The 56961-nt window shown below is 58.4% G+C and carries 54 protein-coding genes and 1 pseudogene (1 of these 55 only partly in view); 25 read left to right on the top strand and 30 right to left on the bottom strand.

The features are described 5' to 3' along the window. The 6 genes from RBB47_RS20395 to rbsD all read right to left on the bottom strand — a co-directional run. A protein-coding gene (locus RBB47_RS20395; protein ID WP_305987726.1) for a hypothetical protein crosses the window boundary here: on the bottom strand, positions 1-1093 show its 5' portion. Its footprint begins 197 nt before the window's first position; only the first 1093 of its 1290 coding nucleotides appear in the window; its start codon is at positions 1091-1093; its stop codon lies off the left edge, out of view. A gap of 39 nt (positions 1094-1132) precedes the next feature. Next, a complete protein-coding gene (locus RBB47_RS20390) occupies positions 1133-2365 on the bottom strand; it encodes a carbohydrate ABC transporter permease (protein ID WP_305987725.1) in 1233 nt (410 codons plus the stop codon). Beyond that, positions 2362-3666, bottom strand: coding sequence for a carbohydrate ABC transporter permease (locus RBB47_RS20385; RefSeq protein WP_305987724.1), 1305 nt, complete (start codon positions 3664-3666; stop codon positions 2362-2364). The genes RBB47_RS20390 and RBB47_RS20385 overlap by 4 nt, the downstream gene beginning before the upstream one ends. A 196-nt stretch (positions 3667-3862) precedes the next feature. Beyond that, the gene (locus RBB47_RS20380; RefSeq protein ID WP_305987723.1) at positions 3863-5212 is read right to left on the bottom strand and encodes an ABC transporter substrate-binding protein; all 1350 of its coding nucleotides are present in this window, start codon (positions 5210-5212) and stop codon (positions 3863-3865) included. A gap of 1 nt (position 5213) precedes the next feature. Beyond that, positions 5214-6320, bottom strand: a complete 1107-nt coding sequence (locus tag RBB47_RS20375; protein ID WP_305987722.1) for a LacI family DNA-binding transcriptional regulator — start codon at positions 6318-6320, stop codon at positions 5214-5216. Positions 6321-6879: 559 nt separating this feature from the next. Beyond that, complete coding sequence (rbsD, locus tag RBB47_RS20370; protein WP_305987721.1) at positions 6880-7290, bottom strand: D-ribose pyranase; 411 nt, start codon at positions 7288-7290, stop codon at positions 6880-6882. A gap of 306 nt (positions 7291-7596) precedes the next feature. Between rbsD and RBB47_RS20365 the strand changes: the two genes are divergently transcribed. Then, positions 7597-8235, top strand: a complete 639-nt coding sequence (locus RBB47_RS20365) for a hypothetical protein (protein ID WP_305987720.1) — start codon at positions 7597-7599, stop codon at positions 8233-8235. 114 nt (positions 8236-8349) lie between these two features. On the opposite strand, the gene RBB47_RS20360 is transcribed toward RBB47_RS20365, so the two are convergent. The 3 genes from RBB47_RS20360 to RBB47_RS20350 are packed head-to-tail and all read right to left on the bottom strand — an operon-like array spanning position 8350 to position 11238. Then, the gene (locus tag RBB47_RS20360) at positions 8350-8721 is read right to left on the bottom strand and encodes a VOC family protein (RefSeq protein ID WP_305987719.1); all 372 of its coding nucleotides are present in this window, start codon (positions 8719-8721) and stop codon (positions 8350-8352) included. A 22-nt stretch (positions 8722-8743) separates the two neighbouring features. Continuing rightward, positions 8744-9925, bottom strand: a complete 1182-nt coding sequence (locus RBB47_RS20355; protein WP_305987718.1) for a GAK system CofD-like protein — start codon at positions 9923-9925, stop codon at positions 8744-8746. Positions 9926-9981: 56 nt separating this feature from the next. Continuing rightward, positions 9982-11238, bottom strand: a complete 1257-nt coding sequence (locus RBB47_RS20350; RefSeq protein ID WP_305987717.1) for a glycerate kinase — start codon at positions 11236-11238, stop codon at positions 9982-9984. Between the two features lie 203 nt (positions 11239-11441). On the opposite strand from RBB47_RS20350, the gene RBB47_RS20345 reads away from it, so the two are divergent. Further along, on the top strand, positions 11442-11831 hold the full coding sequence (locus RBB47_RS20345) for a DUF427 domain-containing protein (RefSeq protein WP_305987716.1): 390 nt from the start codon (positions 11442-11444) through the stop codon (positions 11829-11831). Positions 11832-12128: 297 nt separating this feature from the next. Here the strand turns inward: RBB47_RS20345 and RBB47_RS20340 are convergent, their stop codons facing one another. The 7 genes from RBB47_RS20340 to RBB47_RS20310 all read right to left on the bottom strand — a co-directional run bounded on the left by RBB47_RS20340 (position 12129) and on the right by RBB47_RS20310 (position 16770). Then, positions 12129-12566 carry an SRPBCC domain-containing protein gene (locus tag RBB47_RS20340; RefSeq protein WP_305987715.1) on the bottom strand — a complete coding sequence of 146 codons (438 nt, stop codon included), beginning with the start codon at positions 12564-12566 and terminating at the stop codon, positions 12129-12131. Next, positions 12559-12906: a helix-turn-helix transcriptional regulator gene (locus RBB47_RS20335; RefSeq protein WP_305987714.1), complete on the bottom strand. Its 348-nt coding sequence runs from the start codon at positions 12904-12906 to the stop codon at positions 12559-12561. The genes RBB47_RS20340 and RBB47_RS20335 overlap by 8 nt, the downstream gene beginning before the upstream one ends. Before the next feature lie 83 nt (positions 12907-12989). Then, positions 12990-13361, bottom strand: coding sequence for a phosphate acetyltransferase (locus RBB47_RS20330; RefSeq protein WP_305987713.1), 372 nt, complete (start codon positions 13359-13361; stop codon positions 12990-12992). Next, on the bottom strand, positions 13358-13747 hold the full coding sequence (locus RBB47_RS20325) for a MaoC/PaaZ C-terminal domain-containing protein (protein ID WP_305987712.1): 390 nt from the start codon (positions 13745-13747) through the stop codon (positions 13358-13360). Before RBB47_RS20325 ends, RBB47_RS20330 begins: the two co-directional genes overlap by 4 nt. 3 nt (positions 13748-13750) lie before the next feature. Next, positions 13751-15292, bottom strand: a complete 1542-nt coding sequence (locus tag RBB47_RS20320) for a long-chain fatty acid--CoA ligase (RefSeq protein WP_305987711.1) — start codon at positions 15290-15292, stop codon at positions 13751-13753. A gap of 42 nt (positions 15293-15334) precedes the next feature. Then, on the bottom strand, positions 15335-16120 hold the full coding sequence (locus RBB47_RS20315) for an enoyl-CoA hydratase/isomerase family protein (RefSeq protein ID WP_305987710.1): 786 nt from the start codon (positions 16118-16120) through the stop codon (positions 15335-15337). Then, the gene (locus tag RBB47_RS20310; protein WP_305987709.1) at positions 16117-16770 is read right to left on the bottom strand and encodes a TetR/AcrR family transcriptional regulator; all 654 of its coding nucleotides are present in this window, start codon (positions 16768-16770) and stop codon (positions 16117-16119) included. The genes RBB47_RS20315 and RBB47_RS20310 overlap by 4 nt, the downstream gene beginning before the upstream one ends. A 333-nt stretch (positions 16771-17103) precedes the next feature. Between RBB47_RS20310 and hemA the strand changes: the two genes are divergently transcribed. The 10 genes from hemA (at position 17104) to RBB47_RS20260 (ending at position 26974) form a co-directional block, all read left to right on the top strand. Next, positions 17104-18321 (top strand): 5-aminolevulinate synthase, encoded by a 1218-nt coding sequence (hemA, locus tag RBB47_RS20305; protein ID WP_305987708.1) that lies wholly within the window; start codon positions 17104-17106, stop codon positions 18319-18321. Between the two features lie 120 nt (positions 18322-18441). After that, positions 18442-19197 carry a DUF1194 domain-containing protein gene (locus tag RBB47_RS20300; protein ID WP_305987707.1) on the top strand — a complete coding sequence of 252 codons (756 nt, stop codon included), beginning with the start codon at positions 18442-18444 and terminating at the stop codon, positions 19195-19197. A gap of 143 nt (positions 19198-19340) precedes the next feature. Beyond that, positions 19341-20594, top strand: coding sequence for a sodium:proton antiporter (locus RBB47_RS20295; protein WP_305987706.1), 1254 nt, complete (start codon positions 19341-19343; stop codon positions 20592-20594). 70 nt (positions 20595-20664) lie between these two features. Beyond that, positions 20665-22275, top strand: coding sequence for a glutamate synthase-related protein (locus RBB47_RS20290; RefSeq protein ID WP_305987705.1), 1611 nt, complete (start codon positions 20665-20667; stop codon positions 22273-22275). Between the two features lie 29 nt (positions 22276-22304). After that, positions 22305-24281: a thiamine pyrophosphate-binding protein gene (locus tag RBB47_RS20285; protein WP_305987704.1), complete on the top strand. Its 1977-nt coding sequence runs from the start codon at positions 22305-22307 to the stop codon at positions 24279-24281. Between the two features lie 213 nt (positions 24282-24494). Beyond that, on the top strand, positions 24495-24716 hold the full coding sequence (locus RBB47_RS20280) for a hypothetical protein (RefSeq protein ID WP_305987703.1): 222 nt from the start codon (positions 24495-24497) through the stop codon (positions 24714-24716). Next, on the top strand, positions 24713-24901 hold the full coding sequence (locus RBB47_RS20275; protein WP_305987702.1) for a hypothetical protein: 189 nt from the start codon (positions 24713-24715) through the stop codon (positions 24899-24901). The genes RBB47_RS20280 and RBB47_RS20275 overlap by 4 nt, the downstream gene beginning before the upstream one ends. Then, positions 24898-25965 (top strand): Rieske 2Fe-2S domain-containing protein, encoded by a 1068-nt coding sequence (locus RBB47_RS20270; RefSeq protein ID WP_305987701.1) that lies wholly within the window; start codon positions 24898-24900, stop codon positions 25963-25965. Before RBB47_RS20275 ends, RBB47_RS20270 begins: the two co-directional genes overlap by 4 nt. Then, positions 25962-26723: a hypothetical protein gene (locus RBB47_RS20265; protein WP_305987700.1), complete on the top strand. Its 762-nt coding sequence runs from the start codon at positions 25962-25964 to the stop codon at positions 26721-26723. Before RBB47_RS20270 ends, RBB47_RS20265 begins: the two co-directional genes overlap by 4 nt. Further along, positions 26720-26974, top strand: a complete 255-nt coding sequence (locus tag RBB47_RS20260; protein WP_305987699.1) for a hypothetical protein — start codon at positions 26720-26722, stop codon at positions 26972-26974. The genes RBB47_RS20265 and RBB47_RS20260 overlap by 4 nt, the downstream gene beginning before the upstream one ends. 56 nt (positions 26975-27030) lie before the next feature. Here the strand turns inward: RBB47_RS20260 and RBB47_RS20255 are convergent, their stop codons facing one another. The 6 genes from RBB47_RS20255 to RBB47_RS20230 all read right to left on the bottom strand — a co-directional run bounded on the left by RBB47_RS20255 (position 27031) and on the right by RBB47_RS20230 (position 32745). Continuing rightward, complete coding sequence (locus tag RBB47_RS20255) at positions 27031-27825, bottom strand: alpha/beta fold hydrolase (RefSeq protein WP_305987698.1); 795 nt, start codon at positions 27823-27825, stop codon at positions 27031-27033. Further along, on the bottom strand, positions 27822-28883 hold the full coding sequence (locus tag RBB47_RS20250; protein ID WP_305987697.1) for a branched-chain amino acid ABC transporter permease: 1062 nt from the start codon (positions 28881-28883) through the stop codon (positions 27822-27824). Before RBB47_RS20250 ends, RBB47_RS20255 begins: the two co-directional genes overlap by 4 nt. A 10-nt stretch (positions 28884-28893) precedes the next feature. Then, entirely contained in the window at positions 28894-29922 is a 1029-nt protein-coding gene (locus RBB47_RS20245) for a branched-chain amino acid ABC transporter permease (RefSeq protein WP_305987696.1), read from the bottom strand. Then, complete coding sequence (locus tag RBB47_RS20240) at positions 29919-30644, bottom strand: ABC transporter ATP-binding protein (RefSeq protein ID WP_305987695.1); 726 nt, start codon at positions 30642-30644, stop codon at positions 29919-29921. Before RBB47_RS20240 ends, RBB47_RS20245 begins: the two co-directional genes overlap by 4 nt. After that, positions 30644-31414, bottom strand: coding sequence for an ABC transporter ATP-binding protein (locus RBB47_RS20235; RefSeq protein ID WP_305987694.1), 771 nt, complete (start codon positions 31412-31414; stop codon positions 30644-30646). Before RBB47_RS20235 ends, RBB47_RS20240 begins: the two co-directional genes overlap by 1 nt. 131 nt (positions 31415-31545) lie before the next feature. Continuing rightward, complete coding sequence (locus tag RBB47_RS20230; protein WP_305987693.1) at positions 31546-32745, bottom strand: substrate-binding domain-containing protein; 1200 nt, start codon at positions 32743-32745, stop codon at positions 31546-31548. Positions 32746-33287: 542 nt separating this feature from the next. Here RBB47_RS20230 and RBB47_RS20225 point away from each other — a divergent pair. Beyond that, complete coding sequence (locus tag RBB47_RS20225; protein ID WP_305987692.1) at positions 33288-35633, top strand: bifunctional diguanylate cyclase/phosphodiesterase; 2346 nt, start codon at positions 33288-33290, stop codon at positions 35631-35633. 67 nt (positions 35634-35700) lie between these two features. Here RBB47_RS20225 and RBB47_RS20220 read toward each other — a convergent pair whose 3' ends face one another. Together RBB47_RS20220 and RBB47_RS20215 are read right to left on the bottom strand one after the other, a co-directional pair. Beyond that, positions 35701-36762 carry an ABC transporter ATP-binding protein gene (locus tag RBB47_RS20220; protein WP_305987691.1) on the bottom strand — a complete coding sequence of 354 codons (1062 nt, stop codon included), beginning with the start codon at positions 36760-36762 and terminating at the stop codon, positions 35701-35703. Between the two features lie 25 nt (positions 36763-36787). Continuing rightward, a complete protein-coding gene (locus RBB47_RS20215) occupies positions 36788-37576 on the bottom strand; it encodes an IclR family transcriptional regulator (protein ID WP_305987690.1) in 789 nt (262 codons plus the stop codon). 118 nt (positions 37577-37694) lie between these two features. On the opposite strand from RBB47_RS20215, the gene RBB47_RS20210 reads away from it, so the two are divergent. The 9 genes from RBB47_RS20210 to RBB47_RS20170 all read left to right on the top strand — a co-directional run bounded on the left by RBB47_RS20210 (position 37695) and on the right by RBB47_RS20170 (position 48225). Continuing rightward, the gene (locus RBB47_RS20210) at positions 37695-38954 is read left to right on the top strand and encodes an ABC transporter substrate-binding protein (RefSeq protein WP_305987689.1); all 1260 of its coding nucleotides are present in this window, start codon (positions 37695-37697) and stop codon (positions 38952-38954) included. Between the two features lie 85 nt (positions 38955-39039). After that, positions 39040-39957 carry a carbohydrate ABC transporter permease gene (locus tag RBB47_RS20205; RefSeq protein WP_305987688.1) on the top strand — a complete coding sequence of 306 codons (918 nt, stop codon included), beginning with the start codon at positions 39040-39042 and terminating at the stop codon, positions 39955-39957. Position 39958: 1 nt separating this feature from the next. Next, complete coding sequence (locus RBB47_RS20200) at positions 39959-40807, top strand: carbohydrate ABC transporter permease (RefSeq protein WP_305987687.1); 849 nt, start codon at positions 39959-39961, stop codon at positions 40805-40807. A gap of 53 nt (positions 40808-40860) precedes the next feature. Next, positions 40861-42939 carry an alpha-galactosidase gene (locus RBB47_RS20195; protein ID WP_305987686.1) on the top strand — a complete coding sequence of 693 codons (2079 nt, stop codon included), beginning with the start codon at positions 40861-40863 and terminating at the stop codon, positions 42937-42939. Between the two features lie 64 nt (positions 42940-43003). Next, entirely contained in the window at positions 43004-43768 is a 765-nt protein-coding gene (locus RBB47_RS20190) for an SDR family NAD(P)-dependent oxidoreductase (RefSeq protein WP_305987685.1), read from the top strand. After that, complete coding sequence (locus RBB47_RS20185) at positions 43765-44685, top strand: 2-dehydro-3-deoxygalactonokinase (RefSeq protein WP_305987684.1); 921 nt, start codon at positions 43765-43767, stop codon at positions 44683-44685. The genes RBB47_RS20190 and RBB47_RS20185 overlap by 4 nt, the downstream gene beginning before the upstream one ends. After that, positions 44682-45296, top strand: coding sequence for a 2-dehydro-3-deoxy-6-phosphogalactonate aldolase (locus RBB47_RS20180; RefSeq protein ID WP_305987683.1), 615 nt, complete (start codon positions 44682-44684; stop codon positions 45294-45296). Before RBB47_RS20185 ends, RBB47_RS20180 begins: the two co-directional genes overlap by 4 nt. Before the next feature lie 5 nt (positions 45297-45301). Further along, positions 45302-46141, top strand: a complete 840-nt coding sequence (locus RBB47_RS20175) for an SMP-30/gluconolactonase/LRE family protein (protein ID WP_305987682.1) — start codon at positions 45302-45304, stop codon at positions 46139-46141. 182 nt (positions 46142-46323) lie between these two features. Next, positions 46324-48225: a beta-galactosidase gene (locus RBB47_RS20170; RefSeq protein ID WP_305987681.1), complete on the top strand. Its 1902-nt coding sequence runs from the start codon at positions 46324-46326 to the stop codon at positions 48223-48225. 546 nt (positions 48226-48771) lie between these two features. On the opposite strand, the gene RBB47_RS20165 is transcribed toward RBB47_RS20170, so the two are convergent. From RBB47_RS20165 to RBB47_RS20150, 4 genes are all read right to left on the bottom strand, one after another. Further along, positions 48772-49443 carry a DsbA family oxidoreductase gene (locus RBB47_RS20165; RefSeq protein WP_305987680.1) on the bottom strand — a complete coding sequence of 224 codons (672 nt, stop codon included), beginning with the start codon at positions 49441-49443 and terminating at the stop codon, positions 48772-48774. Further along, on the bottom strand, positions 49436-51379 hold the full coding sequence (locus tag RBB47_RS20160; RefSeq protein WP_305987679.1) for a monovalent cation:proton antiporter-2 (CPA2) family protein: 1944 nt from the start codon (positions 51377-51379) through the stop codon (positions 49436-49438). The genes RBB47_RS20165 and RBB47_RS20160 overlap by 8 nt, the downstream gene beginning before the upstream one ends. Further along, on the bottom strand, positions 51379-51996 hold the full coding sequence (locus tag RBB47_RS20155) for an NAD(P)H-dependent oxidoreductase (protein ID WP_305987678.1): 618 nt from the start codon (positions 51994-51996) through the stop codon (positions 51379-51381). Before RBB47_RS20155 ends, RBB47_RS20160 begins: the two co-directional genes overlap by 1 nt. A 95-nt stretch (positions 51997-52091) precedes the next feature. Then, positions 52092-52811, bottom strand: a complete 720-nt coding sequence (locus tag RBB47_RS20150; protein ID WP_305987677.1) for a glutathione S-transferase family protein — start codon at positions 52809-52811, stop codon at positions 52092-52094. A gap of 202 nt (positions 52812-53013) precedes the next feature. On the opposite strand from RBB47_RS20150, the gene RBB47_RS20145 reads away from it, so the two are divergent. Beyond that, positions 53014-53385 (top strand): helix-turn-helix domain-containing protein, encoded by a 372-nt coding sequence (locus tag RBB47_RS20145; RefSeq protein ID WP_305987676.1) that lies wholly within the window; start codon positions 53014-53016, stop codon positions 53383-53385. Here RBB47_RS20145 and RBB47_RS20140 read toward each other — a convergent pair. Both RBB47_RS20140 and iolG read right to left on the bottom strand, forming a co-directional pair. Then, entirely contained in the window at positions 53367-54596 is a 1230-nt protein-coding gene (locus RBB47_RS20140; protein ID WP_305987675.1) for a Gfo/Idh/MocA family protein, read from the bottom strand. The two genes, RBB47_RS20145 and RBB47_RS20140, sit on opposite strands and share 19 nt — an antisense overlap. Before the next feature lie 63 nt (positions 54597-54659). Then, positions 54660-55658: an inositol 2-dehydrogenase gene (gene iolG, locus RBB47_RS20135; protein ID WP_305987674.1), complete on the bottom strand. Its 999-nt coding sequence runs from the start codon at positions 55656-55658 to the stop codon at positions 54660-54662. 116 nt (positions 55659-55774) lie between these two features. On the opposite strand from iolG, the gene RBB47_RS20130 reads away from it, so the two are divergent. Next, positions 55775-56629, top strand: coding sequence for a MurR/RpiR family transcriptional regulator (locus RBB47_RS20130; RefSeq protein ID WP_305987673.1), 855 nt, complete (start codon positions 55775-55777; stop codon positions 56627-56629). A gap of 141 nt (positions 56630-56770) precedes the next feature. After that, positions 56771-56961 (top strand): annotated as a pseudogene (locus tag RBB47_RS20125) (sugar ABC transporter substrate-binding protein); the annotation flags it as partial.

Raw genomic sequence — 56961 nt, 5'->3', positions numbered from 1 at the left:
GGGCGATCATGTAATTGACCATCGCCCAGACCGGCCCGCGCCAGTATCTGAGAGGCTCGTAGCTATGATGATCCGGATCGTAGGACGGCATCATGAAGCGGACCTTGCCGGCAATCCTGTCGAAGTGGCCTTGCAGTGCAGACAAGGTGGTTGCGTCTGCAAGACCTGCATAAGGCGCCAGGAAAGACGCGCTCGAAATCCCGTCTGTGTGTTTTCCAGTGCGTCTGTTGAACGCGACATGAGCCTTGAGATCGTCATGCCAGATCGATCTCGCACCGGTTTCCATCCGAGCGATCCAGCCGCGGATTTCCTCAGCTTCGCTTTCCTTGCCGAGGCGTTCGGCAAGCGCCAGAAGATCCCGGCACGCACGCAGAAAGATGAAGGTGATACCCGGATCGGTGACGAAGAACGGACAGGTTCTTGCCACGTCTGCCGGATCCCAACCGACGTTGCGGCAGGCTGCCATGATGCTGAGATACCGGTCGTAGTCTTCCTTGTGCGGGCGCATGGCCGGATCGACATGGGACGTATCCTTGCGCTCATAGGGCTGAATGTCCTTGACCTCGACAGCCCTTAGTGCGTCGTCCCAATCAGGCAGGTTGTCCCGTCCCGATTCCCAAGGGTGAATCACCGCCAGGACACCCTGTCCGTCCGGATCCCTGTAGGCCAGAAACCAGCGATGCCACGCCATGAGGTTCGGAAACAGGGCCGCAGCGCGGTCGATTGCCTTCCCACTGGTGTCTGCATCGACAAGATCCCTGATGACCGTTGCCGCAACGGGCGGTTGGGAATGGCCGGAACTTGGGATCGGTCCGCCATTGGTGCCCCAGACCGAAGGCCCGGGGAAATAGCTCGGATCGTCCTTGCGGAACAGGATATGCGGCACCATGCCGTCGCGCCATTGTCCCTCGAACAACATCTCGATTTCCCGCCAGGCGCGGTCCTGGTCGAAGGTGGCAAATCCGAGTGCGACAAACACCGAGTCCCAATTCCACTGGTAGGGATAAAGACCCTTTGTCGGTATCGTGTACCCGCCCTGATCGTTTTCGATCAGTATGGTTCGGGCTGTTTGATCTAACTCTGCGGCTGACACAGAAATCTCCTTGGCCATCGAGGCCGTTTCAAGTTTGCTCTATCCCTTCACACTGCCGGCCGTGAGGCCCTGGACAAGGAAGCGTTCGAACCAAAGGAAGATGGCGAGGACGGGCACGGTCGCGATAACCGCGCCCGCCATGAGGTGTTGACGAGGCACCTCGGAGGAATTCAGGGACACGACACCGCGCGAGAGCGTGAAGATGTCCGGATCGTCCAGGAACATGAAGGCGAACAGGAACTCGTTCCAGGCGATCATGAAGACGTAAAGTGACACGGAGGCGAGCGCCGGCAGTGACAACGGCAACGTGATTTTCAGGATCACGCCGATGCGCGACAACCCGTCCATCAGGCCCGCTTCTTCCAGTTCGGACGGCAGTCCGCGGAAATATCCCTGGAGCATGTAGAGAGCGACGGGAATGGTGGTCGCCGGATAGACGATCAGAAGACCCGTCAACGTGTTGCGCAAGCCGAGCTGCGAGAAGACCGCGTAAAGCGGGATCACCAGGACGATCGCCGGAACCATGTAGATCAGGAGCACCGACCGCGCCAGAAACGCCTGCCCCGGAAACCGCAACCGGGAAACCGCGTAGGCTCCGGGTACGGAAAAGAGCAGCGTCAAGACGACGGTGGCAACCGAGACGAAGGCCGACACCAGCAGATAGCGTCCGAAGTTGAACTGGGTGAACAGCTCAACATAAGACCGGAACAGACCGTCAAGCCCCTGGGAAAAGTCGATGGAAAGATCCAGCGGATTGGCGAGCAGCGTCTGCTGACTTTTCAGTGACGTCATCACCATGACGTAAAACGGCAACGCCACGATGATGAAGAAGATGACGAAACCGATCCCCTTTGCGATCCGGATATAGATCACTTCCCGTTCGTAGCGGCTCATGGCCCCAAGCCGTGCACCCGACAGGCAGACGCTGGTGGCCCAGGTCGCGCCGGACACGAAGAGGATCAGAGCGAGGCCCTGCCACACTGGCACGGTGCTCAGCGGCAGGCTGAAAGGTGACGCAAACGACCCGATCATGAGCACGAGAAACAACGCAATGGCCGCAAGCGCCCAGGCCGGAAAGCCTGCATTCGTTTCAGAAGACTGTCGCCAGACATAGATCAGCGCACTTATCAGACCCGCGATGCCGGCCACGGTTGCCTGCGGCAGGGCGACTTCGCCTGTGATCAGCGTCAGGGCCACCGCGACGACGACGATTGCGGTCACGCCCCAGATCAGGCCCGTGACGGCGGCAAGAAGGATGCTCCCCGGTTTCATAGTCCTTCCTCCTTCGGTGAGAAGCGGATGAACAGGGTCGCGAACGTGACCAGGACGACAAAGACGACGACGGCCACCGCGGCACCTGCGCCGAGATTGGAGAGCGCGAAGCCCTGTTCATAGACATCGACGGTCAGCGTCCGGGTACCGGCGTTACCGCCGGTCAGCAGGAAGATGTCGTCGAACTTGTTGAAGGTCCAAATGAACCTGAGCAGGAACAGCACGGACAGGATGCCCATGAGCTGCGGCAGGGACAGGTACCAGAACTGTTGCAGCGGTGTCGCACCATCCATTTCGGCAGCTTCATACATGTCCGTGTTGATCGACTGCATGCGGGCCAGAATGAACAGGAACGACAAGGGGAAATACCGCCAGGCCTCGAACGCAATCACGGTCGTCAGTGCCAGCGGAAACTCCATCGGAATGCCAAAGAGGGAATACTCGATGGACCGTTGCCCGAAGAAATTGATCGGATCGGCGACGACCCCCATCTTGGTCAAAAGCGCATTGACGGTTCCCGAAAACGGGTCGAACAGCACCACCCAGGTGAAGGCAACCGCAATCACCGGCGAGACATAGGGAAACAGGAACAGCCCGCGCACAATTCCCCTGCCGACGAAAGTCGTGTGCAGCAATTGCGCGGCGAAGAGACCGAGCACCAGCGCGCCGCCCGTTCCGAAAATCGTGTAGTAGAAGGTGACGCGCAGAACCGACCAGAATTCATCGGCGTTGAAGATCCTCTGGAAGTTCTCAAGCGTGAAGTTGAAATTGGTCAGGACGTTGTCTGCATCGCCGCTCGTGAGCGGCTCGCTTTGTCGCTCGGGTCTGTCGGCAGCCAGGAAGGCGTCGGTCACCGTGCCCTCCAGTCTCAGCCTGTCCCGCCAGCCCGGCTCAACGGTTCCGATCGTGCACGTCAGGTCTGTGCCACTGATCGCGCAGACGTCGGGCAACGCGGTGACGTCGAAACCATTCGGGATCTTGTCGGTCAGCACGACGTCGCGGATTTCCTCGTCCTGGGACGAGTTCCGCAGACGGTACTCGATTTGAGCGCTATCGCCCGCGGCTTCCGGCCGTCCGCGTACCCGCTCGTTGACGAGAACAGTCGGTGGTCGCAGGTCAGCGAGCTGCACAGGCTTCACACTGATCCAGAAATTGGCAAGCAGCGGACCGGCCACGATCATCAAGATGATCGCGAAGGTCGGCGCCAGCATCAGATAGGCAAGCCGCATTTCCCGCCGCTGCATCGGGCCAATGCCCTTCGGCGGTCCGAGAGACTCCGTCTGTTGGTTCTGTGCGCTCATGGTTCCAGCTCTGCGTTTCAGCCCGTTGGCCACTCAGGTTCGAGTTGGCGCGGGACAAACCGTCCCTGTCCTCCCGCATCGTGTGCGGGAAGGGTGTTCAGCGGGGCCGGACGCAGACCTGCGTCTCGTCCGGTCCTGATTGAGGAAATCGGGGGTGACCTGCCCTTTCAAGGGCAGGTCAATGGGTCAAGCCACGTTACTGGATCTTGGCCAGTTCTTCGTTGAGCTTAGCGACCGTTGCCGCGGCATCGCGCTCATCGTCGATGAACTCACGGACGTAGCGGTTGATCACCTGGCTGTTGATCATCTTGGACGCGAGTGCCAGCTGTCCTTCGGTGACACCCCAGCGGCTGGCAGTGTCGAGACCGGCGACGATCGTTTCGATGGTTGCCGGATCATAGAGCTCGGTCAGCGGTGCCTTGCGGTCGACACCGACCGGCAGTTTCGACCAGCCGTCGACGAATGCAGTGGCATTGTCGGCGTTACCGCGGCGGATCGGGAACTTGCCTTCAGGTGCGATCGACAAGGTCGACATATAGCCGTCATCGAGGGAGAACTCGACGAACTGCATTGCAGATTCCGTGTCGGCATCGTTGGTGATGCCGAAGTAGCGGACGTCACCCCAGGCGGCTCCATCCGGATTGGACGGCCCCTTCAGCGTGGTGACGATACCTGTCTTGGAAGCCAGTTCCTTCGAGGTCGGGTCGTCGGTGATGGTCGGCGGTGCGCTATCGCGCAGACCGGCAAGTTCGTCAAGAATGAACGGTGACCAGATGATCATCGCAGCTTTGCCGGCAAAATAAAGCTCACGCGACTGTTTCCAGAAAAGATCGCCGGGAGGTGAAGCCTTGGCAATTGCCTTGTAGAACTCCAATGCTTCGATGGTTTTCTTTTCGTCAAGAGCCTTGAAGCCGTTGCCGTCGACCGGTGTGACACCGTTGGCCAGCAGGACATGCTCAAGCACCTGGCTCATGAAGGCTTCGTCGATCTTGGTCGCAGCGACAAAGGCGAACATGTCTGGCGGATTGTGCAGCTTTTCAACGGCGGCCAGAATGTTCTCGTAGCTGTCCGGCGCAGCAAGGCCGTTTTCGTCGAAAAGGTCCTTGCGATAGACAACCATCTGGGTCCAGCCGTCGACCGGAACCGAGGCGATGCCATCTTCGACTGCTGCCATGGCGACAGCACCCGGCGCGAAGGTGCCGGTACCGAGGTTTTCGACAACTTCCGTTGCTGCTTCAGTGTCCAGAATGCCCGCTTCTGCCCAGGGCAGCGCATATTGAAGCGGATGATAGATGACGTCCGGCAGATCGCCGCCGGCAAAGGCGGCCGTCGTGCGTGTCCCAAGATCGGACTCGCTGACCGGAATGACTTCGACTTCAATGCCTGTCTTTTCCTTGAAGGCTGCCGCCATTTCTTCCTGCTTTGCCAGCCGATCGGGCTGCTCTTCGGTCGTCCAGAAGCGCAGCGTGTCGGCTTGAGCCGCCGTCAGACCAAGCGCGAGCACACCCGCGATTGTCGAGACAAGGAATTTACTCCTCCCAAACATTTCATTCTCCCTTACTGCCAGAAAGTGGCTGTTGGTTCAGCCGGTCACGGAGCGCATTTGCCAGCGCTGCCGATGTCATGGATGGCGCGCCGTCCGAGGCACGCCGGATTAGTTTCGCCTTCGCCAGTTCCTGCAGGCTTCTGGACGGCTTACCGTCGAGCACATCGATCAGCATGCGCGCCACACGGCCACCTGCTTCCTGCGCACTCTGCGAAAACGTCGTCAGCGGCGGATCGAGATATTCGCCGACCGGCAGGCCGTCATAGCCGATGACGGTCACGTCCGAGCCCGCCTTCAGACCAAGTTCGCGGCAGAACTGAACCGCACCGATGGCGAGCGCATCGGTTACGCACAAGAGCGCAGTTGGTGGTGCCTTGTGCGCCAGAAGTGTTTCAGCCCCGGCGAACCCGCCCTTCTCGTTGATTGCCTGAAGCGTCTCCAGCTCGGGATCGTGACGCACGCCAAGCGCTTCAAGCCCCTGCCTGTAGCCGTCCCGGCGCTGCCGGGCAAAATTCAGGTCCGGCGATCCCCCGATAAATCCGATCCGTTCATGGCCGAGGCTATAGAGATGGCGGACACCGTCCGCAAAGGCTGCCTCGTTGTCGATGTCGAACCAGGCATATCCCGTCGGATCACCCGTACGCCCGTGCGTGACAAAGGGGAAAGTCTGTTCAGTCAGGTAGGCGATGCGCGGATCGTCAACTTCTGTCCGTGTTACGATGAAGCCGTCCACCTTCCGGCGTGCAATCAGGCGCTTCATTGTTGCAATCACGTGTTCACGCGAATGGGCTGTCGTCACCAGTAGGTCGAGCCCGGACTCATCCAGGGCGCGCGCGATGCCGTCGATGAATTGGGCCAAAAACGGGTCTGCGCCGTTACCATGCCCGACCGGAATGACGATGCCGAGCGTATCCTGACGCCCCCGCTTCAGGTTCCGTGCTGTCGCCGAAGGCTGATAGCCGAGATCCTGTACGGCTTTGAGGATGCGCTTGCGGGTATCGTCGGAAATGTCGGTGTAGTTGTTGAGGACGCGCGAGACGGTTCCCTTGGCAACGCCGACATGGCGGGCCACGTCGTCGATGGTGACGGAACCACGAAGTCTCGACATGCGTCCTCCCGGGAGGCTCGGGGCCTCCTGTCCTCGACCGCTCCCAGATTTGCATCTGACGCGGCCTTTCTTGATCAAAAGTGTTACAAAACCGGTTTTGTAAGTCAACAAAATCGGTTTCGGTGATGCAAAAAGAATTTTTCGCAATGCGGGAAACTGCTGGTGTTAAAGCAAAACCTTACGACGGGAGGTTTCGGAACAAAGGTGCGGCCACATTGCCATCTTCAGTCGGAGAGGCGTCCGGTGACCTAAAGAGCGATGACTTCCTGAAATCCGCCGGGCCAAGCCATCGAGGTGTCGTCGACTGTCAGGTGCTTTTGTCTGCTCTTCGTTTGTCATCCCTGCGCAGGCGCGGATCCAGTATTCCGTTTGGCCGGTGGTTGAAGGAGACGGGCAGAAAAACGTTTACCGGAACTCGACCCTAAGCTTCACTTCGGCCGGAATGACACATCTAAGGGCTTGCAAATCGCGCCAGACATCCCGGACTCGGTTGCTCAAGCCCAGCAATCGCGGTCAGACTTCTGAACCTAGTCGATTATCCAGGACGAGCGTACCGCTCTCAAAAGGGTACCGAAGACACCAGGATGACATTGGCGTAAGGGGTCACTTCTCCGGTGCGTATAACAGCGCGCGCACGTTGGCAGCGGATCTTGAAATCCGAGTGCGGCACCCGGACCTGTTCGATCGGCTTGCCGGTTTCCGCTTCCCAATGCGCGAGTTTGACTTCGATCCGGGTTGACAGCTCGGGCGATGCCTCTTCCGCGAAAACTGCCTGCTCGACGATGAGTTCCCGCGACATTGCGTCAACGACGTCGAAAAAACCCGGAATGCCCGGTGAGACAGCGAGATCGATCACGTCGACATTCGACGGCACGGGCAGTCCCGCGTCAGCGATCACGATCTCATCCATGTGTCCGAGGGAAGCCACAAGCTTGCTGAGATGCCGATTGAGGAGAGGCGTACGTTTCATGATGACTGCTTCAAGCTTTATCTTCTGTAGGTTTTACCGATGGTCGGTTATCTGAGGGCCAGCTTAATCCGATCCACAACAAGCGCCAATAACTTCAGTGCCGTGGCAGTTCACGCATCCGTAAAGGCAAAGCCCCCCCCCAAAAAAAACACACTCGAGATTAGGATTGAAGCAACCTGTAATTCGATGGGCTTTAGTCTTTCAGGCACACGAGATAGTTTGCTTCCACCAGCAGGACAATCTAGGGTTTCAGCCCTGCTACATTCGCACAATTGCGAACTTAGATCTTTAGGCCTGGAGAAACTCTTGATCGCACGGATGTCGAAAAGTCTTCGGCGTTTGCTTGAACTCGCCGCAGAAAAAATCGGAGTTCGAACACGACGTTCTTTGACCCGGCAGCGCAATCAGTCCGATGCTGAGTGGGCCGCAGAGGTTCAGGCGTTTATGCAAGAGGTTGGTGAAGGCCCGGAAGCCAGTCTACCAGACCCCGGAAGGTCCTACCCCGCGACATCACAAAGTTGGAAAATCGAACCTTTCGGAAAAACAGCAAGCGTTCCGTATAAGGAGACATTCACATCCGAAGAGTTCGAAAAGCTGAAGCGCGGTCTGGTCCCCGAAGCAATGGAAGATAAGTGGTTCATCTATTTCGAAAACGCAGAACTGTTTCTCCACAGGAGTTGGACAGGAAAGGGTGTATTTCGAGCGCGCTTGAAGGAAGAAGCGAACGGTGGAGCAACTGTCATCGAGGCGGCTTGCGCCGGTCAAGATCCAGAATTGGATGAAGAATACAAGGCGGAATTACTGCACTTTTTGATCGGAAATCTTCTTCTCAATCGTCAGCTTCCGTATCCCAAGCATCTAGATGAGAAGGAGAGAGTTCCTGGCATGATCCAGCACGCGTTCAGCGGCAGCGGATACCCGGAAAAAACCTATCGCGACGAATGAGGCTCGCGACCTGCGCTCACAAATCGACGGCGTGTCTTTGCCAGCTCGGACGCAGGCAGCTGTCTGCGGTGCAAAAAACAGAGACCTTCAAAACCGCAAGGATACTGCAGAGCGTCACTCCTCCGGCAAGTCGCCATCGGGCGGCTGCCAGAGTTCGACAGCATTGCCCTCCGGATCGAGAAAACGGAAAAAGCGGCCGTATTCCTCGTCCTCGTAACCGAGTTCCGTCACACCATCTGCTTTCAGTCCCGCCATCAGAGCGTCAATATCGCTGACGCGGAAATTGATCATGAAGCGGTTTTCTTCCGGCCCGAAATAGGAGGTGTCCGACTTGAACGCGGCAACGACGGATGGGCCTGCATTTTGATGGAGCCATGTCCCGAGATTGATATCGAAATGCTTCTTGTAAAACGCGGCTTGGCGGTCGGGGTCTGCGCTTTTGAAGAAAACACCGCCAATACCGTCGACCTTGCTGAGATTTTCCATGCCTGCAAACCTCCCGGGGGCTTCACGCCAGTGACACCAGCGCCTCGCACAGCGACACCGGATCGTAGAACGGGGCAGATTGCTTGTTGACGAGATCCAGCTTCAAAACCGTGATCCCGCGCGAGCTAATCTCATTGGTCTCCTCGTCCGGCACGCTGCGGTCGACGATAACAAAATTAAGCAGCCTGTGCGTAGGGCAGTCGGCTCCCGCATCCCGGTGCAGGTAACTCAGCAAGGTGTGGACCTTGTCTGCAAGGTTGAGCGTTCCTGTTTCCGGATCGTCTCCTATGCTCGGCACGTAGACCTTTGGCACCGTTCTCGACGCGACCGCGGACCCCACGCCTTCCGGGAGCAGATTGGCAATCAGGCTGGTGTAAAAGCTCCCAGGCGCGTAGCAGATCAGGTCAGCGGAATGCATCAGCGTTCGGTTCCGGTCCGGAAAAACCGAATGCGCCGGATTTTTTCCCTTCAGGCTGTGGTTCAGGAAAAAGTCCTTTATCGGAGATGTCAGCGCAGGATGTTCCTTGCCGGTCAAGAGATGTTGACCGATGACGACCTCCCCGTTTGCCAGCTCCGCGCCGAGATGAAGATTGTCGTCTGTAACAGCGCGCACTGTTCCCTGAACACCAACAAGCTTGGACACCAGAAAGATGATCGGCTCGAGCTGCTGGTTCTGGCTAAGGTAGCCGCCGGCCAGAATGAGATTGCCGATGCTTGCTCCGCGCAGGTCGAACGTCTTCGGGCAAGCGGCACGAAACATGCCGAGCTGGTTCTGGATCAGTGTGCGCATCGGTTGCTCGATGGCATCGACCAGCGGATGTGTTCCGGCAATCATTTCATCCAGCTGTCCGTGCAGGTCGTCCTTCATGGCAGATTTGGCGAACCGGTGTGTGAACAGGCGGAACACTTCCGGATGACCAAGAACCGTTTCATCCGCGAGCGCCATCAGCCGGCTTCTGAGATCCCCGATCGCCGGCATATTGAAAGCAACGCGCAGTCCTTGCGAACTGCCGCCGGAATCGAACGGCGTCACAAGGTGCATGGAGTTGTGGGTGTAGCGCTTCAGGCATTGCGACACGCCGTTGAGCGCGGAGCCACCGCTGAAGAACAGCAGACGCGGCCCAAGTTTCGGATTGGACAGAAACCTTTCGATCCGAAACGGATCCGGCATGCGCACGGCGCGGGTGATGGTGACTTCGGACATTCCAACCCCTGCTAAAGCGACCTCCGAAACCGAATTGTCACCGGCCGGTCAGCTTGCTACCCGATCCATATGGCACGGAAATCATTCACATTTGTCAACGTCGGCCCAGTGACGACCTGATCGCCGATCTTTTCAAAGAAATTGTGCGCGTCATTGTTGGCAAGCGCCTCCGCAGCCGAGACGCCTGCCGCGTCGGCTTTTGCAAGCGTCTGCGGACCAACAATCGCGCCAGCAACTTCCGCAGCCCCGTCCACGCCATCCGTGTCGCACGCAATTGCGTGGATGCCTTCGGTGCCCTGAAACGCCAGCGCCAAAGCCAGCGCATATTCCGCGTTCGGACCGCCCACACCATTGCCGGTGCGGGTGACAGTAAGTTCACCGCCCGATAGCAGCAGCAAGGGACGGTCAGACGCACTCCGGGCCCGCTTGCGGTCAAGAGCAAGCGCCGCTTGTTCGCGGGCGACGTCGCGCGCTTCACCCTCAAGGGCATCTCCGAGAATCTCAACATCGCAGCCGGCAGCGACCGCCATTTCCCGCGCCGCCTCGAGCGACTGTGAGGGCGCAGCGAAAATCGTGTTGGTCACCTTGGAAAGCGCGACGTCCTGCAGCGCCAGCACGCCGCTATCACCTTTCAGGACCTCTTCTACGGAGCCCGAAACGTCAATTCCCCAGCGTTCCAGGATTGCCTTTGCGTCTTCTGCGGAACTGCTGTCGCCAACTGTCGGACCTGACCCGATCTCGGCCGGATCATCGCCCGGCACATCAGACAGCAGCAACGCCAGCATTTTTGCGGGATAGGCTGCTGCTGCCAGTTGCCCGCCTTTCACCCGGCTGAGGTGCTTGCGCACCAGGTTCATTTGCCCGATGGGCGCCCCGGAACTCAGGAGCTTCTGATTGACATCCTGCTTTTCGGCAAGCGTGATATCGCCTGCCGGCGCCGTAAGAAGAGCAGACGCGCCACCTGAAATCAGAGCCAGGACGAAATCCTCTTCCTGAAGGCCGTCCAGCAGCTCCAGCATGCGGCGTGTTGCTATCTGACCGGCTTCGTCCGGCACCGGATGCGCCGCTTCGACGATCTCGATGCCCTGACAGGGCCGTCCGTATCCGTAGCGCGTGATCACCAGTCCATCGCACGGACCCCAAACAGCTTCGACAGCTTCAGCCATGCGCGCTGACGCCTTTCCAGCCCCTACCACTGTGACCCGCCCTTCGGGTTTTTCAGGCAGAAAACCCGCAAGGCTTTTCATCGGGTCGGCCACTTCCACGGCCCGTTGAAACAGGTGACGCAGGACGTCCGCAGGCTGCTCGCTCATCAGGGCATTACCTTTGTTTTTGCTTAGATGACGCTGTTTGAGCGCTGTTTTGAAGAAATTTTCAAGGGCGGATTGGCAAGAATTGGTCTTCATCATATCTAAAAACGAGATTTGGGCGCGCGCTGCCACACTCCTAGACGGGATTTTGCTGTTGCTTTTTCGGCACGAAACCTCACCTAGTTTTTGAAACGAGGAACACGCGCATGACTGAAGTGGCAATCCCGGCCCTGAACGCGGCCATCAAGAATCCCGACAACCCGGCCCATATGATGGTGATCAAGGACGTGACGAGACGCATCCGCGTCTATTCCGGCGACACCTTGCTGGCTGACAGCGGGTCTGCTCTCCGCGTAATGGAGATCGGTAAGTCGGTCTACGACCCGGTCGTCTACATCCCCGAACAGGACCTGGTCGCGCAGTTCGAAGAAGTTGAGAAATCGACGTATTGCCCGATCAAGGGCGATGCCAGCTACATAGCGCACACGGGTGAAGAGATCGGCTGGGTCTATCGCGAACCGATCCCGATGACAGAAAAACTGAAAAACCACTTCGCCTTCTGGCCCTCCAAGACGCGCCTTGTCGAAGGGGACTAGGATCAGGCGATCGCTGACGATTAATCCGCTAAACTAGACAGCGGAGGACTGGATCCCGGATTTCCGCTCCACCGCGTCCGGGACGACACACCCACGGTTGGCATCTTTGTTTCCAGTCGTCCCATGGCTCGACCATGGGACCCATGCCGTGACCTCCCCCGGATAGAGGGTAGAGGTTTTGGGCGAAGGCACGGCTTGGATTGCCGGGTCATGTCAGCTCTCGGCAAACCGATTGGAGCAATCGCGATCACATGAGTTTATGACAATCGAAACCACCAGCTCGGGCCGTCAGGAACCTCACGCCGCCAATTCGCCCTCAACCACCGGCCCAAGGCACTCAACGATCCGCGTCCAGCCGCCTTCGTGATTGTTGCGGCTTTCCTTGGACGGAAATTTTACATGCGTCAGCGTAAGTTCGGTTCCGCCATCCACTTCCACAAAGTCGAGCGTGACAATGCTGTCGGGTTCCGAAAACGGGCTTTCCCAGGTGAACGCAAGACGCGTGTGTCGCGAGATTTCCTTATAGGTGCCGGCGTGGGGAATTTGCTGGTCACCGGCCTGCATGATGATTTCGAACCGGCCGCCGACCTTTGGATCGGCGCTTGCCTTCGGCACGGTCATTCCAGGCCCGGGCGTCATGAATTTCGACAGGGTCTCCGGGTTCAGCCAGGCTTCGAAAACACGCTCTGCCGGCGCAGCAAACTTGCGCGACACGACAACACTCAAATCATTCATCATCTGGCTCCGTTTCAAGTACCTCATCCAACGCGTCGAGGCGCTGCGCCCAGATAGACCTCAGGTTCTGGAACCAGCGATCGATTTCACGCACCGGCTCCATGTCCGGTTCGATCAGATGCTCACGCCATTCGGTGCGCCGGCGCACAAGCCCGGCGGCTTCCAGTACCTTGATATGCTTCGACACGGCATTCAGGCTGACATCGAAATGCCTGGCGAGGTCTGTGACCCGTGTCGGACCATGCTGAACCAGAAGGGTCAGCAAATCCCGGCGGCGCGGGTCGCTCACGGCCTTCAGGATCGCTGTGAGATCACGGTCATCAGGCTCTCGTTCAACCATTTAGTTGAATTACCTTATGCATCGCATTTAGTCAACCGTTTAGTTGAATGAATTCCAGAACGAGGCCGCCTCAGATGCGTGCCTCACCCCTTGCCGACATCCTCGACATAGACCAGAGCTCTGCCCTGACAGATGCGGGTGCCGTCTGCTGCTTCGCAGACCGATTCCAGATCGACGAGATGCTTTTCCGGCCTGAGACGCGTGATCGTAACCGAGGCGGTCAGCTCTTCCCCGACCGGTGCAGGTGCCAGGAACTCCAGGCTCTGCTTCAGGTAATTGGTCCCCCGGCCCGGAAGCTTGACCCCGAGCAGGTAGGAAAACAAACCGCCAATCAGCGGGCCAGGCACGCTTTGAGGGACGATTGCCTCTTCGCCGGAAAGGCGCGCGAAGTCTCGCATGTCCCGGTCCGTATATGTCCGGGCAAGCTCTGCTCTTTGTCCGAGTTCCAGGCTCATGCAGGGTCTCCAAGGTGGCACGTTCCGGACAAGGTGACGGCTCCGTCCCGGCTTCGCTTGATTTCGATCAGGACCAGACCAGCCTCGTCTGCGTCTTCGGAAAAGGACAAGGTCAGTTCCTCATCCGCATAGGAAGGATTTGGAAACATGAGGGTCTGAATTTCATGCTTGCGGTCCGGGTAAAGCGCTTCGAGATGACCGAACACACGCGTATAGAGCAGCATCCCATGTGAGACTGTGCGGCCGAAACGGGTGCGGGCTGAAAACTCCGGATCGACATGGATGGGATTGTCGTCGCCCGAGAGCTGCGCGAACGCATCAAAGTCCGACTGGCGTGGTGTCCACGTAAACACGGCGCGCGGCGGTGTATCAGCAGTAAGGCTCATGGCTCAGGCGTCCTCTGCAATGGGTTCGGCTGCGATTGTTTCCTTGAGAACGTTTTTGCGGACCTTGCCGGCAGCCGTGCGAGGCAGATCCTCCACCACGGAAAAGCTCTTCGGAACCTTGTAGGGCGCAAGCTGCGTGCGGCACCAGCCGGGCAGCTCTTCGGGTTTCAGGTCTTCTCCAGGGCGAAGGATCAAAAACGCAGCGCCGACCTCACCCCATTTTTCGTCCGGCATACCGATCACCACAGCCTCCAGGATCGCCGGATGACCGACCAGGACCTTTTCGACTTCCGCCGGATAAACGTTTTCGCCGCCCGAGATGAACATGTCCTTGATCCGGTCGACGATATAGTAGTAGCCGTCGTCATCGCGCCGGGCGATGTCGCCGGATTTCAACCAGCCGTCCACGGTGAAAGTCGCAACGGTCGCCTCCCGGTTGTCCATGTAACCGGGCGTGATGTTCGGTCCGCGAAACTGGACTTCTCCCTCGCCCGGACCCTCGACGATTTCGCCATCTGCATCCGCAAGACGAACATCGGTCAGGATTTGCGGTTTGCCGACCGAGCCGATTTTTGACGCAGCATGATCAGGGTCCATCAGGAAAACGGTTGGACCTGTTTCGGTCATGCCCATGCCGTTGCAGATGGTCACCCCGCGCTTTTGAAAATCGAGCAGAAGATGCTTCGGAACAGGGGCACCGCCACAGCCGAGTGCGCGGACATTTGAAAAGTTCGTTCTGCCAATCTTTGGTGACAGCGCCAGCGCCTGGTAGATCGCGGGCACACCGAAGAAACTCGTGACCTCGCCCGCATCAATCAGGTCAAGGACCGTCTCGGGGTCGAACTTGCGCAGGATCGATGAAGATCCGCCATTCAGAAATATCGGCAGCGTCGGCAAGTTTATTCCGGCCGTGTGAAACAGAGGCAGGAAGTTGACGCCCTTTTCACCGGTGCTTAAGCCCGTCGCCTGGCAATAGTTGATCATGTTGGCATAGGCCATGCCGGCGGTCTGGATCACGGCTTTGGGCAGGCCCGTCGTGCCCGAGGTGAAGAGAAGATACCAGGGTGCGCCGGCCTTGATCCTCCCGTCACCGATAGCAGCGGCGCTGGATGCGGCGAGGAGTGGATCTAGAGCGCTTTCTCCGCTCGCCGCAGCCCCGAGTGGCAATACCGGCGCATTTGTCCCGGCAGTCAGGTCCGTGGCGATTTCAGCAAAGGCATCGTCGGCGAAAACGAGTTTCGCACCCGATGCTTCCAGGATCGGCCGCAATTCAGCCACCGGCTGGCGCCAGTTGAGGGGAACAAGCAGGACACCGGTCTTTTGAGCCGCAAACAAAAGCACAAAGAAGTCCGGATGGTTGAGACAGAGCACGGCGACACGGTCACCTCTTTGCAAACCTCTCGACAGCAAGAAGTTGCCAAGACGGCTGGCACGGCTGTTGATTTCGCAAAATGTGTAGGATCGGCCGCTGTCGTGGTCGGTGAACGCAACAGCGCCGGGCATCAGTTCGGCCCGTTTTGCCGCCATGTCGGTCAAAAACTCCATGTGTCCTCCCAACACCTGGTGTTCATTTCTTGTTCCAGCGCCTCAGGCGCGTCTTCTTGTAAAGGCCTGCATCCCGGCAAGTGTTTCAGCTCGGGCGATCAGTTGAAGGAACCGGTCCTTTTCCCGATCAAGCCTCAGTTGAACCTGATCGCGCCGCGCTTCGTCCCAGACACCGTTGCGCGTGGCCTGGTGAGTCTGCTTGAACCTGCTGGCCAACCCGCCAACCCAGCCGTCTATGCAGCCAATCAGCTCATCCGTTGGACAGACGGACGAAACCAGTCCAAGTGACAACGCTTCGGACGCTGAAACCCGTTCGTTCAGATACTGTATCTGGAGAGCCTTCGAGGTTCCGACACGCTCCGGCAGGAGCGCAGTCCAGCCGCCATCGGGCCCGAAACCGACGTCCGAATAGTACGGCTGAAGGAATGCCCGTTCGGACATGGCAACCATGTCGGCGGCCAAAACCAAACCTGTCGACCCTCCGGTGACAGGACCGTCGACCGAAGCCAGAACAGGTGCGGGAAAAGCCAACAGATCAAGGATCACCTCGTGCAAGGTCCCGACAAGCAGGTTGGCATAGTCCAAAAGGTCCTCGCGCGAACCGGAATGATCCAAAAACCCGCCAAGATCGCCGCCCGTCGAAAAGCTTGTCCCCCGGCCCGCCAGCACAAGGGCGGCAGGCTCTTCGGCGGCTGCTGTGGCAATCGCCGCTTTCAGATCACTCATCAGGCGCGGCACGAGCGCATTGTGGCGTTCCGGGCGGTTCAGCCAGATCCAGAGCGCATCGTTGCGCCATTCTGTTTCGATCAGGCAGCGGGCATTCGTCACGGTTTGATCCCGTTCTCGATCAGGTCATAGGCGCTCGCGACAAGCTCCGGGATCGGTTTGTCGGACTTGAAGACAACCAGTTGTTCTCCGAGTGCACGGGCGATCCCCATCAGGGCCCACGCCCGTGTGTCCGGGTCACCGGCGGAGATCTGGCCTGCAAGAGCCGCCTCGGTAAGTCCGTCGCGATACCCGTCGGCGAAGGCGCTGTAATAAGCCTGGTAAGCCTCGGGATCGACAAACAGGGCTTCCTGGACGATACGATAGAGATCCGGATGCGCCTGTACGAATTCCAGGAAAGCCTGCAAACCGGCCTTTTCCGCTGCCAGCCTGTCGTCAATACCCTGCGTTGCTTCTGCGATCGAATGGCGGACGAGGCGCCCCATCTCAAGAACCAGTTCCGAAAAAACGTCTTCCTTGGTTTTGAAATAGATATAGAAGGTCCCTTGGGCGACCCCGGCCTCGCTGGTAATATGGCCGATGGAGGCGTCGTTATATCCTTTGGCACCGATCACGCGCTCCGCGGCTGCAAGAATCGCTTTCTTCGTGGCCTCACCCCGGGCGGTCTTTGGCTGGCTTACCGACGGTCTTTGCGGCATCTCCGCATTTCTGGCCGCTCTGATCACATTTGAACTCCAAATATCATGAAACATGAATCAGTATTCATGTTTGCGGAATTAAAGCAATAGGATTATTCAAGCAGCTGATTTTATTGAAACAAAAATCCCGGCCCATAAATGAAATGGACGCGGATCGGGCCTCTGCCGTACAATAAACAGCTCTATGACGTTTGGACGCATCACAGCTGTTTGACCTTGATCAAGGCGATCAGTCTGATTATGCAGTTTTGAATAACTTAAAGGTACACGATATTTTGCCTTGAACAGGTGTGGTACCTGACGCACAAACCGCCGGGATGCGACCTAGGGCGGCTGGGAAAAGAGAGGCGCTGGCCAACAATGCCAGCGGGTGAGAGGACCGGTATCATGGATGTGAATGCGTATCTGGAAGAACGCCTCAGCAAGCTTCATGACAATGGCAATTACCGGATCTTCGCCGATCTCGAACGCCAGGCAGGCAATTTCCCGCGTGCAACCCGCTATCGTGAAGACGGCACCGTCCAGGACGTCACCGTCTGGTGCTCCAACGATTATCTCGGCATGGGCCAGCACGACAAGGTCGTCGGTGCGATGCAGGATGTGATTGCCAAATGCGGCGCAGGAGCCGGCGGTACGCGCAACATCTCCGGCACCAACCATTATCACGTTCTCCTTGAGCGCGAGCTAGCGGATCTGCATGCCAAGGAAGCTGCACTGATCTTCACCTCTGGCTATGTCTCCAACTGGGCGGCGCTCGGCACGCTTGCCTCCCAGGTCCCGGGAATGATCGTTTATTCGGACAGCCTGAACCACGCCTCCATGATCGAAGGCATTCGCCACTCCCGCTGTGAAAAACGGATCTTCAAGCACAACGACTATGAAGATCTCGAGCGCCAGATGGCCGCTGACGATCCGGACGCTCCGAAGATGGTCGCGTTCGAAAGCGTCTATTCTATGGATGGCGACATCGCGCCGATCAAGGAAATCTGCGACGTTGCCGATAAATTCGGCGCACTGACCTATCTCGATGAAGTCCACGCCGTTGGCATGTACGGCCCGCGCGGTGGCGGTGTCGCCGAACGCGAAGGCCTGATGGATCGCCTCACCATCATCGAGGGAACACTCGGAAAAGCCTTCGGCGTCATGGGTGGATACATCACCGGCAGCAAGACTGTGGTGGATTTCGTCCGCTCCTTCGCTTCCGGGTTCATTTTCACCACCGCGCTGCCGCCGGCACTTGCCGCCGGTGCAACCGCGTCGATCAAACATCTGAAGGAAAGCCGCTTTGAGCGCGAGGCACACAAGCAACGTGTTGCCCAGGTGCGCGCAGCACTCGATAAGCGCGGTATTCCGCACATGGAAAACCCGAGCCACATCGTTCCGGTGATGGTGGGCGATGCCAAGAAGTGCAAGTGGATCTCCGACATCCTGCTGGATACCTATGGCGTCTACGTGCAGCCGATCAACTATCCGACGGTTCCGGTCGGCACCGAGCGCCTGCGCTTCACACCGACACCGCTTCATACGGCCGAAGACATCGAACATCTTGCAAACGCGATCAACGATCTTTGGTCGCAATGCGCTCTGGCCCGCGCGGTGGCCTGACGTTCCCCTTCTCCCTCCCGAAGGTAAAACTATCCCGCCCTACAAGGGCGGGTTTCTTTTTCCTTTTCCGCCTGCCGCCCTAGCTACACTCTGGTGCCTGCGGTTTAGGGAGCGGAAGAGATGCGAATTGCCCTTGTTGTTGTCGTCTGGTTTCTGCTTTCGGTGAAACCGTCCGTTTCCGAAGAGCTGGACCTGGAACTTGTCCTGCTTGCAGACGCAACGGGGTCGATCGACGAGGCAGAAATCCGCTTTCAGCGTGCCGGTTATGCCGAGGCGATCACGGATCCGTCAGTGCTGAGCGCGATTGCCAGCAACGCTTACGGCAAGATCGCGGTCACCTATGTCGAATGGGCCGACATGTTTTCTCAGGACGTGGTCGTCGATTGGACCGTGATCGACGGCAAAGCGTCTGCGGAGGCATTTGCGGCGCAACTCGCCGAAGCACCCCGCAAGGCTTACGGCCGCAACGCCATCGGCGCTGCCTTGCTCAAAGGCAAGGAATTGATCGACACGAACGAATTTCAGGGGCTTCGCCGCGTCATCGATCTCTCCGCCGACAGCGCCAACAACTGGAACGGCCCCTCCATCCACGAAGCCCGTGAAACGGTCGTTTCCTCCGGCATCGTCATCAACGGCCTGGCGGTTCTGTGCCGCTACTGTTCCGGCAGGCCGGTCTCCTACGACCTGGAACAGCGCTTCTATGATGAAATCATCGGCGGCCCTGCCGCCTTTGTCGTGACCGCCGACAGTGCGGAGACATTTGCCGATGCGGTCCGCAAGAAACTGATCCTGGAAATCGCGGCCAAACCGGTTGATGCGGAGCGCATCCTGAAGCGTCTCGCTTTGGGCCCCGAGGCCAAAAACGCGGTGCAATAACGCCCCGAACGGGTTCCGCGTTCACAATTTCTCTCCCCCGTAAATTCACGATTGCCACACGGGAGTGTCATCTGCTTATGATTTGAAAGTGCATGAGGCCATTTGCACTTATGTCGCCGTGGGCTTCGGGAGAGAGAACGTATATGGCCACCGGTCTATTGATGCTGGCGATGTTTACGGTCTGCTACACGCTGCTGGCAAAAACCTTATCGAATGGAATTTTAACCGCTCCAATTCTGTTTCTCGGCTTCGGCTACCTGATGGCACAAACAGGCCTGATGCCCTTCGATGAAGCCGAGCACCTGCTTCATATCGTTGCCGAACTGGCATTGATCATCCTGCTCTTTCTGGACGCGGCCCAGATCAATGTGAAAGCCCTGCGGGCGCGCCACCAGTGGCCGTTTCGGATGCTGCTGATCGGTTTGCCGTTGGCGGTGCTTATTGGAACGGCCGCCGCCGCGCCCTTCCTGACGACCTACCCGTTGATCGTCGCAGCCCTTGCTGCCGCGCTTCTGGCGCCAACGGACGCTGCGCTCGGTCAGGCAGTCGTCACGAATGAAGCTGTCCCGGAACGGGTCCGGCGTGCGCTTACTCTTGAAAGCGGTCTGAATGACGGTCTCGCCCTGCCGGTGATCCTGCTGTTTGCGAGCCTGACCGCCGAAGTGATGCATCAGGAAACAACCAATTGGCTGCTTTTCGGTGCGAAACAACTCATTTTCGGACCTCTGGTCGGTGGCATCATGGGACTTGTGGGCGGCTACCTGTTTCTTGCCGCCAAGCGCCGCAAGATGACCTCGGCGACGATTGAAGGCATTGGCGCGATCGCCATGGCGGGTGCAGCCTACCTGTCCGCCGGCATGGTGGACGGGAACGGTTTCATTTCCGCCTTCGTGGCAGGCCTGTTTTTCGGAAACGTCATCAAGGGTCAATGCGCGTTCATCTACGAGTTTACCGAAAGCGAAGGGCAGATGCTCTCTTGGGGTGCCTTTTTCCTCATTGGGCTGGCGCTGCTGCCGGAGGCAATCGCACACCTGGATGCACCGACCCTCGCCATCATCATGATCAGCCTCTTTGTCGTCCGGCCACTGGCCGTGTGGTTGTCGCTCACCGGGACGGATGCGGCTCCGCTCACGAAAGTCTTTTTCGGATGGTTCGGACCGCGCGGACTTGCAACGGCCCTGTTCGCACTTCTGATCGTTGATGAAATTGATCCCGAAATCGGTGAGTACATGCTGATTCTTGCCGTGAACACGGTCTGGATCAGCGCCATCCTTCACGGCGTGACCGCAGTGCCGCTCGCAAAGTGGTACGGTGCCCGAATGTCCGACAACGAGGGCGCGGCCGAAATGGAGGCGGTCCCGCCAATGCGGCCGGAGACGCCTGCCGATCCGCAGTAAACAGATTTTTGAACAAACCATTCAGCCAGGGCTTCGGGGGACACCCGAAGCCGGTAGCCCGGGGGAAGAAATGAAAAAACAAGTTGTTGCAAACCTGAGCAAACTGCCGGACCGCAACCCGCAATACGCCCTTGTCGCCGACGTCGATCTCGTGGTTGTCCGCTTTGATGACGAAGTCTCCGTCTTTTACGGCCGATGCCTGCACCGTGGCGCTCTGATGTCGGACGGATACGTCCAGGGCGACAACCTGATCTGCGGTGTTCATTATTGGGATTATCGCGTCGACACGGGCGTTTCCGAATATAACAACTCCGAAGCCCTGCCCAAGTTCAGCAGTTGGGTTGAAGGGGACGAGATCCTCGTCGATGAAGATGAGATCGCAGCCTGGGCGAAGGAAAATCCGCAGCCTTTCCAGCGCGACCAGTATCTTGGTCTTTATGCCGACACCAGCCACGGCACCGAGGAAGAGCCTTATAACGGCCTGATCCAGCAATATGCGCGCGATGGCCTGTCCAAGACCGGTCATCACGGCAAGGTCGGCGCCATGGGTGTACCGCGCACGCAATTGCCCGACTGGGACGACATACAGATCCTGACAGCGCAGCTTCAGCGCTTTCCCCTGCTCGACGAAGACCCGGTCGGCACCGATGTCGTGATCGGCCCGAATGCGCAAAAACCTCTGCGCCTGAAAATTCCCCTGTTCGTATCGGACATGAGCTATGGCGCTCTTTCCGAGCCTGCCAAGGTTGCTCTCGCCCGCGGTGCGGAGCTTGCCGGAACCGGCATCTGTTCAGGTGAAGGCGGCATGTTGCCGGAAGAACAGGAAGCCAACTCCCGCTACTTTTACGAACTCGCCTCTGCGCGTTTCGGCTTCGACTGGGCCAAGCTTGAGAACGTCCAGGCATTTCACTTCAAGGGGGGCCAAGGCGCCAAGACCGGCACCGGCGGCCACCTTCCCGGGTCGAAGGTCAAGGGCAAGATCGCGGAAGTGCGCGGCCTGGAGGAAGGCACTGATGCCATTTCACCACCGCGCTTTCCGGATTGGACCGATTGTTCCCAGGTCAAGGAGTTTGCCGACGAAGTACGCACGCGCACAGGCGGCATTCCCATTGGCTACAAACTCTCTGCGCAGCACATCGAAAAAGACATCGATGCCGCGCTCGAAGTCGGTGTTGACTACATCATCCTGGACGGTCGCGGCGGCGGCACAGGCGCTGCGCCAATCATTTTCCGCGACAATATCTCCGTGCCGACCATTCCGGCACTGGCACGTGCAAGGCGCCATCTCGACAAGTCCGGTCGGTCCGATGTGTCGCTGGTCATCACCGGCGGTTTGCGCAAGCCTGCCGATTTCGTCAAGGCCATGGCGCTCGGCGCCGATGCGATCGCCGTTTCCAACGCTGCCATGCAGGCCATCGGCTGCATCGCCATGCGGGCCTGCCACACCAACAACTGTCCCGTGGGGATTGCGACGCAAAAACCGCATCTTGTCAGCCGCTTGCAGATCGAGAAGTCGGCGCGGCAACTGACCAATTTCTTCGAGGCGTCGGTCGAACTGATGCAAGTGATGGCGCGGGCCTGCGGATACGCGCATCTGAACCAGTTCAACCCGGATGACCTGACCACCTGGAAGCGGGAAATGTCGGACCTGTCCGGCGTCGCCTATGGCGGCGTTGCCTGATCCAGCCAGACTGTTTTGAGGAGAAAATCATGGACGCTCAATCGCTTGACTGGATCAAGGTCGGCCGTGTCGACGATCTGCCGGAAGGCCGTGTGAAGACCGTCACGGCTCGCACGACCTCGATCTGCCTGTCTCATTTCGATGGCCAATGGGCCGCGATGGACAATCACTGCCCGCACCAGCGCGGTCCGCTGGGAGAAGGCTCCATCGAAAAAGGCACTGACGGCAAGTGCTGGATCCGCTGCCCCTGGCATGGCTGGGACTTCGATCCACTCACTGGCAAGCCTCCGGGTGGTCACGAGGACAGCGGGCAGGAACTCTATCCGCTCAAGATCGAGGGCGGTGAGATCTTCGTCGGTCTTGAACCTGAGCCAGAGCATGAGCGCACGGTGACCGACGTCATGGCGGAGACCATGGTCAACTGGGGCGTCAAACGCATCTTCGGCATGGTCGGTCATTCGAACCTCGGCCTCGCGGATGCGATCCGGCGCCAGGTCAACAAGGGCAACATTGGCTATGTCGGCATCCGCCACGAAGGCGCGGCTGCGTTTGCCGCCTCCGCCTATGGCAAGCTTACCGGAAAGCCTGCCGGTTGCCTGACCATCGCCGGTCCCGGTGCGACCAACCTGATGACGGGCCTTTGGGATGCCAAAGTCGACCGCTCCCCTGTCCTGGCCCTGACCGGGCAGGTGCAGACCCAGGTGTTCGGTCCCGGCGCGTTCCAGGACATCGATCTGAAGTCAGCCTTCGAGGCGGTCGCGCGTTTTTCGCAGCCCGTTCTGACATCGTCCAACCATGCCGAGTTGATGACGCTGGCGCTGAAGACGGCGATTGTTGAGCAGGATGTCGCCAATCTCATTTTTCCCGATGACGTTCAGACCATTCCGAGCGACCAAAACGCCTCCGGACCTGAAGGACGTATCAGCGGAACGTCCATCAGTGCGGGCGAAGAGGACCTCGACCGTGCCCGCACAATGCTGGAAGAGGCCAAACGTCCGATCATCATCATGGGATACGGGGCGCTGCATTCCCGCGAGAAGGTCATCGAACTTGCCGAACACCTCGGTGCGCCGGTCCTGACGACCTTCAAAGGCAAGGGCCTCATTCCGGACAACCATCCAAACGCTGCCGGTGTCCTCGGCCGATCCGGAACGCCGATTGCAAGCTGGCTCATGAACGAGGCCGACCTGATCCTGGCGCTTGGCAGTTCGTTTTCGAACCACACCGGCATTGCGCCTTACAAGCCGATCATCCAGGTCGATTTCGAGCGCATGCAGCTTGGCAAGTTCCATCCGGTCACGCTGCCGATCTGGGGCGAGATCGGTGCATTCTGCGACGCGATCAAACCGCGGATCGAAAAATCGGCTCATGCGGCGTACCAGCTCGCTGAACTGTTCGAGCGCTGGCAGATCTGGCGGGAAGAAAAGGAAACCCGGCTGTCTGAAGACCGGGGCCAGGGCATCCACTCGGCGGCCATTTTCAAGACGCTCACCGAGCTCTGTCCGAACGACGCGATCATTCCGGTCGATGTTGGCAACAACACCTATTCCTTCGGCCGATACTTCGAACCGCACGGCCAGCGTATCCTGATGTCCGGCTATCTCGGCTCGATCGGTTTCAGCTTGCCTGCCGCTCTCGGCGCCTGGTGCGCGACCCAGGACTTCGACGACTACAAGGGCCGCAAGGTGATCTCGATTTCCGGCGACGGCGGGTTCGGTCAATATGCGATGGAGTTCACCACCGCCGTTAAATACGGCATGAACATCACGCACATCCTTCTCAACAATTCGGAACTTGGAAAAATCTCCAAGGAGCAACGGTCCGGCGAATGGCCGGTCTGGGAAACAAATCTCAGCAATCCATCCTTCGCCGCCTTTGCCCGCCTGTGCGGCGGTCATGGTCACCGGGTTACCGATGCGTCCGAATTGAACGATGCCATCGGCGCGGCCATCGCCCATGACGGCCCCTCGCTTGTGGAAATTGTAACGGATGCGGACTTAGTGTGATTTGCGTGATTAGATACCACGGCCTCATCCTGAGGAGGACCGACAGGTCCGTCTCGAAGGATCGACGGAATACGCAGAGCCGGGCGGCCCATCCTTCGTCACAGCGCGTTGCGCTTCTTGAAGGTGAGGCTAGCCAGGGCTGCCGGACACTTTCGATTTCCGCTTTCGCGGGGATGACAGCAAGTATGAACCTCGCGAAACGGAGGCCATCAATTGCAGACTGCGGAATTACTCATTGAACTGGGCCGATATTACCTCATGGCCGGCGGTGTCGTTGCCGCAGTGTTTCTCGTGTTCGGGATTGACAGGGTGGAACCGTCTGCGCGCGGGTCCTATGCCTTCCGACCCTTGCTGATACCGGGCATTTGCCTGATTTGGCCGCTGGTACTCTATCGCTGGTACATTCTTGAGACGTTCGGGGAGGACCGCCGATGAAACGCGCTCACCGCACGGCCCATGCCCGGATCTGGACGGTCCTGGGGATCTTGCTGCCGCTGGCCTTTTTCACCGTGCTTGCGCTCCGTCAGACGCCACCTGCAGACAGACCTGCCATCCTGATAGAGGCGCCCCAGACACAGGCATCTGAAGACGCGGCGACCGGTACGGAGACCTCTCAATGAGTGTGCAATACACACCGGTCATCTGGAACCGGAACAAGATCTTCTACGATGCCGTCCTGCTGATCGCAGTGGCGCTCTATCTCTACATCTACATCCGTGTCGCACCCGGCTATGAGGATGTCACCAAACCGATCGATGGCGCGATCCTGCGCATGCGGGCCTTCGGCAGTTGCGCATTCCTGATGCTGACGATCATCTTGTGTATCGGCCCTCTGGCCCGGCTCGATCGCAGATTTCTGCCGCTGCTCTACAACCGCCGGCACTTCGGTGTGATGACGGCGGGCATCGCGGCCGTTCACGCCAACTATGTGCTGACCTGGTACTTCAATTTTTCTCCGGTCGACCGGTATGTGGCGCTCTTGTCGTCCAACACCAGTTACGGACAGATCCTCGGGTTTCCATTCGAGGCCCTCGGCATCGCGGCGCTTTTGATCCTGTTTGTGCTTGCCGCGACAAGCCATGATTTCTGGCTGAGTTTCCTCGGCGCGCCGATCTGGAAGGCCCTGCACATGTTCATCTACGCAGCCTATGTCTGCGTTGTGCTTCATGTTGCGCTCGGTGCCCTGCAAGGCGCCGGCGATCCGATTTTCACCAGTATCGTGGCAGCATGCGTCGTGCTGGTCTCGGGCCTCCACTTTGCAACGGGCCGGATGGAAGCAAGACGCGACCGCGGAGAGGAGACCGCCAAGGCGTCACTGCAAGAAAAGGGTTGGCTGGTCGCTGGAGAAATTGACGAAATCGACGACGATTGCGCCAAGGTCGTGACCCTTTCCGATGATGAACGGGTGGCCATTTTCAAGTACGAAGGCAAGCTGTCCGCCATCACCAATGCCTGCGCCCACCAGAACGGGCCACTCGGCGAAGGCAAGGTGCTCTGGGGCTGCATTACATGCCCCTGGCACGGTTACCAGTACAACCTGACTGACGGGCGCGCTCCGGCGCCCTTCACGGAGAAAATCTCGACTTACAGGCTCAAGCTGATCGGATCGACCATCCTGCTTGATCCGAACGCGCTGCCACCCGGCACGCATGTGGACCCGGTTATCATTGGAGAAGCGGCATGACTTGGAGACAAACCAAAGACGCGCCGTTTTACGTCGGCTATCTCAACGCGGTTCCGAAACAGCTCGTTGCGTTTCTGGTGGTTTTTTCGGTCTCCTTCGCCGGTGGCCTCGGCATCGCGGCGCTGGCGCTTTCATCCACGCAGAACGATCCGGGTGACGGCGGCTTTCAGTGGGGCAATCGTTTTGAAAATGCCGGCATCATGGAACTTCGGCCCTACCCAGTCCTGCGCGTGCCTGCGGATGGGGAAACGCCGGCCCGGACCTACATGCTCGCCGGTCAGGGCAAGCGCGGCGCCTTTAACCAGGCCGAGACACACGAAAACGGCTCCGTCACGCTGCGCGGTGTTCCAGTCAAGCGCGGGGACCTGACCATGATACAAGTCGGACGCGTTGAAGCCCTGGAAGAAGGTGTGGCCGGGTTCACGCCTGCTGACCCCGTGCCGCTCGGGCGGTGGAAACTGACCGGTGAGATCTGCGACGGCAAGTGCTATGCAGGCGCCATGCGCCCGGGCCAGGGTCTGGCCCACAAGGCCTGTGCCGATCTTTGCCTGACAGGCGGCATCCCGCCGGTATTTGTCTCCTCCGGACCGGTTGAAAATCGCAACTTCTTCTTGATGGCGGACAAGGACGGCAATCTGCTCGGCGACGAAATCAATTCACTGCTTGCGCTTTATGTCGAACTGGAAGGAGACGTCGAACGGCTCGACGATCTCATGGTTTTCAAGGTCGATCTTGCAACAGCGAGGGTTTTGAAATGAGCGAGGAAAAGACCCCGACACCTGCCTGGCAGACCTTTCTGGTTTCGCTTGTGCTCACCGCAGCGCTCGTCGCCGTTTCATACTACGTCTGGACATATGCCAATACCGGCGTCCGCCAATGGGACGTGACCAAGGGCAGCCTTCTGACCGACGTAAGGTTTTTCTTCGGACTGCTGGCCGTGTTTCTGGTTTTGACGGTGCTGGACCGGATCCTCAATTTCGTGAGATCGAAAATCGAGGGTGACCACTGAAAGCCCGGCGGTCTTGCAAGCGCAACGGCCCAGGTGCAGACACTTAGTTGAAGCGACTACCGCTCCAGCAAATTCAATAGCATTTCGTTGAACCGCGCTGCTTCTTCCATGTGCGGTGCGTGGCCGGAACGGTCGAACAGGTGAAGCTGGAAATCTGGAACGTTTTCCGCGTGCCAGCGATGTAGTGCTGACGCGTAGAGTTGGCTCCTTCGTCCTGCCGCCAGATGAAACGGCACAGGAAAATTATGCAGCAACTCTCTAAAGTCCTGCCCGGTCAAAGACGCCCACATGGGCCGGAGCAAGACCGGGTCGGCTTTGACGATTTCCGTTCGCGCGAACTCCCAAAGCTCCGGCTTCGCCGGAAGGTCATCCGCGAACAGCCGCGTGGCAATCATCGCCGGCAGCTTGGGCCAGTCGGGAACAATCGCATCCAGAAAGTGCTGGTTCTGTTCAGCGTCCAGACCATTGCGCGTGCCGTTGCGCCACTCTGCCGTGTTCAGAACTTTCGGCGTCATGTCGATGGCGACCACCAGAGAAACACGTTCCGTTCCAAAACGTTCGATCATGGCATAGGCGACAAGCGCTCCCATGGACCATCCGCAGACCACCGCGTCGGTCAGGTTTCGTTCCGCCAGGGCTGCGTGAAGCGCCACGGCGGCAGCTTCAATCGTCAGCGGCAAGCAGTCACCGGTTTTGCCGTGTCCAGGCAGGTCCGGCACGATACAGCGGGCATATGGGTGAAGGGCTTCGATCTGCCGTTGAAAGAAATGGCCCGGACACGACCACCCGTGGATCAGGACCAGCGGCCGCCCGGTGCCTTCGTCCCGAATATGAAGTCCGACTTCGTTCACGCACGCCCTGCCCGCAGTCTTCCGACGATCCCGCTCGGAAAGAAATAAACCGAGAGGATAAATAGGACGCCGAGCCAGAGCAGCCAGCGTTCTGGCGCAACCAGCGTCGAGACCACCGGAACGGCACTTGTCACCTCCGCGGCAACGCCCATCAGGTTCTGCAGATAGGTCTGCGCCAGAATGAACAACGTTGCCCCCAGCACTGCGCCATAAAGCGTACCCATGCCGCCGATCACGACCATCAATAAAATGTCTATCATGATTTCCATCGACAGCGTGGTCGCCGGTCCGGTGTAGCGCAGCCAGACAGCAAGCAGGGATCCGGCCAGAGCTGCCATGATCGCGGAAAGAACCGTTGCCGTCGTCCGGTACCAGACAACCCTGTAACCGATGGCCTCGGCCCGGAACGCATTATCGCGCACTGCCTTCAGCGTTCGCCCGAACGGTGAATTCACAATCCGGAGCATCAGGAGAAACAAGGCCGCGGACGCGAAGAAAACGAGGTAATAGGCCAGCAATTTGCCGTTGATCCGAACACCCAGGATCTTCTCGTCCACCAGCTTGAAGGCCGGAGTCAGTTCCCGCGGAATCCGGTAGTTCAGTCCGTCCTCGCCCCCGGTGAGCCAAGACATTTGGGACACCAGGACAGCAAATGCGCTTGCAACGGCAAGGGTCACCATCGCAAAGAAGATCGCCTTCACACGCAACGAAAAAAGACCGATGGCAAGCGCAAAGACCGCCGCAACCACAGCACCGGTGGCCGTGCCCCAGATCAGGGACCAGTAGCTTGGACCGGTCGTGCTGAGCGCAAGTGCGGTGCCATAGGCCCCGATGCCGAAAAACATCGTGTGGGCGAAGGAGACGATGCCGGAATACCCGAGCAAAAGATCGTAGCTCGCCACCAGCACAATGAAGATGCAGATCCGGGCAGCCGTCTCGAGCGACTTGGTGCCCGGAAACAGGAACGGTGCAAACGCGAGCGAGATCAGCACGATCAACAGCAACAGGGTAAGGAGCCCGCTGCGCGGGGTGTCGCCGGAGAGAAGTTTGGTCAGCATCAAAGGTCCCTCACTTCGCTTTGACGACAGGGTAAAGGCCCTGCGGCCGCCACATCAGGATCACGACCATCAGCGCGATGGTCGAAATCAAGGCCACCTTCGGCGCCAGAAAGGCGGTGTAATTGGCGAGCAACCCGACCAGCATGGCGCCGATGAAACAACCCTCGACAGACCCGAGGCCGCCGATGATCACCACGATGAAGACCAGCACCATGATTTCCGATCCCATATGGGCGGTGATCGTCTCCTGATAGAGCCCCCACATGACCCCGCCAAAACCGGCGAGTGCCGAGCCTGTCATGAAGACGATCAGAAACAGCCGCCGGATACGGTAGCCGAGCGACTCGACCATCTCTCCGTTTTCGACGCCCGCCCGGACGAGAAGCCCGACCTTTGTGTTCTTCAGGATGTGACCCATGGCCAGGAAGAGCGCGAGGCCGATGCCGACGGCGACAAGCCGGTACTTCTCGATTGCCGCCTCGCCGAACACGATCGACCCCTGGAAGGCCTCGGGCCGCGACAAATGCAGCTCGTCAGGTCCCCAGACGACGTAGATCATCTGCTGGGCAACGATCAGGCCGCCCATGGTCACTAGGATCTGCTTCAGATGCTGCCCATAGACCGGCATGACGATGACCCGTTCAAAAGCGTATCCGAGCAGGCCCGTGACGAGCATTGCTGCAAGGATCGCAACAAGAACGGCGCCAAGATTGAGCATCACGCTCGGCGAAGCTGTCCAGCCGGCAAGCCAGGCCAGAACGGTGAAGCCGACAAAGGCACCGACGGCGACAAAAGCCCCATGACCAAAATTGATCACGTCCATCAGTCCGAAGACCACTGTCAGTCCGGAGGCCATGATGAAGATCATCATGCCCATCGCGAGCCCGGCCACCGTCAGGGTCAGCCAGCTTGCCGGGTTGCCGATCGCAACCAATCCGGCAAGCGCCAGCAACGGCACCAGCAACACCGGCAGTTTCTGAAAGAACTGTTCCTTGAAGGGAACTTTTTCCATCCGCGGTTTGATCGCCGTGTCGCTCATTGATGCGCCTCCAGGCTCAGCCCCATCAGTTTCTCCTGCAAGGTTTCGTCGCCGACGAGTTCGCTCATGGCACCGGAATGAATGATGCGCCCGTCATCCATCACCGCGACCGTGTCGCCGATGGTCGAGGCCATGGCAAAATTCTGTTCCACCAGCAGGATTGTTGTGTCGGTTTCCTTCAACTCGCGCAGTGCATCAGTCATCGCCTTGATGATTGCAGGTGCGAGACCCTTGGTCGGCTCGTCAACCAGGATTAGCCGCCTCGGCTCTATGATCGCGCGGGCAACGGACAGCATCTGCTTCTGACCACCAGAGAGCGTTCCGGCGGAAGCGCCCCAGAATGTGCCGATAGGAGGAAACAGTTCCTTGATCCAGTCGAGACGCTTGGCATCCAGCGGGCCACTTGCTGCCGCGAGCATCATGTTCTCGGCAACGGTCAGATCGGTGAAGATGCCCATATCCTCCGGCACATAGGCAATGCCGCGCCGGGAGATCTCGGGTGTGTCCAGCTTCGTGATCAGATGATTGTCAAAGCGGATCTCGCCCTGGCTCGCGGTCCAAAGCCCCATGATCGTTCTGAGCGTTGTCGTTTTGCCGGCGCCATTGCGTCCGAGCAGCACTGTCACACCGCCTTCCGGCACCGACAGATCAACACCTTGCAGGATATGATAGGGCCCGATCAAGGTGTGAACGCCGGACAGTGTCAGTAGATTGTCTGCCATCAGGCCGCCTCCGGAGCCTTGCCGAGATAGGCTTCCTGGACGACGGGAAGTGCGATCACCTCCGCAGGGTCGCCGTCGGCAACAAGTTCGCCGTTGTGCAGGACGATGATCCGGTCGGCGAGCGAACGGATCACATCCATCTTGTGTTCGACCAGCAGAATGGTGCGATCCATGTCCGCTTTCAGTTTCTGGATCAGCTCCAGGATCACCGGCACTTCGTCGACGCTCATGCCGGCGGTCGGCTCATCGAACATCAGAACCTGGGGGCCCAGTGCAATCAGAAGCGCCACTTCCAGCTTGCGCTGATCGCCATGCGGCAGAGCGGAAACGATCTGGTCCGCTTGATCGATCAGACGGACTTCGGCGAGCACGTGGTCTGCCCGTTCCAGGAGTTCAACATGGCTCTCGGCGATGGAAAAAAGATCAAAGCCCTTGCGCGCCCTCGATTGCGCCACCAGGCGCACATTCTCGCGCACGCTCAAGGTTGGGAACAGGTTCGTGAGCTGAAAGGCCCGCCCTATCCCACGGTCCGTCCGCTCGGGCACCGACATTCTGGTGATGTCTTCTCCGTTGAGCGTGACGCGCCCGCTGCTGGCATGAAGCTGACCGGATATCAGGTTGAAATAGGTCGTTTTTCCGGCACCGTTCGGACCAACGATTGCCGTCAGCGTACCACGGTCGAAACTGCAGGAAACTTGGTCTACCGCAACATGACCGCCGAAGCGGATCGTCAGGTCGCTGGTTACCAGAATGGGATGTTCTTCGGCCACAGCCTGCCATCCTGTTGGTTTGAGGCTTCGGGCATGGACTGCCCGGCCGGTCAGCATTCAGCCGGCCGGGCGATCTTACAGATTTTCCGGAAGAGGTGCGCGCTCACCAACCGTGGCACACACCACCAGGATTACTGATTGCGGATCGGGATGTTCATGTCCTCGATCTTCAGTTCGCGGACCAATTCCGGAATGCCCCATTCCACGTCCGGATCAACCTTGATCTTAAAGTGATACATGGGTTGAAGCGCCTGGTGATCTTCGGCACGGAATACCATCTTGCCCTTCGGCGTCTCGAACTCCATGCCTTCCATCGCAGCGATCAGCTCTTCCGTGTCGGTCGAACCAGCCTTGCGAATGGCGTCGACAATCGCGATGCCCGCGGACATGCCGCCAGCGGTAAAGAAATCAGGCGGTGCATCGAAACGTTTCTGATGCTCGGAAACCAGCCAGTCATTCACCGGATTTTTCGGGATCTCGTAGTAGTAGTAGGTCGCGCCTTCCATGCCCGGCAATTCCTTGTAGGCCTTCATCGCCGCCAGAATGTTGCCGCCGGTCGCGATCTCGACCCCGAACCGCTCCGGCTCCATTGCCTGGATCTTACTGATCGGATTGCCGCCACCTGCCCAGATGACGAACAGGAACTTTCGGCCCGGCTCATCTTTCAGAGCATCGAAGATACGCTGTGCGTTGGCGGTGAAATCCTTGGTATCGGTCGGCGCATATTCCTCAAAGACGAGCTTGGCACCGGTTCCTTCAAGGGCTTCCTTGAAGGCTGCAACACCATCCCGACCGAAAGCATAGTCCTGTGCCAGTGTTGCAATCGAAACCCCTTCCTGGCCGAGCGCCACGGCATTGGCGATCGCGTCCTGGGAGGAGTTGCGTGAGGTGCGGAACACATATCGGTTCCAGTTGGACCCGGTGATGGAATCGGCGACGGCAGGCTCTACAATGAGCAGTTTCTCGTATTCCTCGGCAACCGGCAGCATCGCAAGCGCCACGCCAGAGGAAACGGGCCCGACGGCGATATCGACCTCGTCGTCGCCATAGGCTTCGGCGAGCGCGGCCTTTCCAATGTCGGGCTTGAGCTGCGTATCCTTCTCGATGACCACAATCTTGCGGCCGTCGATTTCCATCGTGCCGTCGGTCGCATATTCAAGTCCCATCATCAGGCCCGTATGGGACTGCTTGGCATAGGCTTCGAACGGGCCGGTCTTGCCGTAGACATGAGCAATCTTGATGTCTTCAGCAAGAGCGCCGGCAGCTCCTGCCACAGCAAGACCCAGGCTTGCCAGAAACGGCACGGCCCGGCGGAAAACGCGTTTGGTCATCATAACTCCTCCCAGTGTGCGCATAAGCGGGGTCGAAGGCCGCCTGCCTTCGCAGCCAGAAAACGCCTTCAATCCGCCCGGCACTGATCCATATATGAAACCTGAATCAGTATTCATGTCAACATCAGAATGCTCTCGGTACGGGGATCGGAATTCACCCCCTCACCGGCTCGCATGCCAAAACTCCATGCGAAACCCCGACGACCGGTATGTCGGATCGCCATGTCGAGGGGCCCTTGAAGTGCCCAGTCGGCGGGAATGCCTGCCTGCAAATCCGGGCAGGAGACTTCATTTGGATGACGGCGCCAGACTTTCGCTGACGGCTAGGCGGCACAAAGGCAACTTTCGATAAGTACTTTCATCGTCGACATGCAACCAGCTGGCGGCGAATTCAACGCATGATGACTTATAGTTTAATTCGTGCGCATTAAAGAAATTTTGAACGAAAATCTTCACGGAATCTGTGAACAGCCGGCTTAATAGTCTTTCAGCTCGATCCCGTTAGATTACGCTGGGGGACCGGATCGGTTGCGGAGTATTCGATGCACTTGCAGAACAACGAAAACACGGACGTTCTTTCAAGAATCCGCAATTTCAATGCTTCTCTCGACGAACTGATGCGCATCTATACGGGTGACAAAAGCACCAGCGCGGAGTTCACGCGTATTGTCACGAAAGAAACCGCAAAACAGCTGCGGGCTCAACGCGTGAGTGCCTGGTCGGTAACGCCCGATAAGAAAGCAATCGACTGTATCGCCCTTTATCTGGCCGATGAAGATCGGCATGTTTCGGATCTCAAACTGTCGGTAGAGGACTTCCCGAAATATTTCGAAGCAGTCCTGACCGAGCGGGTTATCGCGGCAAACGACGCTGATCAGGATCCGCGCACGTCGGAATTTACCGAACATTATTTGAGACCCAATCGCATTCTATCCATGCTCGACGCACAAATCCGGTCTGCCGGGGGCCCTCGCGGCGTCGTTTGTGTTGAAACCGTAGATGTTCGCCGTGAATGGTCACCGGATGAAATCGCGTTTACCGCCTCGATCGCGGAGCTGCTCGGGTTCTCCATGGACCGGGAGGATCGCGGTCAAGTCTCCGGACAACTTGAAGAGATAAATGACAAGCTGTCGCGCGCCGTCGAGGAAGCCCGCGAAGCCAACGAACGCTACGATCTTGCGATCCACGCAGCTTATGACGGAGTTTGGGACCTCGATAACGTCACCGGACGGGTCTATTTCTCCGACCAGAACTTCAAGCTTCTGGGAGAACAATACGACGATCCGCCCTCCGACTTCGAATGGTGGCAGAGCCGGGTTCATCCGGAAGATATCGACGGCGTTCTGGAGTACTATGAAAAGCTCCTCCTGAACGACAGCCCATATAACGTCACCTACCGAATGCGGCACAGGGACGGATCCTGGCGATGGTGGCGCTCGCGCGGAAAGGTCGTCAGGGACTCAACCTCTGCTCCCATTCGGATCGTCGGAACCAATTCCGACGTTACCGATCTGATCGAGACGAAAACCGAGCTTGAGAAGCGGAATCAGGAGCTCTTGAACGCCAAACGGAACGTTGAGCACACTGCGTTGCACGACAGTCTGACCTGCCTGCCTAATCGCAGATACATGGAGCAGGTTTTCACGGAAAAGTTCTGTGAGAATTCGGCGAAAGACGGCACCACCTCTTTTCTGCACATCGATCTCGACCATTTCAAAGACGTAAATGACATGCTCGGCCACGCCGCGGGCGATACGGTCCTGCGCCTGGTTGCGGATCTGCTCCGGGACCTGTCGGAGGAAGGTGATTTCATCGCCCGGATTGGCGGCGATGAATTCGTTGCAATACTTCAGGACAATGCCTCCGCGGAGAGGTCGATTGCATTCAGCGAGCAGCTCATCGCCCAACTCGCGCGCCCCGTCTTTGTCGAAGGCAGTTCGTTCAGCGTCGGGGTCAGCGTCGGCATAGCCTTGCTGGACGAAAGCACACCCGACGCCTCGCAATTGCTCAGGAACGCCGATCACGCGCTTTATCAAGCAAAGCATTCCGGCAAGAACCGGTTCGAGCTTTACAGTGATCAGATGCGCGTTCAGGCCGCCTACGTCCGCCAAACCAAGGAAGAAATTCAACGGGCACTCGAAGAAGACGGGTCCTTCGTTCCTTTCTTTCAGCCTCAGTTTTTTGCCGGAAGCCTCCAGCTGGCCGGGGCGGAAGCCTTGGTGCGGTGGCACCATCCTGTTCGGGGAATTTTAGCACCGGGAGACTTTCTGCAATATGCGGAGGACATGAACTGTGTCGCGGAAATCGACCGGCAAGTCCTGGTAAAGTCCCTATCGGCGGCTGGCATGTGGCGTGATGCAGGGCTCGTGCTTCCGCGGCTGGCGGTGAATGTGTCGTCCGGCCGATTGGCAGATCCCGGATTGCTGCTGTCAATTGCAGGCTTTAAGGACAAAGTCCCTTCTCTTTCGTTTGAGCTGATTGAATCCACCTATCTGGACGACACGAACGAACAGATCCGCCAAACGCTGCGGCAGTTGCGCAACCTCGACGTGGAAATCGAGATCGATGACTTCGGCAGCGGCTACGCATCGATAGCCAGTCTTGTGAACATTCGTCCCAAGCGCCTGAAGATCGACAGGACGCTCACCGCAAATGTCGACAGCGACGCCACAATGAGCAGACTTGTTCAATCGATTGTCGACATTGCGCGGACACTGAACGTCGAGGTCATCGCCGAGGGCGCGGAAACGCAATCGCAAATCGAGGCGTTGACGGCGATCGGCTGCGATATTCTGCAAGGTTTTGGCCTTGCGCGGCCAATGTCTGCCGACATGTTCCTGGAAACATTCTCCGTTCAAAACCCGATTGCAGCGCCTGGCCGGACCTAGGTCACAGACCCAAAAATGAAACAGATGCCCGCGCAGTCTCAGACCCAGCGACGCGAGCCATCTGACTTCACCGCAAGCGCTCTTCCGTCTCAGCATCGAAGAACATGGCCGAGGACGGATCGAATGTAATCTGGACGTGGCCATCGGAGACCGGTGCATCCTCGCCCTTGGTCTCGGCAATGATGCGCTCGCCCGTCGGACAAATCAGGTAGGAATAGGCAACACCGCCGAGTTGTTCACACAGATCGACTGTCGCGCCTTCGGAGCTTTCGGCTATCTTCAGGTGTTGAGGCCGAAGACCCACGAGCACTTTCTTTCCCTTGTCAGGCAAAGAGACGGAAGTGGGCACGGTCATGTCGCCGAAGGCCGGCACGTGGACGCCTCCTTCGGCAGCAACGCCTTCAATGAAATTCATGCTCGGTGAACCGATGAACCCGGCTACGAACTTGTTGTCGGGATCGGAGTAAAGCTGCATCGGCGAACCGACCTGTTCGATCTTGCCGGCGCGCAGCACCACGATCTTGTCCGCCAGCGTCATCGCCTCGACCTGGTCGTGGGTGACGTAGATCATGGTTGCGCCGATGTCCTTGTGGAGCCGGGCGATCTCAACGCGCATGTCGACACGAAGCTCTGCGTCGAGGTTGGAGAGCGGCTCGTCGAAAAGAAACACTTCCGGTCCCCGAACGATCGCGCGACCGATGGCAACACGCTGACGCTGGCCGCCGGAAAGGGCTTTCGGTTTACGCTTCAGGTACGGGTCGAGCTTCAGGATCCGGCTGGCTTCACCCACTTTCTCGGCGATCTCCGCCTTCGGGTGGCCGTTCATCTTCAGCCCGAAGCCCATATTCTCTTCAACCGACATATGCGGATAGAGCGCATAGGTCTGGAACACCATCGCGACGCCCCGCTCGGAAGGGTCAAGCCTGGTGACGTCCCGCCCGCCGATCTGAATTTGCCCGGTGGTTGTTTCCTCAAGCCCGGCGATCATGCGCAGCAGCGTAGACTTGCCACAGCCGGACGGACCGACAAAAACACAGAATTCGCCATGGTCGATCTGAAGGTCCACGCCGTGGATCACTTGCAAGTCGGCATATTTCTTCACGGCTTTGGTCAGAGTGACGCCAGACATTTATTTTCTTCTCCCTTAAATTTTCTCAGGCAGGGAACTGCCAATCCTCCACGGCAGCCGCAATTTCGGAGGCCGTCTTCAAAAGCACGGGGCGCACTTCAGACAACTTTTCCAGTGTCTTGCGGGACGTTGATGTTGTGACGGAAAGCGCACCGATCGGCCGTCCTTTGGAAGACAGCACCGGAGCAGCGATGCAAACGATTCCAGGTTCATGCTCCTCCCGGTCGAACGCCACGCCTTCCTTGCGTATGTCTTCCAGATCCGCCCTCAGCGCATCCTCACTCGCCAGCGTCGAAGGCGTGTACCGGTAGAACGACTGCTTCTTGATCGCTTCATCGAGGTCGGCCGGCTCCAGAAATGCCAGCAAAGCCTTGCCGACACCGGTACAATAACCAGGGCCGATCTTTCCGGCCTGGGAATACATGTCGATGGGATTGATGGCGTTTCGTTTGTCCACGTAAAGGACCTGGCCGCCATCCAGCTGCGCCAGGTGAACAGTCTCGCCAACGGCTTCGGCAAGCGTTCTGACAAACGGGCGCGCGATTGGCGCTATGGAACTCTGGCGCCAGGCAGCGTGGGCGAGGCGAACGAGGCGGATCCCGAGTGAATAGGTCTGCTGGTTTTCGTCATAGGCCAGCATGCCCTGGCTCACCAGCGTCTGCAGCAGACGGTAGAGCGTCGCCTTGGGATGAACGCTGTCGGACAACAGCTCGGTAAACCGGACGGGCCGCCCGACCGCCGCGACCTTGTCGAGCACGTCGAGCGCTTTGCCGACGGTCCCGTCGCTGCTCGTCGGGCTCGCCTGTTTGTTCATATTTTCCTCCATCGGCCCGTTTCTTTGCGCCGAACCTGTTGACAACTTAACCTGATCGCCGCAAAGTATCAATATACAAAACTAAGTTTCACATAATGGAACCAAAAGGGAGGACACCATGCGTTCCATGTTGAAGACGTCCGCTGCGGCTTTTGCCATTCTGGCAGCCTCAATGGGCTCTGCATCTGCTGAAGGCCTAACCGGCGAACTTAAAATCTTCCTCGACACATCCAACCCGGCGCCACGGGCCACGATGGAACAGATGATTTCGCAGTTTCAGGAAAAGAACCCTGATCTCGAGATCGAAACCACTGTGATCGACCGCGAAGCCTACAAGACCCAGATCCGCAACTTCCTGACCGCGAATGCACCGGACGTTGCCACCTGGTATGCGGCCAACCGCATGCGTCCTTACGTCGAGGCTGGTCTCTTTGAAGACGTGTCCGACCTGTGGGCGGAGCCGGCAATCGCGGAGAACCTGGCATCGACCAAGGGTGCCATGACCATTGACGGCAAACAGTGGGGCGTTCCCTACACCTACTATCAGTGGGGCGTTTACTACCGCAAAGACATCTTCGACGAACTGGGTCTGAGCGAGCCGACGACCTGGGAAGAAGAAAAGGCCAACTGCCAGAAGATCATCGATGCCGGCAAGAAGTGCTACACGATCGGCACCAAGTTCCTCTGGACCGCAGGTGGCTGGTTCGACTATCTGAACATGCGCACCAACGGCTTCGACTTCCACATGGACCTGCTCACCGGCAAGGCGTCTTGGCAGTCGGATGAAGTCCGCAAGACATTCGCCAACTGGCGCGAGCTCATCGACATGGGCGCGTTCATTGACAACCACCAGACGTATAGCTGGCAGGAAGCTCTTCCGTTCATGGTTCAGGGCGACGCTGCAGCCTATCTGATGGGCAACTTTGCCGTGGCACCGCTGCGCGATGCCGGCCTCACCGATGATCAACTCGACTTCTACCAGTTCGTCGAGATCACTCCAGGCATCGAGAAGGCTGAAGACGCACCGACGGACACGTTCCACATTCCGGCAAATGCCCAGAACAAGGAAGCGGCTCGCGAGTTCCTGAGGTTTGTGGTGTCTCCGGACGTCCAGACGCAGATCAACAACGGTCAGAACCTTGGCCAGTTGCCGGTCAATGCCCAGTCTTCCGTCGATGACGACAAGTTCCTCGTGGAAGGCTTCGAGATGCTCTCCAGCAACTCACCGGGCGGCGTTGCGCAGTTCTTCGACCGCGATGCCCCTGCCGAAATGGCGAAAGTCGCCATGGAAGGTCTGCAGGAGTTCATGGTCAAGCCGGATAATCTCGACAACATTCTGGCTCGCCTCGATCGCGCTCGCGAGCGCATCTACAAGTAGTTCCGCAACCAACGGAACTGGACAGGGTGCTTCGGCATCCTGTCCCCCTTAACTGGTCCCAGTAGCCAATCCTGAAGAGGCAAACATGGCCCAAGCGTCCGTTGCCCAAGACCACCAGAGCTCGTGGTGGCACCGAAACCAGCAACAACTCACACCGTGGCTGTTTCTGGCTCCAGGTATGCTGTTTTTCCTGTTTTACGTGATCTTCCCGATCTTCCAGTCCTTCAACCTGTCGCTCTACGAATGGGACGGTCTCGGACAGGCGGAGTATGTCGGTCTGTACAACTACGAAGAACTCTACTGGGATGAAGCATTCTATACGTCGTTGAAAAACAACGTTATCTGGCTGTTTCTCTATCTGCTCGCCATTCCGGCCGGTCTGTTCATCGCACTGTTCCTGAACCAGACGGTGACGGGTATCCGGCTCTATAAGTCGCTGTTTTTCTTCCCGTTCGTGATTTCGCAGGTTGTCGTCGGACTTGTCTTCACATGGTTCTACGATCCGACCTTCGGCATCCTCAATGTGCTGCTCGGGTCGGTCGGCTTACCCCCTGTGAACGTTCTGGGTGACGAGAACTGGGTAACGGTCGGCATTATTGTCGCCGGCCTCTGGCCGCAGACCGCCTATTGCATGATCCTCTACCTGACCGGCCTGAACGCCGTCGATCCGGAACAGATCGAAGCCGGCCGCCTGGACGGTGCCAAGGGCTGGAAGATGCTTTGGTACATCATTGTGCCGCAGTTGCGCCCGGCAACATTCATCGCTTTCGTTGTGACCATCATTGGTGCGCTGCGCTCGTTCGACCTGATTTCGGTGATGACCAATGGCGGCCCGTTCGGCGCAAGCCGCGTCCTCAGCTTCTACATGTTTGAGGTTGCGCTCTCCGAATACGGTTTCCGCATGGGATATGGCGCGGCGATCGCCGTGGTGCTGTTCCTGATCATGCTGGCCTTCATCGCCTACTTCCTGTGGTCGATGTACAAAGAAGAAAAGGCGCGCTGACATGTTTCCGACACCGATCGAACGCACGTCCCGCTCCTGGCAGGTGACCTATCAGTCGCTTTTGCCGCTCGCGCTGATCCTGTGGCTGCTGCCGCTCATCGCGGTCGCCATCTTCTCGGTCAAACCGGATTCTGATTTCGCCAACGCGAACTATTGGGGCTGGCCGTCCGAATTCAAGGGGTTCACCAACTACTGGCTGGTATTCACGGCATCCGACATGCCGCAGTATCTGTTGAATTCGTTCAAGATCACGATACCGACGGTGATCGGAGCAGTTGCCCTTTCCTGCATGACCGGGTTTGCTCTGGGCATCTACAAGTTCAAGGCAAACATTTGGATCTTCTTCATGTTTGTCGCCGGCAACTTCGTGCCGTTCCAGATCCTGATGGTACCCGTCCGCGACCTCACCCTGCAGCTTGGCCTCTACAACACAATCACCGGCCTGGTTCTGTTCCACGTCGCATTCCAGACCGGCTTCTGTACGCTGTTCATGCGTAACTTCATCCGCGCCCTGCCCTTTGAGCTGATTGAAGCTGCGCGCGTGGAGGGGATCTCCGAATGGCGGATCTTCTGGTTCGTGGTTCTTCCGCTCATGAAGCCGGCAATCGCCGCGCTCGCCGTCCTCATGTTCACGTTCATCTGGAACGACTATTTCTGGGCGATCGTTCTGACACAGGGCGTGGAAAGCCAGCCGGTCACCGCCGGGATCACCTCCTTCAACGCACAATATCGCGCCGCTTATCACCTGATGAGCGCGGGCTCCATTGTTGCGGCCCTGCCCCCGGTCGCCATGTTCTTTTTGATGCAACGGCACTTCATCGCCGGCCTGACACTCGGGGCTGTTAAATGACCGTCCATATCGGGGGCGGTCTGGAAACAAAAGAGAGTGTGGGAGTATTGGGAATGCAGGCGAGGACCTGGCATCTTTGCGATGCTCATCAAAGCCTGGTACTCGCCAGCTTCGGGGACCGTTTGCCTGAGGCAATTTATTGGGGCCCGCCGCTTCCGGAAGAAGAGTCGCTGCGTTCACTCGCAGCGGCTTCTGTGACTGACGTGACCGGGGGCATGGTTGACCGAAACGCCCCCATCAGCCTGAACCCCGAAGCGTCCCAGACGTTTCCAGGTCAAACAGGACTAACCGGGCGCGATGCCGACGGCAAACCGCTGACGCCTGCGTTTCGTTTTGCGAGCGAAGCCTCATCCGAGCACGGACTGACACTTGTCTACAAGGACACGTCACTTGATCTCACGCTTGCGTTTGAGTTGACGCTCGCCCCGGAAACGTCGCTGCTTCAGATGCAGACCCGGCTGGAAAGCGCAAACAAGATCACCGTTGACTGGCTCGCCGCCCCCGTGCTTCCGGTTCCGGCGCATATGGGCGAGATGATTGAATACTCTGGTCGCTGGTGTGCGGAGTTCCTGACCCGCCGGCTGCCGTTTGCGCCCGGAGCAAGAGTGCGCGACAACCGCACCGGCCGGACCGATCATGCGCATTTTCCGGCTCTGATCGTCTGCTCGAGCCAGACCGGCAACACGGCCGGGGAGGCTTATGCCTTCCACTACGGCTGGTCGGGCGGTCACCGGATGGTTGCCGAGGAACTGGCCGACGGCCGGCGTCAGGTCCAGTTCGGACATGCTTCTGCGAGCATGCAGAAGAACCATACGTTCTGCACGGCACCGCTCTATGCAACATATTCAGCGGCGGGCTTCAACGCAGCGGCAGTACGGTTTCAAAGGCATGTGCGCGACCATGTGGTTGCCGGAGCAAGACTGCCACGTCCCGTGCATTACAACAGTTGGGAAGCGGTCTATTTCGACCACAATCTCGATGAACTGAAATCAATAGCTTCCAGGGCGGCGGACCTGGGTGCCGAGCGGTTTGTGCTTGACGACGGATGGTTCGGTCTCAGGGACGACGACACGTCCTCCCTGGGCGACTGGGTGATTGACGCGAGGAAATACCCGGACGGACTGACCCCTCTGATCGATCATGTCAAATCGCTCGGCCTGGAATTCGGCATCTGGTTCGAGCCGGAGATGATCAACGAAAACAGCGACCTCTTCAGATCCCGGCCGGACTGGGTCCTCGGATCAAGTGAACAGGTCAGGGGACGCCAGCAATTGGTCCTCGACATGTCCCGAGAAGACGTGCGCGCGTATCTGTACGATTGCATTTCCGACCTGCTCGCGAACAATGACATCGGCTACATCAAGTGGGACCACAACCGCGTTCTGCCGGTGGTCGATGCCGCACAAACCGAAGGCGTCTACGCGCTGATCGACCGGCTGCGCGCCGACTTTCCGAACGTTGAAATCGAAAGCTGCGCATCGGGCGGCGGCAGGGTCGATCTGGGAATTTTGCAGCGGACGCAGCGGGTCTGGCTCTCCGACAGCAACGATGCCCTGGAACGACAGCGCATCCAGCACGACGCAGCCTTGTTCCTGCCGGCCAGCGTCACCGGATCCCATGTCGGACCTCGTGTCAGCCACACGTCCGGGCGGACAATCAACATGAAGTTCAGAGCCTGGACGGCGGCTCAGCGGCACATGGGTTTTGAGATGGACCCTCGCGAGCTGACAGACGAAGACGCCACCATATTGAAAGGCGTCACGGCATGGTGGAAGGCCAACAGGGACTGGATGCTCCGCGCGGATATCCTGAGGCTGGACAGTTCCGATCAAGCACTGATTGCCGAGCAGCAACTGGCCGAAGACGGTTCGCGATTTGTCGTTTTCGCCGCGCTTGTCCGCTCTTCCGTTCAGATCCTTCAGCACCCGCTCAGGCTGACCGGCCTGGATGCTGGCGCGCAATACAGGGTCGCCCTGACAAATCGCGACGATGCCCCGCACTTGTCACGCGGTTCACCGCTTCTGAAAGGAGAGAACCTAGTGGCAAGCGGGCAATACCTGATGTCCCATGGCCTCATCCTGCCCTGGCGTTTCCCGGAAACAATCTGGGTTTTGGAAGCTGAGCGGATCTGATCGGACGAGAGACAAAAGGCACGGATTTGAACCGGGCCGCGACAACACACTAAGGGAGCGTCATATGCACGCAAACTATCCGGATCTGAAAGGCAGATCGGTCTTCATCACCGGCGGTGGCTCGGGCATCGGTGCGGCCCTGACGAGCGGCTTTCTTGGCCAGGGGGCAAGGGTCGCGTTCGTACAGCGCTCCGACGCGACGGAATTCTGTGACGACATGGAGCGCCAACACGGCAACCGGCCGCTTTTTCTGCCTTGCGACATTTCAAATGTCACGGAGCTGAAGAACGCGATGGACAAGGCTGCCGAGACCCACGGACCCATTACCGTTCTGGTCAACAACGCCGCCAACGACAAACGGCACGCGACGGAAGACGTTGACGAAGATTTTTGGGACTGGTCCCAGGCAATCAACCTGAAGGCCTATTTCTTTGCCTGTCAGAATGTCATCTCGGGGATGCGGGTTGCCGGTGGCGGGTCGATTATCAATTTCACGTCGATTTCCTACATAATGGGCAATGCCGGTTATGCCGCCTACACCACGGCCAATTCCGGCATAAACGGCATGACCCGCAGCCTGGCGCGCGAGTTCGGACCTGAGAACATCCGGGTCAATGCGATCGCTCCTGGATGGGTGCTCACTCAGAAGCAAAAGGATTTGTGGGTGACGCCGGAGGCACTTGCGGCTCATATCGATCGTCAGTGCCTGAAGTTTGAACTCTCGCCGGACGATATGGTCGATCCGGTTCTTTTTCTTGCCGCGAAAACCAGCAGGGCAATGACTGGCCAATCCCTGGTCGTGGATGGTGGAGTTGTGGTGACGGGATGACCCCTCAGGCAAAGGCGGACTGGATTGCAGCGGATTGGGGCACGTCCAATCTCAGGATCTGGGCGCTGGATTCAGGCGGAGGCGAGCTGGCCCATCGAAGCTCCGGCAAAGGCATGGGCACGCTCGGCAGAGACGAGTTCGAGCCGGCCTTGCTCGAGCTGATCGAAGATGTCCTGCGACCCGATGCCAGGACACCTGTCATCATTTGCGGCATGGCCGGCTCCCGCCAGGGCTGGGCGGAAGCACCTTACAAGACCGTACCTTGCGCACCGCCTTCCCTGACCGACGCAACCCACGTCAAGGCGGAAGATCCACGTCTCGACGTGCGCATCCTGCCCGGCATCAAGCAACTGAAACCGGCGGATGTCATGCGCGGCGAGGAGACCCAAATCGCCGGCTTTCTCGCCGAAAACGCCGATTTCACTGGCACGCTTTGCCTGCCCGGCACGCATTCAAAGTGGGTCGCGCTTCAAGATGGCGTAGTTGAGCGTTTTCGCACCTGCATGACGGGCGAGCTGTTTGCACTTCTGTCCGCTCATTCCGTGCTGCGTCACAGTCTGTCGGAAAGTCAGCTGGACAATGCGGCCTTTGAGGTCGCCGTCCAGGAATGTGCCGAGAGGCCACAAGCGATTGCGGCGAACCTTTTCGGCATCCGCGCCGCCGGGCTCGTTGCAGACCTGTCTCCTGAAGCCGCAAGGGCACGTTTATCCGGCCTCCTTATCGGCGCTGAACTCGCCGCCATGAAGCAGGATTTCGATCTTTCCAAGGTCATGCTCCTTGGAAGCGACAAGCTTGCAAAGGCCTACCGGTCGGCACTTGGCTGTCTCGGGCACCAGGCGGTCCTTCTCGATGCTGACGCGATCACGCTGAGCGGCCTCTCACTCGCCTATTCTTCCTATCAAAAGGTCTCGTCATGAACCGCAATCTGATTGCCATTTTACGCGGGCTGACCCCGGCTGAAGCACTTCCTGTTACGGAATGCCTGATCGAGGCAGGCATTACTCGGATTGAAGTTCCGCTCAATTCACCGGACCCGCTGAAAAGCATAGAGGCCATGGTGAAAGCCCATTCGGGGAGCGCCCAGATCGGCGCCGGCACTGTTCTCTCGCCGGACCAGGTCCTGCAAGTCCGGTCGGCGGGTGGTTCGCTGATCGTCTCGCCGGACTGCAATCCCGACGTTATCCTCGCCACCAAGGCCGAGGACATGCTGTCCTATCCGGGTGTCATGACACCGAGCGAATGTTTCACCGCGCTGCGCAACGGAGCGGACGGCTTGAAATTCTTCCCCGCATCTCTCATTGGGCCGGACGGCTTGAAAGCAATGCTTGCGGTTCTCCCGAAGGGGACTGAAACCTATGCAGTCGGAGGTGCCGGGCCGGATAATTTCAAGGATTGGATCAAGGTCGGCACGACTGGATTTGGAATTGGCACGGCACTCTACAAACCCGGTCTCACAGTGCCCGAAATCAAGTCCCGCGCCGAAAATATCGTTCGCGCCTATGACGCGGCTGTTGAATCTGGCGGATAGGCGTGATGAGCATCATTTTCGATGATCGGCAGTGCACGCTCGGTGAAGGCCCCCTGTGGCACCCGGAGCGTCAGCAGCTGTTCTGGTTCGATATCCTGAACCGGCAATTGATGACACAGGAAAATGGAAGCCAGAAATCCTGGCAGTTCGAGGATTACGTCTCTGCCGCCGGCTGGGTCGGGAAGTCCGAATTGCTGATTGCAAGCGCGGCTGAGCTTTTCCTGTTTCACCTTGAAACCACGGCTAGGACGAAGCTCTGCGACCTTGAAGCGGACAATCCCGTGACCCGGTCGAATGACGGGCGCGCCGATCCGAAGGGCGGCTTCTGGATCGGGACAATGGGATTCAATGCCGAGCAAGGTGCAGGCTCCATTTACCGTTTCTACAAGGGCGAGCTGCGCAGGCTCTACGGTGGGATTACGATCTCAAATGCGATCTGCTTCGCTCCGGACGGCAAGACGGCTTTTTTCGCCGATACGGCGACACAGGCCATCCAGCAGGTCGAACTCGACGAGGAAGGCTGGCCCTCCGGCACACCGACACTTTTCACGGATCTTTCCGAAGGCGGATTTAATCCGGACGGCGCGGTTGTCGACAGCGAAGGACATCTTTGGAACGCGCAATGGGGAGCCAACCGCGTTGCAAGATACGCCCCCGACGGTAAATTCGTCGAGGAAATCACCTTTCGCGCCCGGCAGGTGTCCTGTCCGGCATTTGGCGGAGCAGAGCGCAAGACCCTGTTTGCAACCACCGCTGCCGATGGTCTGCTGGGTGACTGGGAGGGCAAGACTTTCTTCGCCGAAACTTCCGTTCGCGGGCAAGCTGAACACCGTGTCATTCTCTGAACAAGAATGTGATTTCGACTACCATCGACCGCCCTTGAAACAGACCCCTATCGGGTAGTCATCCCTGCGCAGACAGGGGCCGGTAGTCTTTTGTAAATGTCGTCGTTCTGGAAAGAGACATCCAGATTTCGGTCTTGGTGCAGGACCGCCAACCCGGATTGACGAGCAAGATGAGATCCAACATGAAGCGAACGCTTGGAACCTGCTATTACCCGGAACACTGGCCGGAGGAAATCTGGGAAGCAGATGCCCGCCGTATGGCGGAGAGCGGACTGACATGGGTTCGGGTTGGCGAGTTTGCATGGTCGCGCCTTGAACCTTCGTCCGGCGACTTGCAGTTCGACTGGCTCGATCGGGCAATTGAAGTCCTGGGGCGTGCGGGGCTGAAGGTCGTCCTCGGCACGCCAACCGCGACGCCTCCCAGATGGGTGCTGGATAAACATCCCGACATGCTTGCCCTCGACAACGAGGGCCGGTCGCGTGGCTTCGGCTCCCGGCGCCACTATTGTTTTTCGCACGAAGGCTACCGCGAGGAAAGTGATCGCATCGTTCGGCTTTTCGCGGAACGCTACGGCAAAAATCCTCACGTCGCAGCCTGGCAGACCGACAATGAATATGGCTGCCACGATACGACGCTATCTTATTCCAGCGCGGCCCGTACCGCCTTCAGGACCTGGCTCAAGAACCGCTACGGTTCTGTCGAAGCGCTCAACCGTTCCTGGGGCAACGTCTTCTGGTCGATGGAATATGCGTCTTTCGATGAAATCGACCTGCCCAACCTGACCGTCACCGAGCCGAACCCCTCGCACATGCTGGCTTTCCGCCGGTTTTCCTCCGATCAGGTGGCAAGTTTCAACAAACGGCAGGTGGAGATCATCCGAGCCCATTCGAAGGCACCGATCGGGCATAACTTCATGGGCCGCATCACCGAGTTCGATCACTTCAAGGTCGGAGATGACCTTGATATCGCGACCTGGGACAGTTATCCGCTCGGCTTCCTTGAAGACAGGGTTGGCGCGGAGACGAGTCATCAGCGCCTTTATGCCCGTCAGGGCGATCCGGATTTCCAGGCGTTTCATCATGATCTTTACCGCGCCGTCGGCAAGGGCCGCTGGTGGGTGATGGAACAGCAACCGGGTCCGGTGAACTGGGCACCTTACAATCCCGCACCGCTTCCCGGCATGATGCGGCTTTGGGCCTGGGAGGCTTTTGCTCATGGTGCGGAGGCGGTGTGTTATTTCCGCTGGCGGCAAGCTCCCTTTGCCCAGGAACAGATGCACGCCGGCATGCTGCGCCCGGATAATGCCGATGCGCCAGCTTTGCAGGCAGCCCGGCAGGTCGCGAGTGAATTGCGCGACGCGCCTGAAGTCCGCGTCAGGCAGGCCCCGGTCGCCTTGATCTTCGACTACGACGCCGATTTCGCCTGGGCGACCCAGCCCCACGGCGCTGGTCTCACCTATTTCCAGCTCGTCTTCGATGCCTATAGGGCGCTGCGCAAACTCGGTCTTTCGATTGACATTGTCCGCGCACAAACGCGGGACTTTTCAGGCTACAGCATCGTTGCTGCACCGGGCCTAATCTACATGCCTCAGGATCTGAAGCGCGCCCTTTCAGAGACCGAGGCGCATGTAGTATTGGGACCGCGGACCGCGGCGCGCAACGCCGACATGGTCATACCTGTTCCCTTGCCGCCGGATATGCCCAATCTGGATGTCACGGTCTCGTGCGTCGAAAGCATCCGTCCGGACATGCCGATGCCCCTCAAGGACGGCGGCAGCTTTGTCGGTTACCGCGAAGAGTTGGAAGGCTCGGCCGAGGTTGTTGTCGAGCTTGAAGACGGCCAGCCGGCTGCCATGCGTGCAGGCAATCTCACATATGTCGGCGGCTGGTGCGACGAAACCGCCTGGACCCGGCTCTTTCGGGATTTGTGCGACCAGGCTGGTATCGAAACGACACTGCTGTCTGGAGGGATCCGGTGCCGCGACGCGGGAGGCGTTAGGATCTGGACAAACTACGGCACGCAAGCCGCTGACACCCCGGCCGGACGTATCGATGCGGCAGGGGTTCTGTTTCAGGCGCTTTGAGCTGAGGCGATCAAACTTGAGGTAATTCTAAAGCACCACCTCGGCCTTCAGCCCGGGTAGGGGCTAAAACGTCCACACATCCTACGATTTCGCCGTTTGCCCCTGACCCTTCCCACAAGCAAGGAAGGGAATTAAGCGGTGCGGAGAGAATTACAAGTCGGGACGATCCGAAAAACCACCCCATCGTCAACAATTCACTTAAGCTGACGACAAAGCGGTTGGACGCTCCATTTGAATAGCGCTCAACACCACCCTCGTCACCCTGAGGAGGCGCGTGGCGCCGTCTCGAAGGATGGCGGCATACTCCGGAGTGCGTGGCCCATCCTTCGAGACAGACCTGACGGTCTTCCTCAGGATGAAGGAGGTTCCTCGCAGCGAACCCCTCGATCCACCTCTCCGCAAGGGTGTATGTGGAATATTTTGACCAACAACAGACCTCACACCCAACCCAATAAACAACGCAAGCCGGGTGCCCTCATAGACAGGGACAACGACGGTGAAATCGACGCTTGCCTCAAGATTTCAGCACCGTCCTTTGCTGTTTCTTCACGCAGCCGCGCCGCTCACAAGCTGGCGGATGATGGCCGTATAATTGTCGACGCCCTGCGCTCCCGTTACCAGGTGCTGCCGATCGAAAATTACCGCTGGTACGCCGTGAATGCCGTTCTGGGTCCAGAATTGCTCTTCCTGACGGACCTGATCCGCAAAACGGCCATCCTCCAGAACCATTTCGGCCTCCGCGCGATCAAGATCCACACTCTCCGCGACGTCCGCCAGAATGCCATTGTCATTCAGGTTTTTGCGCTCCTGAAAATACGCCGCGAACAATGCCATTTTGAGAGCATGTTCCTTACCCTCGTGGGCGGCCCAGTGCAGCAGCTGATGCGCCTTGTACGTGTTCGCCATGCGCATGTCGTCCGTGAACCTGAATTCGAAACCGAGCCCGGCGCCGATCTCGGTCAGACGCTCACGCGCTGCCTGCGATTGCTCCCGCGTCGACCCGTATTTGCGCATGATGTGCTCACGCAGATTTTCGCCCTCCGCCGGCATTTCCGGATTGAGTTCAAACGGGTGCCATTTGACGGCGGCGGAAACCCCCGTCTGCGTAATTGCCTTTTCCAGCTGCTTGAAACCGACGATGCACCATGGGCAAACGACATCGGAGACGATATCGATTTGCAGGACATTTTCCATATCGAGGTCAGACAGATCAGCCACGGCTTTCTTCTCCTTCCGGCTCCAGTCCCAGGGTCGCGTCGCTCTTCGGCGGCGGGTTCCAGCCCCGTTCCGTCCGTTCATGACGTTCTTCGCCACGATCGACCCTCATGATTTCATACAGCGTTTCCGCATGCGCCCGCATCGCATCAAGATAGGACTTGTCGACGCCGCCGTCGTTGTAATTCTCGCGCAGATCGTCAAGCATCGCGAAGTCGTGATTGCGGAATTCCTTTGCCTTGGTCCTTGCCCGGAACGGATGGCTGCCAAGTGCGACCAGGGCCTGCCTTCCCAGCGCCAAGGCACCTTCAAAGACTTCCCGTTCTGCAATATGCGCCCCGACATTCTCAAGCTCGTAAACGTGGTGACGGTCTCGCGCCCTGGCAAGGATCTTCACCTTCGGGTAGGTCTTGGCGACGTGCTCGACCACAAGTGTCTGCTTGTCGCGATCATCAATTGCGGCAATGAACAGGTCAGCATCGCCGACCCCTGCGGCGTGAAGCAGATCGGGCCGGGTCGCATCGCCATAAAACGTTCTCATGCCGACCTTGCTGAGGTTCTCAACCGTCTGCGGATCGTGGTCCAAAATGACGACGTCGTATCCGCTGGTCAGCAAAAGGCGCCCCACGATCTGACCAAAGCGCCCCATACCCACGATCACCACCCGGCCCTTGCTGTCGATGACATCCGGTTCCCGAACGGACTTGGAAGACGCTCTTGGAGCGACAACCTTTTCGTAGAGTATGAACAGAGCCGGTGTCAGCAGCATCGAGATGGCGACAACAAGGGTCATGGTTTGCAGCAGACTTTGCTCAAGTGCGCCGGAGCTGCTCGCAAAACCAAACAGCACAAAGGCGAACTCTCCGGCCTGGGCGAGCCCGAGCGCAAACAGCCAGCGGTCCGGTCCCTCCAGACGGAAAAGTGTACCAAGGCCGAACAGCAACGCGAATTTGACGGCCATCAGACCAAGCGCCAAACCGAAAATCGTCACCGGTGCTCCGAACAGCAGATTGAAATCGATCCCGGCGCCAACCGTCAGAAAAAACAGGCCGAGCAGCAGCCCTTTGAAAGGCTCGATGTCGCTTTCCAGTTCATGCCGGTAGTCGCTGTCAGACAAAACGACGCCCGCAAGAAACGTTCCGAGTGCCGGAGACAGTCCGACAAAGTCCATCAGAAGGGCGATTCCGATAACAAGCAGGAGCGCGGTCGCGGTGAAGATTTCGCGCAGATGGGCTTCGGCAATAAACCGGAAAACCGGTCTAAGCAGGTGCCGGCCGGCAATGATAATCGCAATGATAACCGCGAAAATCACCAGTGCCTGGGCCCATCCGGGCAACGCGGCAAGGGCTTCACCGCCATGCGCGCCGCCGCCTTCATGTCCCGACGCGCCATGCCCGTCGGAATGCGCTGCATCGTGACCGGATGCATGCCTGACAGCCAGAAGCGGCAGCACGGCGAGCATCGGGATCACGGCAATATCCTGCGTCAGCAGCACGGAAAACGAGCTCTGGCCACCCTGTGTCTTGAGCCAGCCCTTTTCGTTCAGCGTCTGAAGCACAATCGCAGTCGACGACAATGCGAGGATCATGCCGAGCGCTAGGGCGCCCTGCCAGGCAAGTCCGAAAGCGAGAGCAATTCCGGCAAAGACTGCGGTTGTGCCGACGACCTGCAATCCGCCGAGACCGATCAACTGCTTTCGCATCTTCCAGAGCACGGCGGGCTGCAGTTCCAGGCCGACCAGGAACAGCATCATCACGACCCCGAATTCGGCGAAATGCTGCACTTCGGTTGTCTCGGACCCGACAATGCCGAGCACGGGACCGATAACGACGCCGGCAATCAGATAACCGAGAACGGATCCCAGGCCCAGCCGGTTGGCGATCGGGACGGCAATCACGGCCGCGCAAAGATAGACAAACGCATCGCTGAGAAGTTCCATCAGACTCCCTCCGCCTTCAGGATGAAATCGTCAAGAACGTCGGTCATGACATCGGTTCGTGCCGCCTGCTCAAGATCCAGCCGACCTGCCACGAGTGCTTTCAAAAGGTCGTCATAGGCATTGCGGTGCACATCAAGGCGCCCCTCTTCCACCGCACGCCCGGCCCCAAACAAGACAAACGGCGCAAGATATTTCATCCGGCAAAGGTCTGCGGTCTTCTCAAAAGGAGCCAGCAGGCTGCGCAAATCGGCGTGGTTCATACCCTCCTCGGAATAGGCGGCATGCTTGGCACCGGTGGTCACCGCATTCATGAAAACCTTGTCGTCGAGCTCGTGCCCGTGTTGGCCGTAGGCGAACCCGTATTCCAGAACAAGGTCTTGCCATTCCTTCATGATCGAGGGGGCTGAATACCAGTAAAGCGGATGCTGAAAGATTATCACGTCATGTTCGACAAGCTGTGCCTGTTCGGCATCAACATCGATGTTGAAGTCCGGATATCGCGCATAAAGATCAACGGCGGTAACACCCTGCACGGCCTGCGCCGTTTCAAACATCGGATAATTCACTTCCGACCTGTCCGGTCTCGGATGTGCAAAAAGAACCAGTACCTTGGCCAAGGAAACCCCCGCTCGTCCAAATGAATCGAGGCGGCAGAGCCGCCCAGACCAGTCATCGTGTTTGCTCAGGTGACAAAAGCTGTCAAAGCTTCACGTTATGTGGCTTTCACATCGCTTGCAAAGCGTGCCGCATTTTCCTTCAGGAATTCAGACTCATCCGCATGCCCCCAAAACGCCGGCTGGGCCTTTGGAATTGTCAGTGCCTTTTGCACCGCCGGGCGGGCGTCTATCCGGTCGAACCAGTCGTTGAGATGGTCGAGCCCGTCTACCGAAACCTTTGCCCAGACATAGGCCCGCGCCCAGGGATAGGTGGCCATGTCCGCAATGGTGTACGTGTCGCCGGCAAGCCATTCCCGTCCGTTCAACCGGGTGTTCAACACCTCTAGCAAACGCCGGGTTTCATCGACATACCGCTTGATCGAAAACGGTTCCTCGTGCCCGTTTGGAGCCGCGATGCGCTGGAAGTACATGGCCTGCCCCATCATCGGCCCGATCCCACCCATCTGGAACATCAGCCACTGCAGCACTTCCGACTTCACTTTGGGTTCTTCCGGCAGGAATTGCCCGTATTTTTCAGCCAGGTACCACAAGATGGCGCCGCTTTCGAACACTGCAAAATCACCATTGCTCCGGTCGACAATGGTCGGAATGCGGCCGTTCGGGTTCAGCTTCATATAGTCGGGTGCCTTCTGCTCCTTCTTTGCAAAATCAACGAAGGTCAGGTCATAGGGCACGCCGGCTTCCTCCAGAAAAATGACCGGCTTGTAGCCATTCATGGTAGCGGCGGTGTAAAGGTGAATATCAGGCTGCGTCATGCTCTGCTCCCTCTTCAAGTCTCTTTGCAAACGTATCTGCGTGCGAACCCTTCCGCTCAAGTCATCCGGATAGCTGCCGCATTCTGCACCGCTCACGTGACCGGATCTTGATTTCGGCGAAGAGATGAGGGACAAGGTAACAAAAATCAACCAGTATACTTTTGGTAACCTGATTGATTGCATTTGCGAGCGGAGCAGTCACATGACAGGACGCCTGAAAACCGAAGGCCGTCGCAGGATCGTTGTCGAGGCCTGCACCGAGCCCTGCCCCATAGAACGCGGGATGCGCATTCTCGGCGGCAAATGGACCGGGTCCCTCCTCTGGCATTTGAAGGATGGTCCGGTTCGGTTCAACGACTTGTCGAGAATGCTGGGCGGCGCCAGCAAAAAGATGATCGCCGAGCGCCTGAGGCAACTTGAGGAACGCCGGCTTGTCACCAGGACGGTCCTCAGAACGGCGCCCGTTTCCGTGGAATACGAAATAACAGAGTTCGGCAGAACCGCACTCGGCTTCCTGGACGCGCTCCGGATCTGGAGCGAATCTTTGCCAGAGGATCAGATGGAAGCGATCTGAACCCGGCGTCCATCTTCACCGGAAGCTGCGATCGCGTGGATCACCGCTTCGAAATGCAGGGCTTCCTTGAAGGAAGGTACGGCCTGTCGGCCCTCCACGATGGACCGGAGGAATTCGTGCACCTCGATCACCTTGAGATCGTTGAAGCCGAGCTGATGGCCGGCTGCCGGAACGAACTGACCGTAAGGTGGATGAGCAGGACCCGTCAGCAGGGTTTTGAAGCCCTGTTCAGCGAGCGGGCCGCGATTTTGATAGAGCCTGAGTTCGTTCATCCGTTCCTGGTCGAACGTGATCATACCTTCCGTGCCATGGACCTCGAAGCCGATATAGCTCTTTCGGCCCCAGGCACTCCTGGATGTTGAAATGACGCCGTGCACCCCGTTTTCAAATGTCAGCAATGCAGAAGCAATGTCTTCGTTTTCAACATCCCGCCGTTCGCTTGAGCCATCGCCCATCGGCCGGGTGGCGTGAACGGTCTTGGTCTCCGCAATCAGGCTTTCAATCGGACCGACCAGAGCCGTTGCGAGTGAAACCAGATGACAGCCAAGATCCCCCAGCGTGCCAAGTCCCGCATCGGCCTTGGTAGCGCGCCAGGTCCAGGCAAGGTCCGGATCGGCCTGATAGTCCTCATCGACCATTCCGCGGAAGTGAACAACCCGTCCGATCGCGCCATCGGCGATCAGTTTCTGCGCATGCTGGAATGCGGGATTGTGCAGGTAATTATATCCAACGATCGTCTTGGAACCCGCCGTTTCGGCGAGCGCAAGCATCTTCTTTGCGTCTTCGAGCGTCAGCGCCATCGGCTTTTCAAGATGGACATGCTTGCCGGCCTCAATCGCTGCCATGGCCATGTCCTTGTGCACCTTGTTCGGCGTGGTAATGCACACGATATCGACCTTGGGATCGGCGATCAGATCTCTCCAGTCATCCGTCCCCCGGGCAAAACCGAACTGATCGGCAAAGCTGTCCGCCTTGTCGGCGGGAACGTCGCACAGAACCTCCAGACGGGTTTCCGGCACATCGCCAAAAACGGCCCGCACCGAGCCATAGGCCAATGCGTGACATTTTCCCATGAAACCTGTGCCGATCAATCCAATGCCGAGGCTGTCCATTTCCAGTGATCCTTCTTTGCGATCTGCCAGATCTACGCCTTCATCCTGAGGAGGACCTTCAGGTCCGTCTCGAAGGATGGGCGGCAAACTCCAAGGCAATTGGCCCATCCTTCGAAACAGCACCGAAGCGCGTCCTCGGGATCAAACCGAGTGGTTTAAAGCTCAGATTTCGTCAACGCCGACCGAACGTCGCTCGGCGACCGATTTCAGGGCCGCTTCCGCCAGTGTCAGGGCCTTGAGACCGTCTTCACCGGACGGATGCGGCGCCACATTGTTCTCGATCGCATAGACGAAGGCGGCGATTTCCGCTGCATAGGCCTCCGTGTAGCGGGTCATGAAGAAGTCGTGCAGCGGTGGCCGCACATAGCCTTCGGCAGTCGCAACCTCGATGGCGACGGGACGCTGGTTTTCCGCGGCAACCGCCCCTTTTGACCCGTGCACCTCGATGCGCTGGTCATACCCGTAGGTGGCACGCCGGGAATTGGAGATCGAACACTGCTTGCCGGACGCGGTCGTCAGAACCACCATGGCGCTGTCGTAGTCGCCGAGTTTACCGATCTCCGGATCCACGAGCACGGATGCGGTGGCATAAACTGTCGTGACTTCCTCGCCGAGCAGAAAGCGGGCCATGTCGAAGTCGTGGATTGTCATGTCGCGGAAGATCCCGCCGGATTTTTGGATGTAAGACGGCGGCGGTGCCCCCGGATCGCGGGAAATGATCTGAACCATTTCAACCTCACCGATCCTGTCTGCGTCGATGGCCGCGCGTACGGCCTGAAAATGCGGATCGAAACGCCGGTTGAAACCGAGCATCAGCACGGCGTCGCATTCCTCCACCGTTTTCAGACACGACTTCGTCCGCTCAATGGAAAGGTCTATCGGCTTTTCGCAGAAGATCGCTTTTCCGGCGCGGGCGAATTGCTCGATCAGATCGGCATGCATGTCTGTGGGCGTGCAGATGATGACGGCATCGACATCTTCGGCACCCGCGATCGCGTCGATCGTGTCAACGCGCGCATCATGCTCTTTGGCGAGCGCGCTGGCCGCCTCTTCGAACGCGTCAACGACCGCGACCAGATTGGCCCCATCCGTTGCATCGATGGCCTTGGCGTGAACCTTTCCGATACGTCCAGCCCCTAACACGGCGACATTAACGGTCATGGTTTTTCCTTTCAGGACGGCGGCACACACGGCTCGAGCCGGCAACTTGCCATTTTAGAATAAAAATTCCAAAATCACTTTCCACGAAACGTGTCAAGCCGGAAAAGTAGAATTCGATGAAAGATGTCAAGCAGCATACGTTGGAAACTCCGGCAAATGCAAACGCTGCCCCCGACACGATAGACGCCTTCTTCGCCCGACTTGGCGACACTGCGGAAGACTTGCCAAAACGGCTGAAGCAGTTTGCCGACTTCATTGCCGCGAACCCGGATCGGGTCGCGGTTTCAACGGTCGCAGAGCTTGCGCAAGGTGCAGATGTCCAGCCGTCCGCGGTGATGCGTTTCTGCCAGGAGATGGGGTTTTCCGGCTTCTCCCAGATGCAGAAACTGTTCCGGTCGAGCTATTCGCAAAAATGGCCGGACTACGCGACGCGGCTCGAGAAACTGCGCGAGCACGGCGCGGAGTCGCCGTCAGCCCTGCTTGCCGAATTTGTCGAGGTCGGGCGCGCCTCGCTGGAAAGCCTGATGACGACCGTTGATCCGCGCGATCTTCAGCAGGCGGTCGACGTCCTGGCTCGCGCCGAAACCATTCACGTCATCGGCTTCCGCCGCGCCTTTCCCGTCACCTCCTACCTCGCCTACGCGTTCGAAAAGATGGATGTTCCGGCCGTGCTGCATTCAGGGCTTGCGAATATCAACATGGAACACCTTATCCGGCCCAACGACGCAGTGATCGCCGTCACCTTTGCGCCTTACACCCAGATGACTCTCGACCTTGCGGCAAAGGCCCGGGAAACCGGTGCAGACATCGTCGCCATCACGGATGTCGTCACGAGCCCGCTTGCCAGGTTCAAGACGATTCAGCTTCTGGTCTCGGAAATGGACGTCGGTGCGTTCAGGGCATTGTCGGCAAGTCTTTCTCTGGCCATCACTTTGGCTGTTTCCGTCGGGGCGCAACGCAAGCAATTTTGACCTTTTTGGAAAAAATCTGTTGCATAAATTCAAAAATAGAATTTAAATTCCAAAAGTGGCGACTGCATCTCAACGCCACCATCGACTTCTGAAGTCGCGGGCGGAAGTCATGGCCCGCGTGATTTGTTCTGGGAGGAACGCATGAAGAAGACACTCATTGCGATGGCTGCTGCAGCTGTTGCATTTACGGGTTTTAGCGCGCCGTCGTTTGCGGAAGGCGAGCGTTTTGTATTGGTGAGCCACGCGCCTGACAGCGACAGCTGGTGGAACACGATCAAGAACGGTCTTGCGCTTGCTGGTGAGCAGGTTGGCGCTGAGGTTGAGTACCGCAA

It is taken from the genome of Roseibium sp. MMSF_3544 (assembly GCF_030732845.1).
Taxonomy (GTDB): Bacteria; Pseudomonadota; Alphaproteobacteria; order Rhizobiales; family Stappiaceae; genus Roseibium.
The sequence above is the reverse complement of the archived record's forward strand: the minus strand, read 5'-3'. Positions and strand labels throughout refer to the sequence as shown.

Excerpts from the sequence above, each read along its gene's own strand:
- RBB47_RS20325 (WP_305987712.1), bottom strand. The coding sequence starts at position 13,747 with ATGAGCCTTACTGCTGATACACCGCCGCGCGCCGTGTTTACGTGGACA.
- RBB47_RS20260 (WP_305987699.1), top strand. The coding sequence starts at position 26,720 with ATGAGCGAGGAAAAGACCCCGACACCTGCCTGGCAGACCTTTCTGGTT.
- RBB47_RS20350 (WP_305987717.1), bottom strand. The coding sequence starts at position 11,238 with ATGAGCGAGCAGCCTGCGGACGTCCTGCGTCACCTGTTTCAACGGGCC.
- RBB47_RS20205 (WP_305987688.1), top strand. The coding sequence starts at position 39,040 with ATGGCCCAAGCGTCCGTTGCCCAAGACCACCAGAGCTCGTGGTGGCAC.
- RBB47_RS20360 (WP_305987719.1), bottom strand. The coding sequence starts at position 8,721 with ATGGAAAATCTCAGCAAGGTCGACGGTATTGGCGGTGTTTTCTTCAAA.
- RBB47_RS20250 (WP_305987697.1), bottom strand. The coding sequence starts at position 28,883 with ATGCTGACCAAACTTCTCTCCGGCGACACCCCGCGCAGCGGGCTCCTT.
- RBB47_RS20335 (WP_305987714.1), bottom strand. The coding sequence starts at position 12,906 with ATGGTTGAACGAGAGCCTGATGACCGTGATCTCACAGCGATCCTGAAG.
- hemA (WP_305987708.1), top strand. The coding sequence starts at position 17,104 with ATGGATGTGAATGCGTATCTGGAAGAACGCCTCAGCAAGCTTCATGAC.
- RBB47_RS20215 (WP_305987690.1), bottom strand. The coding sequence starts at position 37,576 with ATGAACAAACAGGCGAGCCCGACGAGCAGCGACGGGACCGTCGGCAAA.
- RBB47_RS20160 (WP_305987679.1), bottom strand. The coding sequence starts at position 51,379 with ATGGAACTTCTCAGCGATGCGTTTGTCTATCTTTGCGCGGCCGTGATT.
- RBB47_RS20320 (WP_305987711.1), bottom strand. The coding sequence starts at position 15,292 with ATGGAGTTTTTGACCGACATGGCGGCAAAACGGGCCGAACTGATGCCC.
- RBB47_RS20295 (WP_305987706.1), top strand. The coding sequence starts at position 19,341 with ATGGCCACCGGTCTATTGATGCTGGCGATGTTTACGGTCTGCTACACG.
- RBB47_RS20200 (WP_305987687.1), top strand. The coding sequence starts at position 39,959 with ATGTTTCCGACACCGATCGAACGCACGTCCCGCTCCTGGCAGGTGACC.
- RBB47_RS20230 (WP_305987693.1), bottom strand. The coding sequence starts at position 32,745 with ATGACCAAACGCGTTTTCCGCCGGGCCGTGCCGTTTCTGGCAAGCCTG.
- iolG (WP_305987674.1), bottom strand. The coding sequence starts at position 55,658 with ATGACCGTTAATGTCGCCGTGTTAGGGGCTGGACGTATCGGAAAGGTT.
- RBB47_RS20240 (WP_305987695.1), bottom strand. The coding sequence starts at position 30,644 with ATGGCAGACAATCTACTGACACTGTCCGGCGTTCACACCTTGATCGGG.
- RBB47_RS20145 (WP_305987676.1), top strand. The coding sequence starts at position 53,014 with ATGACAGGACGCCTGAAAACCGAAGGCCGTCGCAGGATCGTTGTCGAG.
- RBB47_RS20245 (WP_305987696.1), bottom strand. The coding sequence starts at position 29,922 with ATGAGCGACACGGCGATCAAACCGCGGATGGAAAAAGTTCCCTTCAAG.
- RBB47_RS20375 (WP_305987722.1), bottom strand. The coding sequence starts at position 6,320 with ATGTCGAGACTTCGTGGTTCCGTCACCATCGACGACGTGGCCCGCCAT.
- RBB47_RS20355 (WP_305987718.1), bottom strand. The coding sequence starts at position 9,925 with ATGTCCGAAGTCACCATCACCCGCGCCGTGCGCATGCCGGATCCGTTT.
- RBB47_RS20180 (WP_305987683.1), top strand. The coding sequence starts at position 44,682 with ATGAACCGCAATCTGATTGCCATTTTACGCGGGCTGACCCCGGCTGAA.
- RBB47_RS20385 (WP_305987724.1), bottom strand. The coding sequence starts at position 3,666 with ATGAGCGCACAGAACCAACAGACGGAGTCTCTCGGACCGCCGAAGGGC.
- RBB47_RS20170 (WP_305987681.1), top strand. The coding sequence starts at position 46,324 with ATGAAGCGAACGCTTGGAACCTGCTATTACCCGGAACACTGGCCGGAG.
- rbsD (WP_305987721.1), bottom strand. The coding sequence starts at position 7,290 with ATGAAACGTACGCCTCTCCTCAATCGGCATCTCAGCAAGCTTGTGGCT.
- RBB47_RS20300 (WP_305987707.1), top strand. The coding sequence starts at position 18,442 with ATGCGAATTGCCCTTGTTGTTGTCGTCTGGTTTCTGCTTTCGGTGAAA.
- RBB47_RS20285 (WP_305987704.1), top strand. The coding sequence starts at position 22,305 with ATGGACGCTCAATCGCTTGACTGGATCAAGGTCGGCCGTGTCGACGAT.
- RBB47_RS20330 (WP_305987713.1), bottom strand. The coding sequence starts at position 13,361 with ATGAGCCTGGAACTCGGACAAAGAGCAGAGCTTGCCCGGACATATACG.
- RBB47_RS20150 (WP_305987677.1), bottom strand. The coding sequence starts at position 52,811 with ATGACGCAGCCTGATATTCACCTTTACACCGCCGCTACCATGAATGGC.
- RBB47_RS20130 (WP_305987673.1), top strand. The coding sequence starts at position 55,775 with ATGAAAGATGTCAAGCAGCATACGTTGGAAACTCCGGCAAATGCAAAC.
- RBB47_RS20345 (WP_305987716.1), top strand. The coding sequence starts at position 11,442 with ATGACTGAAGTGGCAATCCCGGCCCTGAACGCGGCCATCAAGAATCCC.
- RBB47_RS20265 (WP_305987700.1), top strand. The coding sequence starts at position 25,962 with ATGACTTGGAGACAAACCAAAGACGCGCCGTTTTACGTCGGCTATCTC.
- RBB47_RS20175 (WP_305987682.1), top strand. The coding sequence starts at position 45,302 with ATGAGCATCATTTTCGATGATCGGCAGTGCACGCTCGGTGAAGGCCCC.
- RBB47_RS20210 (WP_305987689.1), top strand. The coding sequence starts at position 37,695 with ATGCGTTCCATGTTGAAGACGTCCGCTGCGGCTTTTGCCATTCTGGCA.
- RBB47_RS20270 (WP_305987701.1), top strand. The coding sequence starts at position 24,898 with ATGAGTGTGCAATACACACCGGTCATCTGGAACCGGAACAAGATCTTC.
- RBB47_RS20220 (WP_305987691.1), bottom strand. The coding sequence starts at position 36,762 with ATGTCTGGCGTCACTCTGACCAAAGCCGTGAAGAAATATGCCGACTTG.
- RBB47_RS20190 (WP_305987685.1), top strand. The coding sequence starts at position 43,004 with ATGCACGCAAACTATCCGGATCTGAAAGGCAGATCGGTCTTCATCACC.
- RBB47_RS20310 (WP_305987709.1), bottom strand. The coding sequence starts at position 16,770 with ATGTTTCATGATATTTGGAGTTCAAATGTGATCAGAGCGGCCAGAAAT.
- RBB47_RS20275 (WP_305987702.1), top strand. The coding sequence starts at position 24,713 with ATGAAACGCGCTCACCGCACGGCCCATGCCCGGATCTGGACGGTCCTG.
- RBB47_RS20390 (WP_305987725.1), bottom strand. The coding sequence starts at position 2,365 with ATGAAACCGGGGAGCATCCTTCTTGCCGCCGTCACGGGCCTGATCTGG.
- RBB47_RS20340 (WP_305987715.1), bottom strand. The coding sequence starts at position 12,566 with ATGAATGATTTGAGTGTTGTCGTGTCGCGCAAGTTTGCTGCGCCGGCA.
- RBB47_RS20290 (WP_305987705.1), top strand. The coding sequence starts at position 20,665 with ATGAAAAAACAAGTTGTTGCAAACCTGAGCAAACTGCCGGACCGCAAC.
- RBB47_RS20185 (WP_305987684.1), top strand. The coding sequence starts at position 43,765 with ATGACCCCTCAGGCAAAGGCGGACTGGATTGCAGCGGATTGGGGCACG.
- RBB47_RS20195 (WP_305987686.1), top strand. The coding sequence starts at position 40,861 with ATGCAGGCGAGGACCTGGCATCTTTGCGATGCTCATCAAAGCCTGGTA.
- RBB47_RS20380 (WP_305987723.1), bottom strand. The coding sequence starts at position 5,212 with ATGTTTGGGAGGAGTAAATTCCTTGTCTCGACAATCGCGGGTGTGCTC.
- RBB47_RS20225 (WP_305987692.1), top strand. The coding sequence starts at position 33,288 with ATGCACTTGCAGAACAACGAAAACACGGACGTTCTTTCAAGAATCCGC.